This window comes from Pseudomonas sp. H2_D02 (genome assembly GCF_054677635.1).
In genome coordinates this window covers 4,315,670-4,373,340 of record NZ_CP162816.1, presented here as the reverse complement: position 1 = coordinate 4,373,340, position 57,671 = coordinate 4,315,670, and the positions used below count along the sequence as shown (strand labels likewise).

The 57,671-nt window shown below is 62.8% G+C and carries 44 protein-coding genes and 3 pseudogenes (2 of these 47 running past the window's edge); 11 read left to right on the top strand and 36 right to left on the bottom strand.

Annotated elements, in window-relative coordinates; genetic code table 11:
• The 14 genes from AB4N42_RS19915 to AB4N42_RS19850 all read right to left on the bottom strand — a co-directional run.
• Window positions 1-285, bottom strand: partial view of a glutathione S-transferase gene (locus AB4N42_RS19915; protein WP_217861768.1) — the 5' end (the start) only. Its footprint begins 318 nt before the window's first position; only the first 285 of its 603 coding nucleotides appear in the window; the start codon lies at window positions 283-285; its stop codon lies off the left edge, out of view.
• A complete protein-coding gene (locus AB4N42_RS19910; RefSeq protein WP_460115204.1) occupies window positions 282-3,923 on the bottom strand; it encodes an AAA family ATPase in 3,642 nt (1,213 codons plus the stop codon). The genes AB4N42_RS19915 and AB4N42_RS19910 overlap by 4 nt, the downstream gene beginning before the upstream one ends.
• Window positions 3,920-5,164, bottom strand: coding sequence for an exonuclease SbcCD subunit D C-terminal domain-containing protein (locus AB4N42_RS19905; protein ID WP_198798281.1), 1,245 nt, complete (start codon window positions 5,162-5,164; stop codon window positions 3,920-3,922). The genes AB4N42_RS19910 and AB4N42_RS19905 overlap by 4 nt, the downstream gene beginning before the upstream one ends.
• Window positions 5,165-5,448: 284 nt before the next feature.
• Window positions 5,449-7,086: a BatD family protein gene (locus AB4N42_RS19900; protein WP_217861770.1), complete on the bottom strand. Its 1,638-nt coding sequence runs from the start codon at window positions 7,084-7,086 to the stop codon at window positions 5,449-5,451.
• Complete coding sequence (locus tag AB4N42_RS19895) at window positions 7,083-8,816, bottom strand: vWA domain-containing protein (RefSeq protein WP_460115203.1); 1,734 nt, start codon at window positions 8,814-8,816, stop codon at window positions 7,083-7,085. The genes AB4N42_RS19900 and AB4N42_RS19895 overlap by 4 nt, the downstream gene beginning before the upstream one ends.
• Window positions 8,813-9,892 carry a vWA domain-containing protein gene (locus AB4N42_RS19890; protein ID WP_198798284.1) on the bottom strand — a complete coding sequence of 360 codons (1,080 nt, stop codon included), beginning with the start codon at window positions 9,890-9,892 and terminating at the stop codon, window positions 8,813-8,815. The genes AB4N42_RS19895 and AB4N42_RS19890 overlap by 4 nt, the downstream gene beginning before the upstream one ends.
• On the bottom strand, window positions 9,885-10,379 hold the full coding sequence (locus AB4N42_RS19885; RefSeq protein WP_030142596.1) for a DUF4381 domain-containing protein: 495 nt from the start codon (window positions 10,377-10,379) through the stop codon (window positions 9,885-9,887). The genes AB4N42_RS19890 and AB4N42_RS19885 overlap by 8 nt, the downstream gene beginning before the upstream one ends.
• The gene (locus tag AB4N42_RS19880; RefSeq protein ID WP_030142595.1) at window positions 10,376-11,320 is read right to left on the bottom strand and encodes a DUF58 domain-containing protein; all 945 of its coding nucleotides are present in this window, start codon (window positions 11,318-11,320) and stop codon (window positions 10,376-10,378) included. The genes AB4N42_RS19885 and AB4N42_RS19880 overlap by 4 nt, the downstream gene beginning before the upstream one ends.
• 9 nt (window positions 11,321-11,329) lie before the next feature.
• Window positions 11,330-12,289 (bottom strand): AAA family ATPase, encoded by a 960-nt coding sequence (locus tag AB4N42_RS19875; RefSeq protein WP_030142594.1) that lies wholly within the window; start codon window positions 12,287-12,289, stop codon window positions 11,330-11,332.
• Window positions 12,290-12,606: 317 nt separating this feature from the next.
• On the bottom strand, window positions 12,607-13,584 hold the full coding sequence (locus AB4N42_RS19870) for a 2-hydroxyacid dehydrogenase (protein WP_030142593.1): 978 nt from the start codon (window positions 13,582-13,584) through the stop codon (window positions 12,607-12,609).
• 13 nt (window positions 13,585-13,597) lie between these two features.
• On the bottom strand, window positions 13,598-14,896 hold the full coding sequence (locus AB4N42_RS19865; RefSeq protein ID WP_030142592.1) for an MFS transporter: 1,299 nt from the start codon (window positions 14,894-14,896) through the stop codon (window positions 13,598-13,600).
• Window positions 14,897-14,982: 86 nt separating this feature from the next.
• The gene (locus AB4N42_RS19860) at window positions 14,983-15,963 is read right to left on the bottom strand and encodes a sugar kinase (protein ID WP_460115202.1); all 981 of its coding nucleotides are present in this window, start codon (window positions 15,961-15,963) and stop codon (window positions 14,983-14,985) included.
• The gene (locus AB4N42_RS19855; protein ID WP_460115201.1) at window positions 15,956-16,738 is read right to left on the bottom strand and encodes a sugar phosphate isomerase/epimerase family protein; all 783 of its coding nucleotides are present in this window, start codon (window positions 16,736-16,738) and stop codon (window positions 15,956-15,958) included. The genes AB4N42_RS19860 and AB4N42_RS19855 overlap by 8 nt, the downstream gene beginning before the upstream one ends.
• Before the next feature lie 154 nt (window positions 16,739-16,892).
• Window positions 16,893-17,918 carry a LacI family DNA-binding transcriptional regulator gene (locus tag AB4N42_RS19850; RefSeq protein ID WP_309475717.1) on the bottom strand — a complete coding sequence of 342 codons (1,026 nt, stop codon included), beginning with the start codon at window positions 17,916-17,918 and terminating at the stop codon, window positions 16,893-16,895.
• Window positions 17,919-18,159: 241 nt separating this feature from the next.
• Between AB4N42_RS19850 and AB4N42_RS19845 the strand changes: the two genes are divergently transcribed.
• Complete coding sequence (locus AB4N42_RS19845; protein ID WP_460115200.1) at window positions 18,160-20,310, top strand: WG repeat-containing protein; 2,151 nt, start codon at window positions 18,160-18,162, stop codon at window positions 20,308-20,310.
• Between the two features lie 205 nt (window positions 20,311-20,515).
• Here the strand turns inward: AB4N42_RS19845 and AB4N42_RS19840 are convergent, their stop codons facing one another.
• The gene (locus tag AB4N42_RS19840) at window positions 20,516-20,869 is read right to left on the bottom strand and encodes a hypothetical protein (protein WP_258650681.1); all 354 of its coding nucleotides are present in this window, start codon (window positions 20,867-20,869) and stop codon (window positions 20,516-20,518) included.
• Window positions 20,870-21,299: 430 nt separating this feature from the next.
• On the opposite strand from AB4N42_RS19840, the gene AB4N42_RS19835 reads away from it, so the two are divergent.
• On the top strand, window positions 21,300-26,168 hold the full coding sequence (locus tag AB4N42_RS19835) for an NAD-glutamate dehydrogenase (protein ID WP_258650682.1): 4,869 nt from the start codon (window positions 21,300-21,302) through the stop codon (window positions 26,166-26,168).
• Window positions 26,169-26,397: 229 nt separating this feature from the next.
• Here the strand turns inward: AB4N42_RS19835 and AB4N42_RS19830 are convergent, their stop codons facing one another.
• Complete coding sequence (locus AB4N42_RS19830) at window positions 26,398-26,811, bottom strand: hypothetical protein (RefSeq protein ID WP_225936100.1); 414 nt, start codon at window positions 26,809-26,811, stop codon at window positions 26,398-26,400.
• A gap of 504 nt (window positions 26,812-27,315) precedes the next feature.
• On the opposite strand from AB4N42_RS19830, the gene AB4N42_RS19825 reads away from it, so the two are divergent.
• Genes AB4N42_RS19825 through AB4N42_RS19815 form a run of 3 tightly spaced genes read left to right on the top strand, consistent with a single transcriptional unit; the run spans window position 27,316 to window position 30,210 of the window.
• The gene (locus AB4N42_RS19825; protein WP_258650684.1) at window positions 27,316-27,861 is read left to right on the top strand and encodes a TRAP transporter small permease; all 546 of its coding nucleotides are present in this window, start codon (window positions 27,316-27,318) and stop codon (window positions 27,859-27,861) included.
• Window positions 27,858-29,138, top strand: coding sequence for a TRAP transporter large permease subunit (locus AB4N42_RS19820; protein ID WP_030142584.1), 1,281 nt, complete (start codon window positions 27,858-27,860; stop codon window positions 29,136-29,138). Before AB4N42_RS19825 ends, AB4N42_RS19820 begins: the two co-directional genes overlap by 4 nt.
• A gap of 52 nt (window positions 29,139-29,190) precedes the next feature.
• Window positions 29,191-30,210, top strand: coding sequence for a TRAP transporter substrate-binding protein (locus AB4N42_RS19815; protein WP_030142583.1), 1,020 nt, complete (start codon window positions 29,191-29,193; stop codon window positions 30,208-30,210).
• Between the two features lie 144 nt (window positions 30,211-30,354).
• Here the strand turns inward: AB4N42_RS19815 and AB4N42_RS19810 are convergent, their stop codons facing one another.
• Both AB4N42_RS19810 and AB4N42_RS19805 read right to left on the bottom strand, forming a co-directional pair.
• Window positions 30,355-31,146, bottom strand: a complete 792-nt coding sequence (locus tag AB4N42_RS19810) for a transporter substrate-binding domain-containing protein (protein WP_217861779.1) — start codon at window positions 31,144-31,146, stop codon at window positions 30,355-30,357.
• A 91-nt stretch (window positions 31,147-31,237) separates the two neighbouring features.
• Window positions 31,238-31,885: a TetR family transcriptional regulator gene (locus tag AB4N42_RS19805; protein ID WP_030142581.1), complete on the bottom strand. Its 648-nt coding sequence runs from the start codon at window positions 31,883-31,885 to the stop codon at window positions 31,238-31,240.
• Window positions 31,886-32,029: 144 nt separating this feature from the next.
• Here AB4N42_RS19805 and AB4N42_RS19800 point away from each other — a divergent pair, with 144 nt between their 5' ends.
• Together AB4N42_RS19800 and AB4N42_RS19795 are read left to right on the top strand one after the other, a co-directional pair.
• Complete coding sequence (locus tag AB4N42_RS19800; protein WP_460115199.1) at window positions 32,030-33,259, top strand: arabinose transporter; 1,230 nt, start codon at window positions 32,030-32,032, stop codon at window positions 33,257-33,259.
• 56 nt (window positions 33,260-33,315) lie between these two features.
• A complete protein-coding gene (locus tag AB4N42_RS19795; RefSeq protein WP_460115198.1) occupies window positions 33,316-34,182 on the top strand; it encodes an SDR family oxidoreductase in 867 nt (288 codons plus the stop codon).
• A gap of 105 nt (window positions 34,183-34,287) precedes the next feature.
• On the opposite strand, the gene AB4N42_RS19790 is transcribed toward AB4N42_RS19795, so the two are convergent.
• Window positions 34,288-34,920 carry a response regulator gene (locus AB4N42_RS19790; RefSeq protein ID WP_217861782.1) on the bottom strand — a complete coding sequence of 211 codons (633 nt, stop codon included), beginning with the start codon at window positions 34,918-34,920 and terminating at the stop codon, window positions 34,288-34,290.
• A 31-nt stretch (window positions 34,921-34,951) separates the two neighbouring features.
• On the bottom strand, window positions 34,952-36,313 hold the full coding sequence (locus tag AB4N42_RS19785) for a cache domain-containing protein (RefSeq protein WP_217861783.1): 1,362 nt from the start codon (window positions 36,311-36,313) through the stop codon (window positions 34,952-34,954).
• A gap of 458 nt (window positions 36,314-36,771) precedes the next feature.
• Here AB4N42_RS19785 and AB4N42_RS19780 point away from each other — a divergent pair, with 458 nt between their 5' ends.
• Window positions 36,772-38,832 (top strand): carbon starvation CstA family protein, encoded by a 2,061-nt coding sequence (locus AB4N42_RS19780; protein ID WP_460115197.1) that lies wholly within the window; start codon window positions 36,772-36,774, stop codon window positions 38,830-38,832.
• Between the two features lie 15 nt (window positions 38,833-38,847).
• Window positions 38,848-39,045, top strand: a complete 198-nt coding sequence (locus AB4N42_RS19775; RefSeq protein ID WP_003182142.1) for a YbdD/YjiX family protein — start codon at window positions 38,848-38,850, stop codon at window positions 39,043-39,045.
• A gap of 307 nt (window positions 39,046-39,352) precedes the next feature.
• On the opposite strand, the gene AB4N42_RS19770 is transcribed toward AB4N42_RS19775, so the two are convergent.
• The gene (locus AB4N42_RS19770; protein WP_030142575.1) at window positions 39,353-41,149 is read right to left on the bottom strand and encodes a methyl-accepting chemotaxis protein; all 1,797 of its coding nucleotides are present in this window, start codon (window positions 41,147-41,149) and stop codon (window positions 39,353-39,355) included.
• A gap of 366 nt (window positions 41,150-41,515) precedes the next feature.
• Between AB4N42_RS19770 and AB4N42_RS19765 the strand changes: the two genes are divergently transcribed.
• Window positions 41,516-43,549: a TonB-dependent siderophore receptor gene (locus AB4N42_RS19765; RefSeq protein ID WP_460115196.1), complete on the top strand. Its 2,034-nt coding sequence runs from the start codon at window positions 41,516-41,518 to the stop codon at window positions 43,547-43,549.
• Window positions 43,550-43,779: 230 nt separating this feature from the next.
• Here the strand turns inward: AB4N42_RS19765 and AB4N42_RS19760 are convergent.
• The 7 genes and pseudogenes from AB4N42_RS19760 to ribBA all read right to left on the bottom strand — a co-directional run bounded on the left by AB4N42_RS19760 (window position 43,780) and on the right by ribBA (window position 50,766).
• Window positions 43,780-44,824: pseudogene (locus AB4N42_RS19760) on the bottom strand (LLM class flavin-dependent oxidoreductase).
• A 34-nt stretch (window positions 44,825-44,858) separates the two neighbouring features.
• Window positions 44,859-45,344, bottom strand: coding sequence for a flavin reductase family protein (locus AB4N42_RS19755; protein ID WP_030142572.1), 486 nt, complete (start codon window positions 45,342-45,344; stop codon window positions 44,859-44,861).
• A gap of 42 nt (window positions 45,345-45,386) precedes the next feature.
• Complete coding sequence (locus AB4N42_RS19750) at window positions 45,387-46,538, bottom strand: ABC transporter ATP-binding protein (RefSeq protein ID WP_460115195.1); 1,152 nt, start codon at window positions 46,536-46,538, stop codon at window positions 45,387-45,389.
• Between the two features lie 17 nt (window positions 46,539-46,555).
• Window positions 46,556-47,366, bottom strand: a pseudogene (locus AB4N42_RS19745) (ABC transporter permease).
• 6 nt (window positions 47,367-47,372) lie between these two features.
• A complete protein-coding gene (locus AB4N42_RS19740; protein WP_033864684.1) occupies window positions 47,373-48,308 on the bottom strand; it encodes an ABC transporter permease in 936 nt (311 codons plus the stop codon).
• Window positions 48,305-49,330, bottom strand: a complete 1,026-nt coding sequence (locus tag AB4N42_RS19735; protein WP_030142568.1) for an ABC transporter substrate-binding protein — start codon at window positions 49,328-49,330, stop codon at window positions 48,305-48,307. Before AB4N42_RS19735 ends, AB4N42_RS19740 begins: the two co-directional genes overlap by 4 nt.
• A 326-nt stretch (window positions 49,331-49,656) precedes the next feature.
• A complete protein-coding gene (ribBA, locus tag AB4N42_RS19730; RefSeq protein WP_030142567.1) occupies window positions 49,657-50,766 on the bottom strand; it encodes a bifunctional 3,4-dihydroxy-2-butanone-4-phosphate synthase/GTP cyclohydrolase II in 1,110 nt (369 codons plus the stop codon).
• 79 nt (window positions 50,767-50,845) lie between these two features.
• Here ribBA and AB4N42_RS19725 point away from each other — a divergent pair.
• A pseudogene (locus tag AB4N42_RS19725) lies at window positions 50,846-51,141 on the top strand (DUF1330 domain-containing protein).
• A 6-nt stretch (window positions 51,142-51,147) separates the two neighbouring features.
• Here AB4N42_RS19725 and AB4N42_RS19720 read toward each other — a convergent pair.
• The 8 genes from AB4N42_RS19720 to AB4N42_RS19685 all read right to left on the bottom strand — a co-directional run.
• Window positions 51,148-51,711 (bottom strand): NUDIX hydrolase, encoded by a 564-nt coding sequence (locus tag AB4N42_RS19720; RefSeq protein ID WP_217861790.1) that lies wholly within the window; start codon window positions 51,709-51,711, stop codon window positions 51,148-51,150.
• A gap of 2 nt (window positions 51,712-51,713) precedes the next feature.
• On the bottom strand, window positions 51,714-52,466 hold the full coding sequence (locus AB4N42_RS19715) for a GntR family transcriptional regulator (protein WP_181290077.1): 753 nt from the start codon (window positions 52,464-52,466) through the stop codon (window positions 51,714-51,716).
• Window positions 52,467-52,527: 61 nt separating this feature from the next.
• Window positions 52,528-52,932 (bottom strand): 4-carboxymuconolactone decarboxylase, encoded by a 405-nt coding sequence (gene pcaC / locus AB4N42_RS19710; RefSeq protein ID WP_217861791.1) that lies wholly within the window; start codon window positions 52,930-52,932, stop codon window positions 52,528-52,530.
• A complete protein-coding gene (locus tag AB4N42_RS19705) occupies window positions 52,929-54,404 on the bottom strand; it encodes an NAD-dependent succinate-semialdehyde dehydrogenase (protein ID WP_334597466.1) in 1,476 nt (491 codons plus the stop codon). The genes pcaC and AB4N42_RS19705 overlap by 4 nt, the downstream gene beginning before the upstream one ends.
• Window positions 54,405-54,538: 134 nt before the next feature.
• On the bottom strand, window positions 54,539-55,024 hold the full coding sequence (locus AB4N42_RS19700) for a flavin reductase family protein (protein ID WP_030142561.1): 486 nt from the start codon (window positions 55,022-55,024) through the stop codon (window positions 54,539-54,541).
• 12 nt (window positions 55,025-55,036) lie between these two features.
• Window positions 55,037-56,518, bottom strand: coding sequence for an aldehyde dehydrogenase (locus AB4N42_RS19695; protein WP_258650703.1), 1,482 nt, complete (start codon window positions 56,516-56,518; stop codon window positions 55,037-55,039).
• A complete protein-coding gene (locus AB4N42_RS19690) occupies window positions 56,515-57,348 on the bottom strand; it encodes an alpha/beta fold hydrolase (RefSeq protein ID WP_030142559.1) in 834 nt (277 codons plus the stop codon). Before AB4N42_RS19690 ends, AB4N42_RS19695 begins: the two co-directional genes overlap by 4 nt.
• Before the next feature lie 45 nt (window positions 57,349-57,393).
• On the bottom strand, window positions 57,394-57,671 hold the 3' portion of the coding sequence (locus tag AB4N42_RS19685) for an amino acid synthesis family protein (protein WP_217861794.1). Its footprint extends 313 nt past the window's final position; only the last 278 of its 591 coding nucleotides appear in the window; its start codon lies off the right edge, out of view — the gene reads right to left on this strand; it ends in the stop codon at window positions 57,394-57,396.

Below are 57,671 nucleotides of genomic sequence, written 5' to 3'. Positions count from 1 at the left end.
CTCCGCCGTAAGCCGCTGGCCCTCGGGGTCGTCCGCCAGCCTCCAATCCTGCGGATCACGCTGGTCGAGTGCCCAGCGCATGATCTCAAGACTTTCATCGATGACTCGCCCGTCGACGTGCAACACCGGCACCGTACCCTTGCTCGACAGCGCTAGCATTTCGGCTGGCTTGGCCTTGAGGCTGACTTCGACGATGTCCAGCGCGATAGCGCTGTAGCGCAACGCCATCCGAGCGCGCATGGCGTAGGGGCAGCGGCGGAAGGAATACAGCGTGGCTTGGCTCATTTCACCTCCACCGTGCTCAACCCGTTGCCCTGGCGGCGCACCTGAATCTGCACCGGGATCCGCTCGTGCATTTCCTGCACGTGGGAGATAACCGCGACCTTGCGGCCCTGGGCCTGCAAGCCATCGAGGGCGTCCATCGCCAGTTGCAGCGACTCGGGGTCGAGGCTGCCGAAACCTTCGTCGATGAACAGCGACTCGATTCTCAGCGTGCTGGACGCCATCGACGCCAGGCCCAGCGCCAGGGCGAGGGAAACGAGGAAGGTTTCGCCGCCGGACAACGAATGCACCGAGCGCAGTTCGTCACCCATTTCGGTGTCCATCACCAGCAGCCCGAGCATGCTGCCGCCGCGCTTGAGGCGGTAGCGGCGAACCAATTGCCGCAACTGGGCGTTGGCGTGGTGCACCAGCAAATCGAGGTTGTACGCCTGGGCCAGTTTGCGGAAGCGGTCGCCGGTGGCTGAGCCGATCAGCGCATCCAGGCGTGCCCAGCGCTGGTACTCGGTGTAGGCCTGCTCGATCTGCTGGGCGAGGGCCTGGTTGGCGTTCTGTCGACGCTGGTCCTCGGCTTGCTCGGCGCGCAAGTCCGCACACTGTTGTTCACTGGCGGTAAATTGCTCATGCAGCGTGGCGAGGGCATCAGCCAACTGTTCGGCCGGCAGGTTGCCGTTGTCTTGCGCCTGGTGGTTGTGCAGGCGCAGCTCCCGTTCGGTGAGCAGTACGCGGGCCTGCTCGATGGCTTTTTCGCTGTTGAGCAGGCGTTGTCGCAACTGCGCCACTTGTTGCTCGTCAAGGCTGAGCAGGGCGTCGAGCGCCGCGTCGTCCAGTTCCGAGTGAGAGGCGCGCCATTGGGCGATGCCCGCGGCCAACGTTTGCTGTTCGGCCTCCAGCGCCTGGGCCTGTTCCTGCCGGGCCTTGAGTTCGGCCGCCAGTTGCACGAGGTTGTTACGCAGGTCCTGCAACTGTTGATTGGCGCTGGCCTCGGCCTGACGAGCCTGTTCCAGCGCCACGTCGAGCTGCTGCTGCCATTGTTCGGCGCTGGAGTGTTCGCCCAGCAGTTGTGTGAGTTTTTCCTGGCAGGCCTGTTGCTGTTCGGCCAGGGCATTGAACTGCTGCTGTGCCGATTCCAATTGCTGCACGCGGAGCTGCTGGCGATCCTGCTCTTTCTCCAAGGCTTGCTGGCGCTGAAGTTGCTCGGCGAGTTCTTCGCGTTGCTGTTCCAATTGCGCGAGGCGCTGGCTGATCCGTTGGTCAAGTGCCATGAACGTGGCGGCCGGTTCGCTGCGCAGGGCCTGCAAGGTGTCGGCCGGCAACAGTGCGCTGAAGTGCTCGAGCTCCTCGTCCAGGCGCTGGCGATCCCGGGCCATTTCCTGTTGCTGGTTGCTCAGGTGCTGCGACGCTTGTTGGTTGGCTGTCTCTGCATCGCGCAGTTGCTGGGTCAGCCGCGCGGCGTCCTGTTGCAGGGTGAGCAGGGCGGCCTGGCGTTGTTCGTCCTGGCTGATGCGCAGCTGCAGTTGGCTGGTTTGCTGGGCCAGCCAGGCGTCGCGCTTGGGCGAATCCTGGGCCAACATCTGCGCCGACAGCGGGTGGGCTTCAAGGCTTGGCGCCAGGCCCTGATGCTGGGTGGCGAGTTGTTCCTGCTGTTGCTTGAATTCCTTGAGCTGGGCGATGACGCCGCTGTACTGCGCCCTGAGATCGATGACTTTTTCGTTGAGCAGGTCCACCGCTTTGCGGGCGTTGGCCTGTTCGCTTTCATCGAAGCGACCGAGGCTCTGCAGCAGTGCTTCGGGTTGATGGTAAGGATGTTCGACGCTGCCGCACACCGGGCAGGGCTGGTTGTCTTGCAGTTGTTCGCGCAGTTGCTCGACGCTTTCGCTGCGAGCCAGGCGCTGGCGCTCCAGCAGTTCGCGGGTCACGGTCAGGGTCTGCTCGGCGATCGTCAGCTCGGCCTTGGCTTCGCCGCCTTCGCGCACCAGTCGGTCGCGTTCCTGCAAGGCGCGCTGCTGGCGTTGCTCAAGTTCCGCGCGGCGTTTGTCCAGTTCCTGTTGGCTGGCCCACAACCGAGCCAGTTCCTCGACAGCGCGCAGTTGCTTGCGGTTGTCCTGCAAGAGGTTGCCGAGCAACTGGATCTGTTCGGCCACCGCCTGCGGTTCGGCGTCGGCCTCCTTGTAGAGCACTTCTAGGTCTTGGCGACGGGTTGCCAGGTCCTCGGCGGCACGCGCCGCATTGTGTTCCAGCAGCGTCAGTTCGTCCTGGCCCTTGTTCAGCCGATTGCCGATCAGCATCAATTGTTGAAGGCGATCGCGATAGGCACCCCAGGCATCGCTCAGTGGTGCGAGCCCGGTGCTTTGTTCCAGTTCTGCGGCGATCCGTTGCAGGCGTTCGCCCACCTGTCGCTGCTGTTCCAGTAGGGAGTCGAGGGTACGCTGGCCGTCGGTGCAAGCCAGTTGGGCCTGTTGCAGCTGCTCGGCGCGCTGGCCGGCTTCCTGGTTCAGGCGAGCGAGGCTGCTTTGTTCATCGAACGCCTGGCGCAGCAGGGGCGCGTTGTCGGTGCTCTGCTGGCGGGCCGCGACCAGTGCCAGTTGCGCCACGCCCAGGCCTTTTTCCAATTCGCCCTGTTGTTCATGCAACTCGACTTGCTGCTGGGTCAGCTGCTGGATCTTGATCGCCAGTGGCTCGAACTGCCGGGCCAGTTCCGCCTGCCGGATGAACTGATGCCGCTGCGGCGCCAGTTGTTCCAGGCGGACCAGCTTCAGGCGTTCATCGGCCTGCGCTTCCCAATCGGCTTGGGCTTGTTGCAGTTGCTCGGCGGCGCTGGCCTGTTCGTCCTGTAACTGGCGCAGGTCCTTCAACCAGGTTTGTTGCTGCTCCAGTTGCTTGAGCTGCGCCTGTTGGGTCTTGAGTGCTTGCTGGGCCTGGTTCACGCGCTCGTCCAGGTCGGCGCGGGCCTCGGGAGCCAGGGGCGTGACGCCGCTGGCCTGGTCCTGCAGTTGCTTGTGGGTTTCCTTGGCCTGCTTGGCCTTGTCGAAGGCGCGGCGGCCGAGGCGGGTATACAGGGCGGTGTCGGTGAGTTTTTCCAGCAGTTCGCTGCGGTCGTTGTCATCGGCCTTGAGAAACGCACTGAACTCGCTCTGTGCCAGCAGCACGGCGCGGGTGAACTGTTCGAAATTCAGGCCGAGGGCGGCTTCAAGTTGAGCCTTGTATTCGCCTTTCTGGCTGGCCAATAGCTGGTCGTTGTCCAGATCCCGCAGGCTCTGGCGGCTGGCCTGCAGCTTGCCGGCGGCTTTTTCCCGGGCGCGATTGGCCTCCCAGCGGGCCCGGTAGCGGCGACCGTCGATGCCGCGAAAATCCACTTCGGCATAACCGTCGCCGGTGCCACGGCGTAACAGCGTGCGCGGATCGCCCGTGGCGATTTCACCGTCGGCGTCCGGCACCTTGGCGTCCCGCCCGGTGTTGTTCAGGCGCGGCACCGCGCCGAACAACGCCAGGCACAAGGCATCCAGCAGCGTGCTCTTGCCCGCGCCCGTGGGGCCGGTGATGGCGAACAGGCCGGCGCTGGCCAGCGGCTCGGCGGTGAAATCGATTTCAAATGGCCCAGCCAGGGACGCAAGGTTCTTGAGGCGGATGGCGAGGATCTTCATGGCTGTTCGATCTCCATCTGAACATCCTGCAAGAGCACGGCGAAATCCTTCAGTGTCTGTTCGTCCACTTCACTGCCGTAGGTGTCCTGCCAGGCGCGGCTGAACAAATCCTGCGGGCTGAGCTGATCCAGTTCGATCAATGCGGCGCCTTCCTCGGCGCCTGCGGTGGCGCCGCTGCCGGCGTACTCGGCGGCGATTCGCACCAGCCGCACGGCTTTGCCTTGCAGGGCCGTTTCCACTTGCTGACGCAGGTCGGGTTGCGGCTCGTCGAGGCGCACCCGCACCTCCAGCCAGGGTTGGCGCTGGACATCGGCCAGCAGGTCAATATCGGGCAGGTCCTTGAGTTGCACCAGGACATCGGCCAGGGGCGCCGGGCCCAGGCGTTGCAGGTTGACGGCGCGGGGGATCAGCCGTGGCTCGACGTTCAGCAGTTTCTCGCCGTCCAGGGTGATGTCGAGGATCTGGTGCTGATAGCCGATTTCCGAGAACGACAGCGGGATGGGCGAGCCGCTGTAGCGAATGCGCGTTTCCCTATTGACCTTCTGTGGCTTGTGCAAGTGACCGAGGGCGACATACGTGATGCTCGGGCCGAACAGGCTGGCGGGCAGGGCTTCGGCATTGCCGATGATCAGGCTGCGCTCGGAGTCCTCCGACACCGAGCCACCCGCCATGTGCGCATGGCTGATGGCGATCAGTGCCTGGCCTTTCTTGCGCTTGGCATTGGCGGCGGCAATCAGCCATTCATGGACCTGGCCGATGCCCCGCAAGTAATCGTCCCCCAGTTGTGCGCCCGTGACCTCGGCCGGTCGCAGGAACGGCAGGGCCAGGCACCAGGCCCGGACCTTGCCCTTGGCGTCGGGCAACGGCAGCAACAGGCGCTCGACGTCCAGTTGTCCATCGTCCAGCCACAGGACGCGGCCCAGGGCATGGGTGCGCAAGCGGCGCATCAATGGCGCGGGCAGTTCGATCCGAGAGCCGGAATCATGATTGCCGGCGATCATGACGATGGTCAGGTTGGCGTTTTGTTCGTGGGCACTGACGATGAAGTCGTACAGTCGCTCCTGGGCTTTGACGGGCGGGTTGACCGTGTCGAAGATATCGCCGGCAATCAGCAGCACGTCGGGTTTTTCGCTGGCCAGCTGACGCAGCAGCCAGTCAAGGAAACAGGCGTGCTCGAAGTCGCGATCCTGGCCGTGGAGGTTTTGCCCCAGATGCCAGTCGGAGGTGTGAAACAGACGCAAGGCAGACTCCAGAAACAGACGGTGGCCGCGGGAAGAGAGGCGGCGCAAAAATGCAGAGTTTACTGGGAAACGCAGGGGAGGGGCTGCTCAACTTTGTCGAATGGACCGGCGCGGCTCTTGTGGCGAGGGGATTTAGCGAAACGTCGCACCGCCCCGCTGGGTTGCGAAGCAGCCCCAATAGCAGCGACTCAATCTATCTGGCACTCCGAGTTGCCTGGCTTGGGAGTGCTGCGCACTCCAGCGGGGATAAATCCCCTCGCCACATGAAGCCGCTGCTACACCGGCTATTTGGGATAAAGCGGCGGCAAGCTCGAATCACTGGCGCCGTCCAGCGTTCCTTCAAGCGGCGGAATGGTGCGGATGGCCCGCCACAAATCCTCGCCTTGCCAGTGCTGGCCGGTCTCGCTGTAGAGGGCGCCGTTCAAGCCGTCGAGGGCGTCGGACAACGGCACGAAACGCGCGGCCATGTCCGCGAGGGTCTCCGGCTGCTGCCGGGCCCAGGCGTCCAGTGCCTGGCGAGTGGCGTGCGGGTCGTTGGCCAGGCAGGCCCGCTTGAGGTCGTCCAGCAACGTGCGCGGGCTAGGCCCGGCCTGGGTCGAGCGCAGCACCGCCGGTTGCCAGCGGGCCCGCCACCACAGGCCGAAACCGAGCAGTGTGGTACAGGCGAGGATGAGCGTGCTCAATTGCCAGTACCACAGCGCCTCGCTGTCAACGGTCGTGACGATCTGGGTCGTGCCCGCCGGGGTGTCGACCATCAGGCTCGGGTTGTTCGCCACTTGCAGGGTCCGCGCGGGCAGGCTGGTGCGGTCCAGGTGATCTTCCAGGGTGTTCCACCAGACCACTTCCACCGGCGGCAGCTCGATGGTGCCGCTGCGGTTGGGCACCAGGGCTTCGCGGTCTTCACGGCTGCCCACCAGGCCACGTTCGCTGCTGCGGCTGCTGAGCACCGGTTGGTCGGGGTAACGCCGCAGGCCGTTGATTTCAGTCGCTGGCAGCGGCGGCAACTGGGCGCTGGTCAAGCCTTCGGCTTCCAGGGTCAGGCTGCGGGTCAACGAGTCGCCGACCTGGCTATGGGTCGGTTCCGGGCTCCAGCTTTCGCTCAAGGAAAGGCTGCGGGCCGGAAGCCAGGGGAGGTCGGCCGGGTAGCTGGCGGGCTTTGGCTTGACGGTCAGCATCAGTTGCGTGGAACTCACACGCATCAGCTGGCCGGGCTTGGCCCCCTGCGATGCGGTACCCTGGGCCACCGGCTCGACCAGGGTGGCGCTGAAGGTCTGGGCCGGGATCGCCAGTTCGCCGCTGCGTTGCGGGTAGATGCCATAACGCAGTTCGATCACGCCGTGGCGCACGTCGTTGATGACTTTTTCATAGGTGCGGGATTCGCCCAGTTGCTCGGTGCGAGCATCCGGGATATGGAGCGGTGTCAGGCTGCTGTCGTCGTACAGCGACACCGAATGGTAGATGCGCAAGGTCAGGATCGCCTGGGCCTGTACGTACACTTCGGCCTGGTCGAGGCTGGCCTCGATGAACACCGGTTCGAGGGTGCCGGAGGCGTTGCGGGTTTCGCTCTCGATCACCTGCAATGTGATCGGCTGGCTGGTCACTTCGCCCAATTGCAGGGCGGGAATGACCACGGTGCCGCTCTGGCGCGGCAGCAGCGTCACGATCCAGCGCGTGGTGGCGCGATTCTCGCCGTCGAGGGTGGTCAATTGGTTGACCTGGCGGGTGCCCCGGACATCGAACAGCGCCTGCAGCGGGCTCAGGTCGGGTTTGCCGAACAGCGTGGCATCGTTGGATTCCAGCGTCAGCTCGACGGTCTCCCCGGAGTTCAACCGGCTGCGATCCACGCTGGCAGTCAACTGCGCGGCTTGGGCCCCGGCGGTCCAGAGCAGCAAGGCGAGGAGGTAGGCGGTGAAGCGGGTCATGGGTGTTTTCCCTGGGCCTGATGGCTTTGCTGTTCATACCAGAATTTTCGTCGAAGCAGTTCGCCCGGGTTGTCCGGGATCTGGCGCAGCCATTGTTCCAGCGCCTGGCGTTGTTCTTCTTCGTTGCGTTGACCCGTGGCCGGGCGAAGCGGCGGGGTGGTGGTCTGCTCGTCGGGCAATTCGCTGCCCGGCACATCCTGGGCAACGGGCGGAGGATCCTCGGTCGGCTGGGCGTCGTCCGGGGTGGCGGTCGCTTCGGAGGAGGGATGGCCCTGCTCGGACGATTGGCTCGGCCTGTCGGTCTCCTGTGGTTCCTCGCTGGGGGGCGGTTCCGGGGTTTCGGCAGGTTTGGGTGGGGCCGCTGGCGGAGCTTGTTCTTGCAGCAAGCTTTCCACCAGGGCCTTGTTGGTCTGCGCCGGACGCAGGTCCGGTTGCAGTTCCAGGGCCTGCTCATAGGCGTCGATCGCGGCGTCCAGCTCGCCGCTGCGGGCCAGGGCGTTACCGCGATTGTAATGGGCGCGGGCGTCGTTGCCTTCGGCAAAGCGCTGGGCGGCTTCGCTGTACCGGCCGGCTTCGTACAGGGCGACCCCCTGCCATTGGCTGTCCTCGAAATGCGCGGCGGCCTCGGCCGGGCGCTTTTGCTTGAGCAGGTGTTGGCCCTGTTGGTCCGGGCGCAACCATAAATCCTCGAACTCGAAGGCATGGCCGGTCTGGGGCAATGCCAACAGCAATGGCAGGCAGAAAAGCCAACCGCGCCGCCCGGCGCACGCTGCCAGCAGCAACAACGGCAACAGCAGCCAATAACCCTGGTCGGCCCAGGTGTCCAGGCGTAGTTTCTGGCCATCGCTGCGCAGGTGTCGCGGTCCCTCCAGCAGGCCCAGGCCGCGCAGGTCCCGGTCGTCCAGGCGTGCCGGACGGTAGCGGCCGTCCAGCTCACTGACGAAGGACTTGAGGCCCGGGCTGTCCAGGCGCGGAACCAGGATCGCGCCCTTTTCATCCTTCAGGTAACTGCCGTCATCCTGGGCCACTGGTGCGCCTTCCCGGGTACCGATGCCGAGCATCAGCAGGCGTGTGGCGGAGCCGTCCAGAACCTGGCGAATGCCTTGCCGTTCCTCCTCGTTCAGGGAGGAACCGATCAGCAGGATTCGTCCGTGGCCAAGCCCGGCCTGGTCCAGCAGCGTCATGGCCTTGTTGACGGCCAGGTCGGCGCGGTGGCCGGCTTGGGGCATGATCGACGGTTTCAGGGCTTCGAGCAGGTTGGCGCTGGTGGCGAGGTCGTCCGACAGCGGGACCAGGGTGTGCGCACTGCCTGAGTAGACGACGATCGCGGTCTGCGCGTCGCTGCGGCTATGCAGCACGTCCAGCAGTTTGCGCCGCGCCTGTTCCAGGCGCGTGGGCGGGACGTCGGTGGCGAGCATCTCCGGGGTCAGCTCGAGGATGACCACCAGCGGATCGGCAGGTTTCTGGCTGGTCTGTTCGACGCGCGTCCAACTGGGGCCCAGCAACGCCAGCACCATCAGCAGCCAGCCCAGCCCGAGGGCAATCCAGGGCAGCTTGCTTTCACGGCCGCTGCCGCCGCTGAGCAGCACTGCGTGAAACGCCGGAGGCAGGATCATCTGCCAGCGGCCCACGCGTTTCTGACGGTGCCACAATTGCCAAAGCAGCCAGCCCAGCAAGGGCAGCAGCAGGATGAAACCGGGGCGCAGCCAATGCGGCCAGAGCGCGATCATCGGCGCCTCCGCAACCGCAGGCGCTTGAGCCGCTGCCGCCATTCGGACGGTTGCGACGGCTGGAACAAGGGCTGGGTGAACAGGCGCTGCAACGGGTTATCCGGCCAGCGTTCCCGGGCCACCAGCAACAGGCTCAGCAGCAGCGCGATCGCCAGCGGCCAATGATAGAGCGCCTGGGCCGGACGGGCCTGGGTCGGTTGTTGGGTCACCGGCTCGAGTCGGTCGAGGGTGGTCTTGATCGTCAGCAACTGCTCACCGTCCTGGGCACGGAAATACTGGCCGCCGGTGACCTGGGCGATTTCCCTGAGGGTCGCTTCGTCGAGATCCAGGCTCGGGTTGACTCCCAAAAAGCCCGCCGTGCCGCTTTGCTCCGGATCGGCGCCTACGCCGATCGTGTAGATTTTCACGCTTTCATCGGCGGCCAGCCGGGCGGCAGTCAGGGGATCGATTTCACCGCCGTTGTTGGCGCCATCCGTGACCAGGATCAGCACGCGGCTCTGGGCCGGACGCTGGCGCAGGCGTTTGAGCGCCAGGCCGATGGCATCGCCGATGGCGGTGTTCTTGCCGGCGATGCCGACGCGCGCCTCATCGAGCCAGCGCCGCACGGTATGACGGTCGAAGGTCAACGGTGCCTGCAGATACGCCTGGCTGCCAAACAGGATCAGGCCGACCCGGTCGCCTTCGCGGCTTTCCAGAAAGTCCCCGAGCATGCGCTGGACCAGCCCCAGGCGGCTGATGTCTTCTTCCTTCCACTGCATGTCAGGAAAATCCATGGACCCGGAAACGTCCACGGCGACCAGCAAGTCGCGGCCGCTTGCGGCAATCGGCAACGGCTCGCCCAGCCACTGCGGACGGGCGGCAGCGATCAACAGCAGCAGCCAGAGCAGGATGAAGGGTGCCTGTTGGCGCCAGGTGGGCAGGTTGGCCCGGGCGCGACGCCCCACGAGTCCTTCGAGGTCTTCCAGGAAACTGACCTTGAGTGCCGGCTCGCCGCTGTCCGCCGCCGGCAATACCAGGCGCATCAGCCAGGGCAACGGCAACAGGACAAAGATCCACGGCCAGGCGAATTCAAACATGTTTGCGAATCCATATCTCGACGGCTTGGGTCAGGCCGGCGATGGCTTTGTCATCGAGCTTGCATTCGGGCTTGTAGGCGCCTTCAACCAGGATCATCCAGCGAGTCAGGCCGGCGGCCGGGCAGCGGTTGTCCAGGAACGCCAGCCACTTGCGCCCGTTGAGGGTGTGGCTCTGGCTGTAAGGATAATGGTTACGGCACAAACGCTTGAGCAGCCCGTTGAGTTGCTGCAGCCAGGCGCCGGCCGGCGCGCCGTCGTAGGGCTTGGGCAGCAGGGCGAGCTCGGCCAACGCCGCCAGGCGGACCGGGTCCAGCGGCTGTTCGGCGCGGGCGGTGTTGCGCTTGACCGGAATGAACCGGCGCAACTGCCAGGCACCCACGCCCAGCAGAGGCAGCAATACCAGCAATAGCCACCAGCCCGGCGCGGGCGGCCAGAATCCGATGGGCGGCGGGGCCATGAGCGGTTGCAACTGGTCGAGGCTGCTCATCGGGTTTTCCCCGGCCGCTTGGGGTTCAGGTATTCGCGCAGCTGTTCGACCATGTCGCCCTGGGTGCTCAAGGGCAGCATCAGGATCCGCAGCTTCTGGGCCAGCATCTCCCAGCGCTCCAGCCGTGCCTCGGCCTGGGCGCGGTAGGTCTGGCGCAACTCGACGTTCAAGGTGTCGAGCTCCAGCTGTTCGCCGCGCTGGGCAAAACGCAGCAATCCGGCGGCGGGCAGGGCGTGGTCCAATGGGTCGGACAATGGCAACAGCAACAGGTCGCAATGGCGCGACAGCAAACTCAGTTGTTGTTCCGCGCTGTCGGACAAGGCGCGCTCGTCGCAAATCACGATCGCCAGGCTGCCAGGGCGCAGCACCTCCCGGGCGCGGCGCAAGGCCACGCCAAACGAGTCGCGGTCCGACTCGCCGTCGGTGTGCAGCGATTGATTGACGCGCACCAGGCGGTTGAGCAACTGCAGCAGGCTTTGTTTGCTGCGCCGTGGCTTGACTTCGTAGTGGGTGTTATTGCCGAACACCAAACCGCCAACCCGGTCGTTGTGCCCCAGCGCGGCCCAGCCGATAAGGCTCGCGGCCTGGGCGGCGAGCACCGACTTGAAGATCAGCCCGGAACCGAAGAACAGGCGATGGCTCTGCTCGATCATGATGAAGATCGGCCGCTCGCGCTCTTCGTGGAACAGTTTCGTGTGAGGTTCCTGGGTCCGTGCGGTGACGCGCCAGTCGATGGTGCGCACATCGTCGCCGGCCTGGTAGATCCGCACCTGGTCGAAATCCACCCCGCGCCCGCGCAGCTTGGAATGGTGCAGGCCGATCAGCGGGCTGCGCTGGCCGGGCGTGGAAAACAACTGCACTTCGCGCACGCGATGGCGCATCTCGATCAGCTCCGAAAGGCTGACGCGGATGCCCGGGACGGGCGCGAGTGGGTTATTCATGATGGATACTCAAGCGACGGCGACGACGTCGAGAATCCGCTGCACGACCCGGTCCTGGTCAATGCCGGCGGCTTCGGCTTCGAACGACAGGATGATGCGATGGCGCAGTACGTCGAACAGCACGGCCTGGATGTCTTCCGGGCTGACGAAGTCGCGCCCGGCCAGCCAGGCGTGGGCGCGGGCGCAGCGATCCAGGGCAATCGAGCCCCGCGGGCTGGCGCCATAGGCAATCCACTCGGCCATCTCCGGATCGAACTTGGCCGGGTTGCGAGTGGCCATGATCAGTTGCACCAGGTACTCCTCCACGGCGTCGGCCATGTACAACCCGAGGATTTCCTTGCGCGCGGCAAAAATCGCCTGCTGGCTGACACGACGCTCGGGCTTGGTTTCACCATTCAGCGCTTCACCCCGGGCCTGCTGCAGGATACGGCGCTCCACCGCGGCGTCCGGGAAGCCAATCTTCACGTGCATCAGGAACCGGTCGAGTTGGGCTTCGGGCAATGGATACGTGCCTTCCTGCTCGATCGGGTTCTGCGTGGCCATCACCAGGAACAGCGGCGACAGTTCATAAGTGCTGCGCCCGACGCTGACCTGCCGCTCGGCCATGGCTTCGAGCAAGGCCGACTGGACCTTGGCCGGTGCCCGGTTGATTTCGTCCGCCAGCACCAGGTTGTGGAAAATCGGCCCCTGCTGGAACACGAAACTGCCGGTTTCCGGACGATAGATCTCGGTGCCGGTGATGTCGGCAGGCAATAGGTCGGGTGTGAACTGAATGCGATGGAACTGCGCTTCGATCCCTTCGGCCAGCTCCTTGATCGCCTTGGTCTTGGCCAGGCCCGGCGCACCTTCCACCAACATATGCCCGTCGGCGAGCAGGGCGATGAGCAGGCGCTCGATGAGTTTTTCCTGGCCGAGAATCTGCGTAGAAAGAAAGGTTCGCAGCGCCAGCAGCGCTTCACGATGTTCCATCGATGACTGTTCCTGGAAAGGGTGGCCCCGGCGTTCGGATAACGCCGGGGCTGGGGGCGTTACTTTAATGCATGGCAGGGGGTGGCGACTAACGGGATTTTGATGGGGGTGCGGATTTGTGATCGGCTTGGATCTGTGGAAGCGGGCTTGCTCGCGAAGGCGGTGTGTCCATCGACGAAAATGTTGCCTGACACTACGCCTTCGCGAGCAAGCCCGTTCCCACAGGAGATGAGTGGCGGAACCAGGATCCAGGCACGCCGCAGTCCCACTGTGGGAGCGAGCCTGCTCGCGATGGCAATCGGGCGGGGCCGAGTGACTCAGCCTTTCCAAACCCCCGGATTGACCAGGTTCGCTGGCCTTTCACCCGCCAACGCCGCCAGCAGGTTCTCCACCGCACAACGCGCCATTGCCTCCCGGGTCTCGTGGGTAGCCGAGCCCATGTGCGGCGTCGCCACTACGTTATCCATCTGCAACAGTGGCGAATCCGGGTCCAGAGGCTCGTGCTCGAAAACGTCCAGCCCGGCGCCACGGATCTGCCCGTGGCGCAAGGCGTCGATCATTGCCGTTTCGTCCACGACCTTGCCCCGGGAGATATTGATGAAGATGCTTTCAGGGCGCATCTGGGCGAACGCGCGTGCATCGATCAGGCCTTCGGTCTCGGCGGTCAAGGGCAAGGTCAGGCATATGAAATCCGCTTGTTGCAACAGCGTGTCGAGGTCGCAATAGCGCGCCCCGAAACGCTGCTCCACTGGAGGCTTGGGCGAATGACTGTGATAGAGCACCGGCATGCCGAAGCCGAAGTGTCCGCGTTGGGCCAAGGCTTCGCCGATGCGGCCCATGCCGACGATGCCCAGGGTCTTGCCATGGACGTCGCTACCGAAATGCCGCGGGCCGATGCTTTGTTGCCACCCGCCTGCACGAACCAGGTTGGCCAGTTCCACCACGCGTCGCGCCGTTGCCAGGATCAAGGCGAACCCGGTGTCGGCGGTGGTTTCGGTCAGCACATCCGGCGTATTGGTGAGCAGGATCCGGCGTTCGGTCAGGTAATCGATATCGTAATTGTCGACGCCGACCGAAACGCTGGCGATGGCCTCGAGATTCGGCGCCAGATCAAGCAACGACGCATCCAGCTTCAGGCTTGCGCCCAATAAGGCGTGGGCGCTGGGCAGGGCGTCGCGCAGTTGCGCCAGGCCCGGGGCGTCGAGGCGTTCGATGAGGGTGACTTGGGCCTGGGCCTGCAGGCGATCCATCAGTTGCGCTGAGAGTTTCTTGTACAACACCACGTGCTTTTTCATGGGATTTCTCGATTCAGGAACGGGCAGGCGCCGGGTGCGGCGTCACGGTTTTGGACACGACCCGGTCGCTGGCGCCGGGCTTGAGGGCGAGGGTCAGTACCACCGACAGCAGCAAGGCGCCGCTCATCAACAAGAAGGACATGCCGGTGGAGCCAGTGGAGCCGTTGAGGTAGCCCACCAGGTACGAGCCGCCGAACGAACCCAGTGCGCCCATGCTGTTGATCAGGGCCATGGCGCCACCGGCGACGTTGGCCGGGAGGATCTCCGGAACGATGGCGAAAAACGGACCGTAGGGTGCATACATGCAGGCTCCGGCGATCACTAGCAAGGCATAGGACCACCAGAAATGCTCAGCCCCGAGCAGGTAGGAGGCGTAGAACGCGATGGATGCGACCAGCAGCGGTGGCCAGACAAAGCGCTTGCGTTTCTGCACCTTGTCCGACGCCCAGGACACGATCAGCATGGCCACCACCGCCGCCAGATAAGGCAGCGATGACAGCCACCCGGCTTCGACCATGCTCATCTTCAAGCCGGCCTTGAGGATCGACGGCAACCAGAGCACAAACCCATAGACGCCGATGCTCCAGCAGAAGAATTGCAGGGCAAGGATGATCACTTTGGGTGAGCGAAAGGCCTCGGCGTAGTTCTTCACCGCCTTGATGCCCACCTGCTCGGCGGCCAGGGCGCTTTCCAAGTCTTGTTTTTCCTGTTCGCTGAGCCACTTGGCCTGGGCCGGGCGATCATCGGCCAGGCGCCACCAGACGAAGGCCCAGAGCACCGCCGGCAGGCCTTCAATGATGAACATCCAACGCCAGTCGAATTGCTGCACCAGATAGCCCGAGACCACCGACATCCACAGCATGGTCACCGGGTTGCCGAGGATCAGGAAGGTGTTGGCGCGCGAGCGTTCGGCCCGGGTGAACCAATGGCACAAATAGACCAGCATCGCCGGCATGACGGCGGCTTCCACCACGCCGAGCATGAAGCGGATCACGATCAGCCAATACGCGTTGGAGACCACGCCGGTGAGGGTCGCCAGCGAGCCCCAGAGGATCAGGCTGACGAAGATCAGCTTCTTCACGCTGTGCTTCTGCGCGTAGATCGCCCCGGGTACCTGGAAGAAAAAGTAGCCGAGGAAAAACAGCGCGCCGAGCAGCGATGACAGCCCTGGGGTAATCATCAGGTCCTCGGCCATGCCCGACGCGGCGGCAAAGCCATAGTTGGCCCGGTCGAGGTAGGCCAGGCTGTAGGTGATGAACACGATGGGCATGATGTACCACCAGCGGCGGGTGGCGAGGTTGAGCGTTTGCATGTCGTTGACTCCTGAGCTTGTTGTTTTTGTTCAGCAGGTGCGTTTTGCGGTGGCTTCATTCGCGAGCAGGCTCGCTCCCACAGGGTTTAGCGTTGGCCCGTGTGGGAGCGAGCCTGCTCGCGAATAGCGGTTTCAAATTCAGTCGACAGTTCATCGCGCGTCGGCAGTCCTTCCATGTCCCCACGGCTCTGCACCGCGCGGCTGCCGATCCAGTTCGCGCGGCGGACCGCCTCGGTGATGTCGCGGCCTTCGAGCAGTGCGCTGATCAGGCCGACGGCGAAGCCATCTCCGGCGCCCACGGTGTCCACTACCCGGGCCACCGGCACGCCGGCAATGAATCCCTGGTCGAGCGCGGTGCGGTAATAAGCACCGTCCGGGCCGAGCTTGATCACCACGGCTTCGGCGCCCAGGTCCAGGTAGAACGCGGCGATGTCGGCAGGGTCGTCAAAACCGGTCAGCAACCGACCTTCGCCGAGGCCCGGCAAGACCCAGTGGGCGAGGGCGGCGTGGCGATTGATCTCGCGGATCATCGTCGCTTCGTTCGACCACAGGCTCGGGCGCAGGTTGGGGTCGAACGACAGGCTGCGGCCGGCCTCGCGCATGCGGGTCATCAATTCGAAGGACATCGCCCGTGCAGTCACCGACAGCGCTGGCACGATGCCGGTGGCATGCAAGTGACGGGCGGCGAGCAAGGACGGTGCGATAGAATCAACGGACAAGTGACTGGCGGCTGAACCACGCCGGAAATATTCGACCTGCGGATCGCTGCCATCGTCGGTGCGGGACTTGAGCTGGAAGCCGGTGGGGTGCGCCGGATCGACGGCCACGTGGCGACAATCCAGGCCTTCCTTTTCCAGCGTCTGCACCACGAAGCGTCCCAGGGAGTCGGCGCCGACCCGGCTGAGCCAGGCCACTTGGAAACCCAGTCGCGACAAGCCGATGGCCACGTTACTGTCGGCCCCGGCGATGCGTTTGTGAAACTGGTTGACGGCGGCCAGGTCGCCGGTTTCGTCGGCCACCAGCATCGCCATGGTTTCACCGAACGACAATACATCGAAGTCAGACATGGGCGGTCTCCCGGCGCGATTGCCCGAGGCGGGACAGGATGGCGACATGTTCGGCAGTCAGTTGCAGCAGGTCGTCGCCCTGCAACGGGTATTCGGCGGCACGCATCACGCCGACCGGCATGTGCTTGAGCAATTGTTCCCACAGGTGCAGGTCGGCCTGGCCGGGCGGAACGGCAACGAGCTTGCCATCGGGACGCCGGGCCACCGCCTTGCAATGCACGTAGGCGACATGCCGCCCGAGTTGCCGGGCCGCCACCGTGGCTGATTGGTCCTGCCATTGCCAGTTGCCGATGTCGAAGGTCATGGCGATGGGCAGCGCGTGTGCTTCGACCGCGGCGAAGAAGCGTTGCAGCGGTTCGATTCGTCCGCCCTGCAGGGTCTGGTCGTTTTCCACGAGCAGTTGCACCGGGCTTGTCGCAAGGATGTCCGCCAAGGCCGACAAGTCGTGGGAGTCGCTGAAGTGACCGAGGGAAACCTTCAGCCATGCCGAACCGAACGCCTCGCCACGTTGCAGGGCGGTCGCGAGGGCGGGATTGGGCCTGGGCTGGCCGGGGAGCCAGAGTTCCAGAGGCGAGGAGTAGATGCTTTGCAATCCATGGGCGCGAGCGCCAGCGGCCAATTCGGCGGGTTGTTCGAAGGTCAGCAACTCTTCGCGCCATTCGATGCGCGAGGCGCCAGCGGCGGCCAGCAGGTCGATGAAGCTGCCTTGGCCGCGTTGGCGCACCAGGTCGGCGCCGTAGCTGGAGAGGCTGATGGAAACGGCTGGTTTGTTCATTGTTGTTGTACCTCTGAAACCGGTTTCAGTTTTGGTCAAAAAAATTAGGCGGTGTGCTGGAGGGCCTCATCGCGAGCAAGCTCGCTCCCACAAGGGACTTTCAGTGTTGCGCGGACCTGTGGGAGCGAGCTTGCTCGCGATAGGGCCCTCACCATCACCGAACATTCCCAAGCGTCGACCCACGCTCAATCAACCGCGCGGCGAAATCGAGGGTCTGAACCGGCCCGTTGTCACCCCGCAAACGCTTGAGCAAGCATTCGAAAGCGCTGGCGCCGATTTCCGCGGTGGGCTGGGCCAGGGCGGTGATGCCGCTGCCCACCAGTGGGTACCAGTCCAGGTCGTCGAGGGCGATCAGGCCGATGTCGTCGAACAAGTGGCAACCGAGTTCGCGCAATACCTGGGTGGCCGTCAGGGCGGCGATGCCGTTGGCGCAGAACAGCGCCTTGGGGCCACGGTCCGGCTTGGCGAGAAACGTCTTGATGCGCGGTAGCAGCTGATCGCAGGTTTCCACCACAGCGCCCGCCAGGGCAGGGCGCCGTTCGATGCTGGCCTTGAAACTCTCGACCCGCTCGATCCGCGAACTGGTGCCATCGAACGGTTCGGTCACCAGCAGCAAATCGCGATAGCCACGCTGTTCGAGGTGATCGAGGGCCATCTCGACGGCGGCCGGGTTGTCCAGCCCGACCAGATCGGTTTCGAGCCGATCGACCTTGCGATCCACCAGCACCATCGGCATCTCGCTGCGCAATTCGAACAGTTCGTCGCGGTGATGGCCCAGGGTGTTCACGATCAGCCCTTCGATGTTGTAGGCGCGCAGGAGGGCCAGGTGCTGGCGTTCCTGTTCGTCGTCGCGGTCGGTGTTGCACACCACCAGGCTGTAGCCGTGACGACGGCAGGCGGTTTCCACGCCATGCATCACGGCAATCGAATAGGGGTTGCGGATATCGGCCACCAGCATGCCGATCAGGCGCGTGCGCCCGCGCTTGAGGCCACGGGCCATCTGGTTTGGCCGATAGCCCAGCTCGCTGATCGCCTGCTCGATGCGCCGGGCGATGGCTTCGGAGAGCAGGGCGCGGTCCTCGCCGATGAAACGCGAGACGCTGGCCTTGGAGACCCCGGCGCGTTCGGCGACATCGAGCATGGTCACGCGGCTGCGCTGGGCGGCGGAGAAAGAATTCACGGATTGAGACCTGTTTTTTGGATTTATTGAGGTTCTGAAACCGGTTTCAGGAAACACCAGAATTCGTTCGGTCGTCAAGGGCGATGTATCAGGTACGACCGACGGTGCTTCGCTTCACTTGGGCAGCGGCGACGATCCAGTCAGGCCTTCAGCAGAACCGCGCCAGCCAGGCGATTTGCAGCGCGCCAGGCCGTGTGGTTAGCTGCCTGCCTTTCCCAGCCCTTAGACTACCGAAGCCACCATGAACATTACCCAGCCTCGTTTGAGATTGCTGTCGATACTGAGTGTGGCCCTGCTGGTGGTGGGCTGTGCCGCCTACTACGTGTTTAGCCACAGCGGTGTGCCGGCCGATGAAGGTTTCGGTGCCGGAGAGCTGAACGAAGGTGGCATCGAGGACATTGGCGCCCTGGCACCGCCAGAGGTGGAGAAGCGTCTTAATTACTTGATCCAGGACACCGGCGAAACCCTCCGGTCTTTGGCGCGTGTCAGTGAAGCGCAACTGAGCCTGGCTGTCGAAACGACCGAGACGGGTGATGGGCAGCCGTTGCAATACGAGTCGCTGTTTGTCCCGTTCACCAGCGCGCAACTGAAGGCTGCGTTGGCCTCGGTCCAGGGCCTGCGTTTTACCCAGAGGTTGTATGCCGATGGCTCGGAAGTGAGGCTCGATACCGAGAGTCTCGATTCGCTCTGGAAACGCGCCGCCACGCCGGATGAGCCAACTGCCGAGCAGTACCTGCCGCAGCGCCTGCGTTTTCGCGATGGCAGCGAGCAAACCTTCGCCGATCTCAAGGCGCCGCCCAAGGTCGAGTCCGACGACACGTTTGCCTCCGATGATGCTTTCGAACTTTCGGTGAACAAACCGCTGGCGAGTGTAGGGCTGACGGTCGTTTACCGCAGCTATCCGGCATTCAGGAAAGTGGTGCTGGACAAGGATCATCCGAACGTGACCCTGGACGACGGCCAGTCCTTCCGGCTTACAGCCCTGGGTAATGGCAGCGCGTCGGTGCGCCTGAGTACGCCGAAAATGTCGACCCTTGTGGTGCAAGGGCTGGACGACGCGGGCAGGGCGCTCTACAGCAACGGTCACAATTCCTGGGCGTTTCCGTCCGATGGCGATATCGCGGCGTTGCACGACTATTACAACGCGCTGCTGCAGACCAAAGGCGACCTCAAGCAACTCAAGACCAGCCAGGCGGTGCAACAGCAATTGGAACGCCTGGGCGAGGCGCTGGCCGCGCAGGCGGGGCCGTTGAAAAACACCGAGCTTGACTATCAATTCGAGGCCACCCCGCAGCGCATCGTCATCCATGTACTTGATCCGATGGAGGACAACACCATTGCGTTCACCCAGGTCGACAACGTCCTGGCAGGACAAACGCGTTACATCGCCCTGGACCGGAGCGCCGAGCGCTATGGCTTCATTGATCAGGCCGGGCAGTGGCTGATCAAGCCCCGTTGGGTGCAAGTGCAAGACAGCCTGATGGCTGATGCCTACACCTTGTTCTCCGAGGAGAAATCCAGCGACCCAGAGTCCGGTGGACGGGCGTTGCGCAGCCAGTTCGCCTATTTCCCCGCCGGTAGCAACAAGCTCGTGGACCTGCCGTTTGAATACATCACCGAAGCCTTGAGCAACGGCCTGTTGTTGGTCGAGCGTGAAACCAATGGCCCTTATGGGCTCTACGATGCCAGGAATCATCGCTTCGTATTGCCGATGAAATTCGTCAACCCTACCGTGACCGACAACGTGTTCATCGCCCGTCTCGGCACACGAACCGATCTCATGGAAGGCCTGTACGGTGCCTACAGCCTGGACGGCAAAATCATCCTGCCGACGCAGTTCTCCGGCATCGAGCACAGCGAGGGGCTGCTATATGCCAGCTCCGCCGACCGGAGTCGCCAGGACGTTTTCGATCTGGCGGGTAAACGGATCAATCCGCAAGGCTACAACGTGATCGGTCGGTTTGTGGGCCAGCAACCGTTGCTGGTGCAGGACACCAAAAGCAGCAAATTCGCCTTTATCGATCGCCAGGGCGAGCGACTAGCCATCAAGTTGCCGTATGACGAGGTGGAGCCGTTTTCCAACGGCATGGCGGTGGTGGGACGTGATGGCAGCTACGGTGCCATCGACTTGGCGGGCCGGTTGCAAGTGCCACTGGATTACCAGCAGATCAACGCGTTCCAGACCCGTTACGCAGCGGCCATCCGTGCGGGTGGGGGGACCTCGTTGGTCTTGATCAGTCAGGACAGCAAGGTGATCAAGGAACTGGGGTCGTACACCAGTATGAAAGTACCGGAGAACAGCAATGACGCCCGTTATTACGTGAGGGATCCGAATAACAGTGACGAATACCTGGTCTATGACGCCGATGGCAATTTCGTGCAGAACGACTGATAACGGGTGATGCGTGGCCTCACCAAAGTTGTGTTAGCTACATGCAATCTTGGGCAATGCCCTAACCCTGTGGCGAGGGGATTTATCCCCGCTGGCTGCGGAGCAGCCCAAGACCAGCCACCTCGGTGTGCCAGGCTGATGGTGTTCAGCCTTTTTGGGGCTGCTGCGCAGCCCAGCGGGGATAAATCCCCTCGCCACAAAGGATTCAGAGCTGGCTGATGTAGGTGCCCGTGCCCTTGAGGATGTTCTGCAAGGTCAGTTCCACTTCCGCCACGTCCGTCACGTCGGGGTTGTAGGTGATTTCCAGCACATCGTCACCGTTGAGCGCATCGGCATCCGCCGCGGCGATCTCTATTTTCAGCAGGGTCGGGCCTAGGGTCACCTTGACGCCGTCCAGCGTCGAGGGCTCGCCATCCAGCGTGATCTCCAGCTCGTCTTCGTCCGGGTAGCGGCTCATCAGGAACATGTCGCCCTGAGCGCTATGGCAGCAGAGCATGGCCATGTTGTCTTCTTCGTCGTCGCACGGGTTGGCGATCAGCAGGTCGGTGGTCATTTTCATGGATGGCTCCTGGCTCCGATGAGCCTTGCACGGGCAAAAACGCGATTCTGCCAGCCCCGACGATTTTCTGCTGGATTACCACCGCAGGGTGCCGTTTGGCCCTGGGACTGCTAGGGTTGTTCGATGCATGGCGAGCAGGGAGCTAGCCGATGACCGAATATGTCGCAGCGCTGCAAGCAGGCAGGTTGTCGCACTCGTTAAGCTGCGCAACGGATGTGCACCTGCAAAGGGCATCGCGGAGTGTTTTTTGCAGGTGGTCATTACTTTGAAATTACCTGCAAAAAGGATGTGACCTGCGGGTCCCGTCCAGCTTCACCCACCTGTCATCCTGTTTCCTCTGCCCGAGAATCAGGAACGGGATGGCCGACGGCCCCGAAAGGGGTTGCACGCGACGCTACCATCAATAACAAGCCCAAGCGGAGTACCACAGATGGCGTTCTTCACCGCAGCCAGCAAAGCCGACTTCCAGCATCAACTGCAAGCGGCACTGGCGCAGCACATCAGTGAACAGGCACTGCCACAAGTGGCGCTGTTCGCTGAACAATTCTTCGGCATCATTTCCCTCGATGAACTCACCCAGCGCCGGTTGTCCGACCTCGCCGGCTGCACCCTGTCTGCCTGGCGCCTGCTTGAGCGCTTTGACCACGCGCAACCGCAGGTGCGTGTCTACAACCCCGATTACGAGCGCCACGGCTGGCAGTCGACCCACACCGCCGTCGAAGTGCTGCACCACGACCTGCCGTTCCTGGTGGATTCGGTCCGCACCGAGCTGAACCGTCGCGGCTACAGCATCCATACCCTGCAAACCACCGTCCTGAGCGTGCGTCGCGGCAGCAAGGGCGAGTTGCTGGAAATCCTGCCGAAGGGCACCCAGGGCGACGACGTGCTGCAAGAGTCGTTGATGTACCTGGAAATCGACCGCTGCGCCAACGCCGCCGAACTCAACGTCCTGAGCAAGGAACTTGAGCAAGTGCTGGGCGAAGTGCGCGTCGCCGTCGCCGACTTCGAGCCGATGAAAGCCAAGGTCCAGGAAATCCTCGCGAGCCTGGACAACAGCGCCTACGCCACCGACGCTGACGAAAAAGCCGAAATCAAGAGCTTCCTGGAATGGCTGGTGGGCAACCACTTCACCTTCCTCGGCTATGAAGAGTTCGTGGTTCGCGATGAAGCCGATGGCGGCCACATCGAATACGACCCCGAATCGTTCCTCGGCCTGACCAAACTACTGCGCGCCGGCCTGACCGCCGAAGACCTGCGCATCGAAGACTACGCCGTCAATTACCTGCGCGAACCGACCGTGTTGTCGTTCGCCAAGGCCGCGCACCCGAGCCGCGTGCACCGTCCGGCCTACCCGGACTACGTGTCGATCCGCGAGATCGACGCCGACGGCAAGGTCATCAAGGAATGCCGCTTCATGGGCCTGTACACCTCCTCGGTGTATGGCGAGAGCGTGCGGGTCATCCCGTACATCCGTCGCAAGGTCGCGGAAATCGAGCGTCGTTCGGGCTTCCAGGCCAAGGCGCACCTGGGCAAGGAGCTGGCCCAGGTGGTCGAAGTCCTGCCTCGCGACGACTTGTTCCAGACCCCGGTGGACGAGCTGTTCAGCACCGTCATGTCGATCGTGCAGATCCAGGAACGCAACAAGATCCGCGTGTTCCTGCGCAAGGACCCGTACGGCCGTTTCTGCTACTGCCTGGCCTACGTGCCGCGCGATATCTATTCCACCGAAGTGCGCCAGAAGATCCAGCAGGTGCTGATGGAGCGCCTGAAGGCGTCGGATTGCGAGTTCTGGACGTTCTTCTCCGAGTCCGTGCTGGCCCGCGTACAACTGATCCTGCGGGTGGATCCGAAGAACCGCATCGACATCGACCCGCTGCTGCTGGAAAAAGAAGTGGTGCAGGCCTGCCGCAGCTGGAAGGACGACTACGCCAGCCTGGTCGTCGAGAGCTTCGGCGAAGCCCAGGGCACCAACGTGCTGTCGGACTTCCCGAAAGGCTTCCCGGCCGGCTACCGCGAGCGCTTCGCCGCGCACTCGGCCGTGGTGGACATGCAACACCTGCTGAGCCTGAGTGAAACCAACCCGCTGGTGATGAGCTTCTACCAACCGTTGGGCCAGGTCTCCGGCCAGCGTGAGCTGCACTGCAAGCTGTATCACGCCGACACGCCGCTGGCGCTGTCCGACGTGCTGCCGATCCTGGAAAACCTCGGCCTGCGCGTGCTGGGCGAGTTCCCGTACCGCCTGCGCCACACCAATGGCCGCGAGTTCTGGATTCATGATTTCGCGTTCACCGCCGCCGAAGGCCTGGACCTCGACATCCAGCAACTCAACGACACCTTGCAGGACGCGTTCGTCCACATCGTGCGTGGCGATGCCGAGAACGATGCGTTCAACCGCCTGGTGCTGACCGCCGGCCTGCCGTGGCGCGACGTGGCTCTGTTGCGTGCCTACGCCCGTTACCTGAAGCAGATCCGCCTGGGCTTCGACCTCGGCTACATCGCCAGCACCCTGAACAACCACACCGACATCGCTCGCGAACTGACCCGGTTGTTCAAGACCCGCTTCTACCTGGCGCGCAAGTTGACCGGCGATGACCTGGAAGACAAGCAACTGCGCCTGGAGCAAGCGATCCTCTCGGCCCTCGACGAAGTGCAGGTACTCAACGAAGACCGCATCCTGCGTCGCTACCTTGACCTGATCAAGGCGACCCTGCGGACCAACTTCTACCAGACCGACGCCAACGGCCAGAACAAGGCGTACTTCAGCTTCAAGTTCAACCCGCACCTGATCCCGGAACTGCCGAAGCCGGTGCCCAAGTTCGAGATCTTCGTCTACTCGCCACGCGTCGAAGGCGTGCACCTGCGCTTCGGCAACGTTGCCCGTGGCGGCCTGCGCTGGTCCGACCGTGAAGAAGACTACCGCACCGAAGTGCTCGGCCTGGTAAAAGCCCAGCAAGTGAAGAACTCGGTGATCGTGCCGGTGGGTGCCAAGGGCGGTTTCCTGCCGCGTCGCCTGCCATTGGGCGGCAGCCGGGACGAGATCGCGGCCGAGGGCATCGCCTGCTATCGCATCTTCATCTCGGGCCTGTTGGACATCACCGACAACCTGAAGGACGGCGCGCTGGTGCCGCCGGCCAACGTCGTTCGTCATGATGACGATGACCCGTACCTGGTGGTGGCGGCGGACAAGGGCACCGCGACTTTCTCCGACATCGCCAACGGCATCGCCATCGACTACGGCTTCTGGCTGGGCGATGCGTTTGCCTCCGGCGGTTCGGCCGGTTACGACCACAAGAAAATGGGCATCACCGCCAAGGGCGCGTGGGTTGGCGTGCAGCGTCACTTCCGTGAGCGCGGCATCAATGTCCAGGAAGACAGCATCACCGTGGTGGGCGTCGGCGACATGGCCGGCGACGTGTTCGGCAACGGCTTGTTGATGTCCGACAAGCTGCAACTGGTCGCGGCCTTCAACCACCTGCACATCTTCATCGACCCGAACCCGGAACCGGCCAGCAGCTTCGCCGAGCGCAAGCGTCTGTTCGACCTGCCGCGTTCGGCCTGGACCGACTACGACACCAGCATCATGTCCGAAGGCGGCGGTATCTTCTCGCGCAGCGCGAAAAGCATCGCCATCTCGCCACAGATGAAAGAACGCTTCGACATCAAGGCCGACAAACTGACCCCGACCGAACTGCTCAACGCCTTGCTCAAGGCGCCAGTGGACCTGTTGTGGAACGGCGGTATCGGTACCTACGTCAAGGCCAGCACCGAAAGCCATGCCGATGTCGGCGACAAGGCCAACGATGCGCTGCGCGTGAACGGCAACGAACTGCGCTGCAAGGTCGTGGGCGAGGGCGGTAACCTGGGCATGACCCAACTGGGTCGCGTCGAGTTCGGCCTCAACGGCGGCGGCTCCAACACCGACTTCATCGACAACGCCGGTGGCGTGGACTGCTCCGACCACGAAGTGAACATCAAGATCCTGCTCAACGAAGTGGTGCAGGCCGGCGACATGACCGACAAGCAGCGCAACCAGTTGCTGGCGAGCATGACCGACGAAGTCGGTGGCCTGGTGTTGGGCAACAACTACAAGCAGACCCAGGCCCTGTCCCTGGCGGCCCGTCGCGCGTTTGTGCGGATCGCCGAATACAAGCGCCTGATGAACGATCTGGAAGCCCGTGGCAAGCTGGACCGTGCCATCGAGTTCCTGCCGACCGAAGAGCAACTGGCCGAACGTGTCGCGGCGGGCCATGGCCTGACCCGTGCCGAACTGTCGGTGTTGATCTCCTACAGCAAGATCGACCTCAAGGAAGCGCTGCTCAATTCCCTGGTGCCGGACGACGATTACCTGACCCGCGACATGGAGACGGCTTTCCCGCCAACCCTGGTAAGCAAGTTCTCCGAGGCCATGCGTCGCCATCGCCTGAAGCGCGAGATTGTCAGCACCCAGATCGCCAACGACCTGGTCAACCACATGGGCATCACCTTCGTCCAGCGGTTGAAAGAGTCGACCGGCATGAGCCCGGCGAACGTGGCCGGTGCTTATGTGATCGTTCGGGACATCTTCCATCTCCCGCACTGGTTCCGTCAGATTGAAGCCCTGGACCACCAGGTTTCCGCCGACGTGCAACTGGAGCTGATGGACGAGCTGATGCGCCTGGGCCGTCGCGCCACGCGCTGGTTCCTGCGCAGCCGCCGCAACGAGCAGAACGCTGCCCGTGACGTCGCTCATTTCGGTCCGCACCTGGCAGCGTTGGGCCTCAAGCTCGACGAACTGCTGGAAGGCCCGACCCGCGAAGGCTGGCAGACCCGCTACCAGGCCTATGTGGCGGCCGGTGTGCCGGAATTGCTCGCGCGCATGGTTGCCGGCACTACGCACCTGTACACCTTGTTGCCGATCATCGAGGCGTCCGACGTTACCGGCCAGAACGCCGCCGATGTGGCCAAGGCCTACTTCGCAGTGGGTAGCGCCCTGGACATCACCTGGTACTTGCAACAGATCAGTGCCTTGCCGGTTGAAAACAACTGGCAGGCCCTGGCCCGTGAAGCGTTCCGCGATGACATTGACTGGCAGCAACGGGCGATCACCATCTCGGTCCTGCAGGAAGGCGACGGTAGCCAGGACGTGGAAACCCGTCTGGCGCTGTGGCTTGAGCAGCATCACGAAATGGTCGAGCGCTGGCGCGCCATGTTGGTGGACATCCGTGCCGCCAGCGGCACCGACTACGCCATGTACGCGGTTGCCAACCGCGAACTGCTGGACCTGGCGTTGAGTGGTCAGGCGGTCGTGACGGCCAACTGATCCACCGTTGAATGAAAAAACCCCGCATTGAGAGATGCGGGGTTTTTTTATGGGTGATGTTTCAGCCCATGAAGGCCAGAAAGCTCTTGTGGTGAGGGGATTTATCCCCGCTGGGCTGCGCAGCAGACCCAAATCAGGCAACTCGGTGGGCCTGTAAGACAGAGGCCAAGGCTTTAGGGCTGCTGCGCAGCCCAGCGGGGATAAATCCCCTCGCCACAGAAAACCGCTATCACACAGGGCTGCGTTCACGCAGCTCCTGCAACCGGTCAGCCCCACCTTCAGCTATGCGATTCTGGATCAGCCGATCAGAGCCACCCTCGGCTACGCGATTCTGGATCAGTCGATCGGATCCACCCTCGGCTACGCGATTCTGGATCAGTCGATCGGAGCCACCTTCGGCTACGCGATTCTGGATCAGTCGATCGGAGCCACCTTCGGCTACGCGATTCTGGATCAGTCGATCGGAGCCGCCTTCGGCCACGCGATTCTCGATCAATCGATCAGAGCCGCCTTCGGCCAGTTGATGTGCAGCCTGTTCGTAAGACGACGGTGCGCTTTCGGCCGCGGCGATGTTCGACAGGGCGGCGCCGCCGACCAAGGTCAGGGCGATAGCCAGGGACGAGAGTTTCGGGAAATTGATCATGGTGGTTCTCCTTGCGCTTGATTGAGTGGACCGTGGCAGCGCAGGTGCTGCTGTCCGGTGAGTGCAGTTAAACGCGCAGGTGTATCGAGGATGTGTGCCTGCAAGGCGTGAAATCAGCGAATTCGTATCAATCGGCTGCTTCTACACAGAGCGATACAAAACGCCTTGAAAAATTTCCCGGCCGACCGGAAGGCTGCAGGGCTCCCTGTAGCGATGACCGATAATCGCACGCTAGTTCCGCCTGGATCGGCCATCCGGTCTTGCAAGGTTATTGACCGAATTAACTGGGTAGTACATTTTAGCGGTCACCCAGCCTTGCCATGCCCAGGCGAGGCCATAATAAAAACAGAGGATCCCCTCATGCGTGCCCGTCAACCGAACTTGCCCTCATTGCATACCTCCCGTTCCGGAGCCTCCCGGGATATTCCAGCGTCGATCCGATAGCGCTCGCCCTGTCGCGCCGGCTGCAGGCCGGTGTCTGGTTCAACCTGTGAGGTGTTCAAGATGACAAAAGTCGTCGATCTGTATTTCAAGCTGCTCAAGTTGCTGATCGTGCTGTGCATGGTCGTGATGATCGTGCTGGTGTTCGGCAACGTCGTGTTGCGCTATGCCTTCAACTCCGGCATCAGCGTGTCGGAGGAGCTGTCGCGCTGGTTCTTCGTCTGGATGATCTTTCTCGGTGCCCTGGTGGCGCTCAAGGACCGCGCGCACCTGGGCATGAACAGCCTGGTCAAGCGCTTGCCGCCGGCAGGCAAGCGAGTTTGCCTGGTCATCGGGCACTTGCTGATGCTCTACATCTGCGGGTTGATCGTCATCGGCAGTTGGCAGCAGGCGGTCATCAACCTCAACGTGGTCGCGCCGGCTTCAGGCCTTTCGATGGCGCTGTTCTACGCCGCCGGGCTGGTGTTCGGTGTCAGCGCGACGGCCATCCTGATGTACGAACTGTACTTGGCGTTGTTCGGCAAACTGCGGGATGAAGAGTCGTTGTCGGTCGAGGAAAGCGAAGCCGCGAGCATCACCCCTGACAATCTGAAGAGTACCCGCCCATGACACTGGCTATTTTCCTCGGGTCGCTGCTGGGCAGCATGGCGCTGGGCATCCCGATTGCCTTTGCCTTGCTGGTGGTCAGCGTCGCGTTGATGTTTTACCTGGACCTGTTCGACGCCCAGATCATCGCGCAAAACCTGCTCAATGGCGCTGACAGCTTTCCCCTGATGGCGGTGCCGTTCTTCATGCTGGCCGGCGAAGTGATGAATGTCGGCGGACTGTCCAAGCGCATCGTCAACATTGCCATGGCGTTGGTGGGGCATAAGCGCGGCGGGCTGGGTTACGTCGCGATCATCGCCTCCTGCCTGCTGGCGTCGCTTTCCGGTTCGGCCGTGGCCGATGCGGCAGCGCTGGCGGCGCTGCTGGTGCCGATGATGGTCCTGGCGGGGCACAACCGTGGGCGCTCGGCCGGGTTGATCGCCGCCGGCAGCACCATTGCACCTGTGATTCCGCCAAGCATCGGTTTCATCGTGTTCGGCGTGGCGTCCGGCGTGTCGATTTCCAAGCTGTTCCTGGCCGGTATCGTGCCTGGGTTGATGCTCGGCGTCGGGCTTGCCGCCGCCTGGTGGTTCATCTCCCGCCGTGAAAACGTCGAGACGCCACCCAAGCGTTCCCGTGCCGAAGTGCTGCGTACGCTGCTCGACGGCAGTTGGGCGATGGGCTTGCCACTGATCATCATCCTGGGCCTCAAGTTCGGCATTTTCACGCCCACGGAGGCGGCAGTGGTCGCGGCGGTCTATTCGCTGTTCGTGTCGCTGGTGATCTACCGGGAAATGAAGGTCAGCCAGCTCTACGAAGTGATCCTGTCTTCGGCCAAGACCACGTCGGTGGTGATGCTATTGGTGGCGGCGGCCATGGTTTCATCGTGGCTGGTCACGATCGCCGACCTGCCGGGCCAGCTGGCGGACCTGCTTGCGCCGTTCATGGACAACCAGACGCTCCTGCTGCTGGTGATGATGGCGCTGATCATCCTGGTCGGCACGGTGATGGACATGACCCCGACCATCCTCATCCTGACGCCGGTGTTGATGCCCGCGGTGATCCAGGCGGGGATCGACCCGGTGTACTTCGGCGTGCTGTTCCTGATCAACACTGCGATCGGCTTGATCACGCCGCCCGTGGGCACGGTGCTCAACGTGGTCTGCAGCGTGGCAAAGCTGGACTTCGAGGAAATCGTCCGCGGGGTCTGGCCGTTCATGATTGCGCAGTTTGTGGTGCTGTTGCTGTTGGTCCTGTTTCCGCAACTGGTCATGGGGCCGTTGAAATTCTTCACCGGATGACACCGGTGCTCGCTGGCTCGACCTTTAAAAACAATAATGATCGGAGAGTGACATGGGAAAACTGATGAAAACCTTGCTGGCCGGGGCTTGTGCGACGGGCTTGCTGTTGACCGGTGTAGCCAGCCACGCGGACGAGATCCGTGAGCGGACCTTGCGATTCGCCTTCCAGAACGTCAAGGAACACCCCCAGGGCCAGGGCGCGCAGAAGTTCGCCGACCTGCTCGGCGAAAAGAGCGGCGGCAAGATCAAGGTCCGCCTGTTCCCCGGTGGAACCCTGGGCGGCGACGTGCAAACGGTGTCGGCATTGCAGGGCGGGACCTTGGACATCACCGTGCTCAACTCCGGCATCCTGGCCGCCCAGGCACCGGATTACGCCATGCTCGATTTCCCTTTCCTGTTCAACAACGTCGAGGAGGCCCATGCGGTCATCGATGGGCCGGTCGGGCAGAAACTGGCGGCGCAACTGGACAGCAAGGGGTTGGTTGGGCTGGGTTACTGGGACCTGGGGTTTCGTAACCTGACCAACAGCAAGCACCCGGTGACCAAGCTCGAAGACCTGCAGGGCTTGAAGTTGCGTGTCATCCAGTCGCCGATCTACCTGGAGACGTTCACGGCCCTGGGTGCGAACCCGGTGCCGATGGCGTTTCCCGAGGTCTACACGGGTCTTGAGCAGCACACCATCGACGGCCAGGAAAACCCTTACACGGTGATTGAAGGCAACAAGTTCTACGAGGTGCAGAAGTATCTTTCCGTCACCGGCCACATCTTCAACCCGCAGTCGCTGATCATCAGCCAGAAAACCTGGAACCGCCTCAACGATGACGAAAAGGCGATGATTCGTGCCGCCGCAGCCGAAGCGCAGACCTACCAGCGTGAAGTCACCGCAGCGAGCATGGACAAGGCCAAGGCCACGTTGGCCGGTGCGATGACTGTCAATGAAATCACCCCGGCCGAGAAAGACCGTTTCCGCGAGCGCGTGCAGCCGGTGATCGACAAGTTCGCCAAATCGTTGGATGGCGACCTGGTGAAGATGATGTATGACGAGATCGCCAAGGTGCGGGCGGGGCAGTGAGACGAATGGGTCATCCCTGAACAGACCCAATCCTGTGGGAGCGAGCTTGCTCGCGATGGCGTCAGGTCAGTCACATCAGTTTTGACTGATATACCGCTATCGCGAGCAAGCTCGCTCCCACAGGTTTTGTGTTTGTGAATGCGGTTATTGGGCAGCCGGCACCGCCAGCCACTGCCCAATCACCTTCTGGTAGCTGCCATTGGCCTTGCTCAGGTGCAGCCACTGGTCGACGTACATTTTCCAGGTGTTGTCGTCACGGGGCAGCAGGTAGGCTTTCTCGCCATATTGCAGGTAGTGCGTCGGGTTGACGGCGCACAGGCCGGGCTTGAGTTTCTGCTGGTAGAGCGCTTCCGAGGCGTCGGTGATCATGACGTCGGCGCGTTTCTCCAACAGCTCCTGGAAGATCGTCACGTTGTCATGGAAGGCCAACTGGCCCTTGGGCAGGAACGCCCGCACGAAGGCTTCGTTGGTGCCGCCGGCCGGCTCGACGAGGCGTACCGAAGGCTGGTTCAGCTGCTCGATGGTCTGGTAGCGCGACTGATCTTCGCAACGCACCAGCGGGATCTTGCCGTCGACGTCCAGGGTGTTGCTGAAATAGGCCTTCTTCTGGCGTTCCAGGGTGACCGAAATCCCGCCCATGCCGACGTCGCATTTGCCGGCCAGCATGTCTGGCATCAGGGTTTTCCAGGTGGTCTGGATCCACTGCACCTTGACGCCCAGGCTGGTGGCGAGTGAGCGGGCCATGTCGATGTCGATGCCTTCGTATTCCCCCGATTCGGCCTTGTAGGTGTAGGGCTTGTAGTCGCCCGTCGTGCACACCCGCAATTCACCCTGCTCAAGGATTCGATCCAGATGTGACGGGGCAGGCTCGGCCAATGCACTGCCGCAGAGCGCCAGCAGGCCACAGAACGTCATCGTGCTTGTTATGGTTTTCATAAGGATGGGACGTCTCGCAAGGGAAGGGGACAAGACGACGGAGTGTAGTAAAACTGCCGGCGGGCTGTCACCGGAACGCCGAGGCGAATGATCAGCCTGAGGGGGTATCGAGCGCCCGCAGGTTTTCCAGGTAGGCGCAGAACATATCGGCCATGGCAGCGGCATACGCCTGGACTTCTTGCCGCGTGCGGGGCGTTGCCGAAAACCGTTTCCCCACGGAGCTGAGGGTCGCGATGATCAGCTCCCCGGCCAGGGCGCGGGTCTGCACGCCGGCATCCGGCAGCACCTGCTGCATGAACGCGTCCACCGATGCCTGCACCGAACTGCGCGCCGCCTGGTGCTCAGGCGCATCCCGATAAAGCGGCGCGGCGTCGTTGAGTGCGACGCGGATCTGGGCTTCGTCGCACTCGGATTGGATGAAGGCTTGCACAAGGGTTCGCAGCCGCTCCAGGGGCGGCTTGGCAGGATCTTCCAGGATGTCTCGCAACATATCGCTGGTCTGTCGCCATTCATCGCTTTGCAGCCGGAACAGGATCGCGGCCTTGTTCGGAAAGTACTGATACACCGACCCGACGCTCACGCCCGCCCGCTCGGCAACACGGGCCACGGTGAAACGTGGGGCGCCCTGCGTCGCCAAAACCTGAACAGCTGCCTCCAGGACCGCCGCCACGAGCTCGGTGGACCGAGCCTGTTTCGGTTGTTTGCGGGAGGAAATCTGCGGGCTTGGGCGTTCGGACATGACGGCAATCACCGGGAAAAAGGAATGCGAATAGGAAATGCGACGGATTATTCGTATCTTGAATGCGACTAATTGATCGCATTCTAGTCGGCTGCAGGAGCAGCGTTCAACTTCGCATCGCGTCCCTTTCCGTAGGTAAGGTTTATGACTCAAGAGACCGTTCATCACGGCGCCGCTCCGGCGCCTCAGACAACTGTCGAGGCCAATCCGGTCCTCAAGTTGTTATCGCTCACGTTGACCGTGTTCATCGGTTTTCTCACCATTGGCCTGCAACTGCCGGTCTTGCCGCTTCACCTGCACGACACGCTGGGGATGGGCACATTGGTGATTGGCCTGGTGGTCGGTGCGCAGTTCGCCGCGGCGCTGTTGTCGCGGGCCTGGGCCGGCAATTTTGCCGACATGCGCGGCGGCAAGCGCGCGGTCATGGCCGGGCTGGTGACGGCGGCGGTTTCCGCGCTGGTGTACCTGCTGTCCCTGGCATTCGTGGCCACGCCGGTGTTGTCGGTCTGGCTGTTGTTGGTGGGCCGCGTGTTGCTGGCGGTTGGCGAAAGCCTTGTGGTCACCGGCGCGTTGGGGTGGGGCATCGGCCTGGTGGGACCGCAGCACGCTGGCAAGGTCATGGCCTGGAATGGCATCGCCATGTATGGCGCCTATGCATTGGGCGCTCCGCTTGGCGTGGCGCTCAATTCGGGCTGGGGATTCATGGGCATCGTTGTGGCGTCGATGTTCATCCCGCTGCTGGCCTTGGCGGTTGTCGCCAGTGTCCGCGCCGTTGCCCCCACGGCGACCCGGCGGACACCGTTCTACACGATGCTCGGCGCCGTGTGGGTGCCCGGCATGGGCCTGGCGTTTTGCAGCGTCGGCTTCGGTGTTGTCACAGCGTTCATTGCCCTGTTGTTCGCGGCCAGGGATTGGGGCAATGCGTCGCTGGCCTTCACGGCGTTCGGCCTGGCCTTCATCGGTGCGCGGCTGCTGTTCGGGCATCTCCCGGACAGGATCGGCGGTGCCCGTGTCGCGCTGGTCTGCGTGGTGATCGAGGCCGTGGGGCTGTTGCTGATCTGGGACGCCGATACGGCATTCGTCGCCTATGTCGGCGCGGCGTTTACCGGCTTCGGTTATTCCCTGGCATTCCCCGGTTTCGGTGTCGAAGCGGTGCGGCGTGCTCCGCCGCAGTCACGCGGCCTGGCCATGGGCGCCTATGTTGCATTCCTGGATATTTCCCTGGGTATCACCAGCCCGCTGGCCGGTGTGTTGGCCAGTGGTTGGGGCATCGAAGCGGTTTACCTGGGCGCTGCCGTTGCCGTCGCCTTATCGTTCGGGGTGGCCTTGATGCTGCTCGGAAGCCGGGAAATGCAAGTTCAATACAAATCCTGAGCCTTGTTCAGGTTATAGAAGACTTTCGATCGCTTTTTCAGACAGGAGCGTTGCTCATGCATGTATTCGTTACCGGTGCCACGGGCTGGGTTGGATCGGCCGTGGTGCGAGATCTGCTCGGCGCCGGGCATCAGGTCAGCGGCCTGGCCCGTTGCCAGGAAAAGGCTGCCGCGCTGGCCGCCACCGGCGCAAAGGTGGTTCGAGGAACGTTGGATGACTTGGATGTTCTGCACAACGCAGCCTCGGCGGCGGATGCGGTGATTCACACCGCGTTCAATCATGATTTTTCACGGTTTGCCGAAAATGCCGAGCAAGACCGCCGCGCGATCCTGGCATTGGGCGGCGCGTTGCAAGGCTCCGAGCGGCCTTTATTGGTGACCTCGGGCTTGTTCGGATTGACCCGGGGCGCCAGCGAGCTGGAAGTGGTCAGCCCGGCCTCGCCCCGCAAGTCGGAAGCCACGGCGAGGGACCTGGCCGAGCGCGGCGTGCGGGTGGCAACAGTCCGGCTGGCGCCCTCGGTTCATGGGGCCGGCGACCACGGGTTCGTACCGATCCTGATTCGCCTGGCCCGGGAGAAGGGCGTATCGGCTTACCCCGGCGACGGCAACCATTGCTGGTCGGGCGTGCATCGGCTGGATGCGGCACGGGTCTATCGGCTGGCGCTGGAGCAGGGCGTCACTCAGTCGGTCTACCACGCCGTGGCCGACGAAGCGGTGCCGTTCAAGGACATCGCCCAGGCAATAGGACGTGGCTTGGGTGTGCCGGTCGAATCCCGCGAGCGCGAGCATTTCGGCTGGTTCGCGCACATGGCGAGCGCGAACATGGCGGTGTCCAGCGAGTACACCCGTGGCTTGTTGGATTGGATGCCGGGCGGGCCGGGGTTGTTGACGGATCTTGAAAACCCTGGCTATTACGCTGCATGAATAACCGTGGCGAGGGAGCTTGCTCCCGCTGGGTTGCGCAGCGACTCCAATATTTTACGGTCGCTACGCGACCGAGCGGGAGCAAGCTCCCTCGCCACAAGGGGATCAGCGGGGAATGATCCCGTGATCGATCGCGTATTTCGCCAGGGCCGCAGGCTTGTCGATGTTGAGCTTGCGGCGGATGCTCAGGCGGTGGGTCTCGACGGTGCGTACGCTGATGTCCAGCTCCCGGGCCATTTCCTTGTTGTTGAGCCCCTGGACCATCTTCGCCAGCACCTGGCTCTCGCGTGGCGTCAGCTCGCTGTCGGTGCTCGGGTCGGTGGCCAGGCGCTGGGCAATCTCGGCGCTGTAGAAAGTGCCGCCGCCGATGATGGCCTCGATGGCGGCGATGATTTCCTTCGACGGCGAGTTCTTCAGGACGTAGCCGCTGGCACCGGCGCGCACGGATTCGCTGACGTATTCATGATTGTCGTACATGCTCAGGATCAGGATCTTCAGGCCAGGGTATTGCTTGCCCAACTGCCGGGTCAGCTCGAGGCCGTTCATGTCCTTGAGGCCGATGTCCATCAGCAGCAAGTCCGGTTGGCAACGCCCGACCATTTCGATCGCCTGCACGCCGTTCTCCGCTTCGCCGACCACGTCCAGCCGGGGCATGACGGACAGCAGGGCGCGGATGCCATCGCGGACCAGGGCGTGATCATCGACCAACGCGACGCGTATGGCGGGGGGCAGGTTCATCGGCAGGTGCTCTTGGTGGTGTAGGCGCGCATCAGCTTTCCGTGGCCGGCATGGTCATGGGCAGCAGGATATCCAGTTCGCTTCGTCCCGGCACCGATGTCATCTCCAGCCGCCCGCCAAAATGCTCGACCCGTTCGCGGATATTACGCAGGCCGATGCCGGCATGGCCACGTTCGACCTGCGGGACGTTGAAGCCCATGCCGTCATCCACCACGGTCAGGCGCAAGGACTGGCCCGAGCCGAACAGGGTGATGGCGACACGTTTCGCCCCGGCATGCCGCTCGATGTTGGTCAGCGCTTCCTGGGCGATGCGGAACAGCGAGACCGGTGCGCCGTTTTCCAGGCGACAGTCGAATTCGTTGCTTCGGTAAGACACTTCCAGGCCGCTGCGCTGCTCGAATTCAGCCGCGAGCTGGCCGATGGCGGCGGGCAGGCCCAGGGTGTCGAGCAGTGAGGACCGCAGATCATGGGAGATGCTACGGATTTCGCCGATGGCTTCGCCCAGCCGGTCCGTGGCGTTCTTCAGGATGCCCAGGCCATTTTCCTGGCCGTTCTCGATGACATGGCTGGCGAGTTCGAACTGGAACTTGATCGACACCAGCAATTGGCTGATGCCGTCGTGCAGTTCGCGGGACACCCGTGAGCGTTCTTCCTCTTGAAGGCTGACGATGCGCTGGTTCAGGCGCTGCAGTTTCTTGTCAGCCAGGCGATGTTCGCTGACGTTGAGAGTGATGCCGCCGGCAAACACCAGCAGCACCGCTATCAGGGCGACGGCGGCGATGGCTTGCATGGTGGTGTGGATGCCTTGGGCCACTTCGTCGCGGGCCTGTTGGGTGGCGCGTTCGACGTCTTCCAGGTAGATCCCGGTGCCCAGCATCCAGCCCCAGCGATCCAGCATCACGACGTAGGCCAACTTTTCGGTCACCTGGCCGGAGGAGGGTTTGTTCCAGGCATAACGCTGGAAGCCTTCGCCGGATTCGGCGCTCTTGATCAACGCCTGGATGACTGGCAGGCCGTGGGGATCCTTCATGTCCCAAAGGTATTGCCCCACCAGTTCCGACTGCCGGGCATGCATCAGGCTGCGGCCTTGACGGTCGTAGACGAAGAAATAACCGTTGATGCCAAAACTGAGCTTGCGCAGCTCTTCCAGCACTTGCTGCTGCGCCCGCGCGTCGCCCTTGCCGTCGTCATACAGCGGGGCGATCAGGCTTTGCGCCATTTCCACGTAGTTCTTCAGCTCGGCGCGCTTGCTCGCCAGGATACTGTCTTCGATCAGTTGCGCCTGCTGGTCACCCAGCTGGCGGTTGAGCGAGATGACCAAGGCGCCGATGACAGCAATCGCCAGGACCAACGGCAGGATCCCCAAGGCGACGATCTTGTGTTTGAGCAGCATCTGTACTCCTGTCCGGACTCGGCGGGGAGGTGGATGGCGGGCATCATATGCCAAACCTGTGTGCGCTCAACAATCCTACCGGATATGGGGCTCAAAACTGTGGGAGCGAGCTTGCTCGCGATAGCGGCGTTTCAGTCAATGAAGTGTTGGCTGAAGATCCGCCATCGCGAGCAGGCTCGCTCCCACAGGGGGATTTAGCGAGTCCGCAAATCCCGAGCCCACCCCAAAACAACTGTGGGAGCGAGCTTGCTCGCGAAGGCGGTGGGTCAGACAGATCATCATTAACTGACACTCCGCTTTCGCGAGCAGGCTCGCTCCCACAAGGGAATCGGGGTTCTACGTAGTACTACGGATTTATTTATTGACGGCATGCAGGGATATTGGGCCGGCTCCGAATAGCCGGGGCACACTATAAAAACAATCGCCGCAATCCACTGGATATCGGCAGGAGACACGCAATGACAACCCGTCTGGTTAAACACCTCGCCTGGTTTGCCGTGGCTGTTCTGGGAGCCTGTGCGCTGAGCGTCGTGGCCCTGCGCCGCGGAGAGCCGATCAACGCCCTCTGGATCGTCGTCGCGGCAGTCGCCATCTACTTGGTCGCCTACCGCTACTACAGCCTCTTCATCGCCAACAACGTGATGCAACTCGATGCGCGCCGGGCCACGCCTGCCGTGCTCAACAACGATGGCCTGGACTACGTCCCGACCAACAAACACATTCTTTTCGGCCACCACTTCGCGGCCATTGCCGGCGCGGGGCCGCTGGTCGGGCCGGTGCTGGCGGCGCAGATGGGCTACCTGCCCGGCACGCTCTGGCTGATCGCCGGCGTGGTGCTGGCCGGTGCGGTGCAGGACTTCATGGTCCTGTTCCTCTCCACCCGGCGCAACGGGCGCTCCCTGGGCGACATGGTGCGCGAGGAAATGGGCCGCATTCCCGGCACCATCGCGCTGTTCGGCTGCTTCCTGATCATGATCATCATCCTCGCAGTGCTGGCGCTGATCGTGGTCAAGGCCCTGGCCGAGAGCCCGTGGGGGATCTTCACGGTGATGGCGACCATCCCAATCGCGATGTTCATGGGCATCTACATGCGCTACATCCGCCCGGGCCGCATCGGTGAAATCTCGGTCATCGGCGTGCTGTTGCTGCTGGGTTCGATCTGGCTGGGCGGGCAAATCGCCGCCGACCCGGTCTGGGCCAAGGCCTTCACCTTCACCGGGATCCAGATCACCTGGATGCTGATCGGCTACGGTTTTGTCGCGGCGGTGCTGCCGGTGTGGCTGATCCTCGCGCCACGGGACTACCTGTCGACCTTCCTGAAGATCGGCACCATCGTCGCCCTGGCGATCGGCATCCTGGTGACCATGCCCGAGCTGAAAATGCCGGCGCTGACCCAGTTCACCGACGGCACCGGGCCGGTGTGGAAGGGCGGCCTGTTCCCGTTCCTGTTCATCACCATCGCCTGTGGCGCGGTCTCGGGCTTCCACGCGCTGATCTCCTCGGGCACCACGCCCAAGCTGCTGGATAACGAAACCAACGCTCGCTACATCGGTTACGGCGGCATGCTGATGGAATCCTTCGTGGCCATCATGGCGATGGTTGCTGCCTCGGTGATCGAACCGGGCGTGTACTTCGCCATGAACAGCCCGGCGGCGATCGTCGGCGGTGACGTGGTGGCCGTGGCCCAGACCGTCAGCAGCTGGGGTTTCGCAATCACCCCCGACGCGCTGCAAGCGGTGGCCAAGGACATCGGCGAGACCACCGTGCTGGCCCGTGCCGGCGGTGCGCCGACCCTGGCGGTCGGGATCGCGCAGATCCTGCACTCGGTGCTGCCGGGTGAAAACACCATGGCGTTCTGGTACCACTTCGCGATCCTGTTCGAAGCGCTGTTCATCCTCACCGCGGTGGACGCCGGCACCCGTGCCGGGCGCTTCATGCTCCAGGACCTGCTCGGCTCGTTCGTGCCTTCGCTCAAGCGCACCGAATCCTGGCCCGCCAACCTGATCGCCACCGCCGGCTGCGTCGCGCTGTGGGGCTACTTGCTGTACCAGGGCGTGATCGACCCGCTGGGCGGCATCAACACCTTGTGGCCGCTGTTCGGCATCTCCAACCAGATGCTGGCCGGTATCGCGCTGATGCTCGCCACCGTGGTGCTGATCAAGATGAAGCGCCAGCGCTACGTCTGGGTCACGCTGCTGCCGGCGAGCTGGCTGCTGATCTGCACCACCACCGCGGGCCTGATCAAGCTGTTCGACGCCAACCCGGCGATCGGCTTCCTGGCCCTGGCGCGCAAATACAACGATGCCCTGGCCGCCGGCCAGATCCTGGCCCCGGCCAAGAGCATCGAGCAGATGCAGCACGTGGTGTTCAACGCCTACACCAACGCAACGCTGACGGTGTTGTTCCTGTTCGTGGTCTTCAGCATCCTGTTCTACGCGCTCAAGGTCGGCATCGCCGCCTGGGGCACGAAAGAACGCACGGACAAAGAAGCGCCATTCCAGGCCCTGCCGGACGCTTGATCGAGGATTGCAACGATGTTCAATGACTTGAGTCGCCTCGGTAAATACCTCGGTCAGGCCGCCCGCCTGATGGTCGGCATGCCCGACTACGACAACTACGTCGAGCACATGCAAACCAAGCACCCGGACAAGCCGATGATGGACTACGAGGCGTTCTTCCGCGAACGCCAGGAGGCCCGTTACGGCGGCAAGGGTGGGCCGAAGTGCTGTTGAACTGAGTCTATCCCACAGTTGTTTTGGGCTGGTCTCAAGATTTGTGTACACCACCGTTCCCCTGTGGGAGCGAGCTTGCTCGCGAAAGCGGAGTGTCAGTCAACGATGATTCGGCTGACCTGACGCCATCGCGAGCAAGCCCGCTCTCACAGTTGTTTTTGGGTGGTTTCGAGATTTGCGTGCACACCGATTCCCCCCACAGTTGGTTTGGGTTGGCCTCAGGATTTGCGTACACCACAAATTCCTTGTGGTGAGGGAGCAAGCTCCGTCGCCACAGGGCCGTTGTCTGGCTTGATTCCGGTGTTGATCAATCGGCCAACAACACCGCCGCATCGAAGCCTACCCGCAGGTTGCCCCAGTGACGACCGCCGAAGAAGAACGGCACGTCGATCTCGGTCATGATTTCGCCGGTGTCGCGCAGGTAGGTCTGCAGCAGGAAGCGCTGGACGTTGCCCGCCGCGCGCAGGCCGATCGGGTCGTTGAAGATCCGCTTGTTGCGGCACACCGGGAGGTCGACGGCGCGGTCGCCGGTCGGTGGCTTGGAGACCCAGCTGTTGTTGACCGGGCAATAACCCTTCGTATCGACAATGAACGAGACCTTGCCGCCCGGCGTGCTGCGGGTGAGCTTGTCGCATTCTTCCTGACAGACCCGGGCAAAGCGCTCGGTGTAGCTGGTCATGTACTGCTTGGGATCGGTGCCCTGAATCAGTTGGTAATTCTGGTCGAACAGGTTGACGCCCTCGTCCTGCAACGCCTGCAGATGAAGCTGCAGCGTGTCGCGGCATTCGCTGGCGCGGGTGATGGCGGCGTCCAGCTTGCCGTGGCCGAGCACGAAGCGGCCCAGCAGCGTCTGGACCTTCTCGGCCACGCCGGACAGGTCGCGGGTGGCGGTGGCCGATTGCTGCATGCGCTGGTCGATCGACTGGCTGTCGGCGTGGATCTGCGTGACGCGTTCGTTGATGCCGGTGTTGGTGTCGGCGAATTGCTGGATGTGATCGGCAATGTCGGCCAGCTTGCCGTTGGTGGATTCGAAGTCGACGATCATGCTTTCGAAATGACCGGACGCGCGCTCCACGACTTTCTGGGTTTCCCGGGCGCTGTGGCTGATCTGAGTGGTCTGCTCGTGGGTCGAGCTGACTTCCTGGAGCATGGCGTCGATGTTGCGCGAGATGTCGTCGGTGGCCCGGCTGACGTTCTGCGCCAGGGTGCGCACTTCATCGGCCACCACCGCAAAGCCCCGGCCACTTTCCCCGGCACGCGCGGCTTCGATGGCTGCGTTGAGCGCCAAGAGGTTGGTCTGGGCGGAAATCTGCTGGATCAGGCCGACGATCGACTTGATGCTCGAGGAGCGCTGGTTGAGGGCGTCCACCAGCCCGGCGAACTCGCCGAGGCTGCTGGAAATCTCGCTGATGTTGCCGGTCACTTCCAGCAGCTCGGCGTAGGAATCGCGGGCCATGCTCAGGTTCTGCGCGGTGGTGCCGGAGATGCCTTGGGTCTGGCGCGACACCTCTTCGATACGGCCCACGGCGGTATTGCTCTGCTCCATCACTTCCTTGGCGAAACGCGCCTGGTGGGTCGCGCTGTCGCTGGAGTCGCTGATGTTCTTCAACGAGCGGGCCGACTCGACGGCAATGTGCACCGTCAACGCCTGGACGTTGCTGATGATCTCGCGCTGCTTGGCCAGGAAGCGGTTGCAGGTCGCGGCCAGCGTGCGGATTTCATCGTGGGTGACCAGCGGCAGGTCCTTGGACAAGTCGCCCTCGCCATTGGCGATCTCTTCCAGGGCCTTGGTCATGGCGGTGACGGGGCGCACGATGAGGTGGCGGAAATACCAGACCATGAAACTGATCATGCCCAGCGTCAGGACCGTACCGAAGAGCAGGGCATGGGTGAGGCTGTCGAGCCGGCCTTCGATTTGCGCCAGCAGCGCCGCGTCCAGCTGGGCCGCGCGCAGCTGCAGGAGGATATCGGCGCGGGCGCTGAGGGCCACCCAATACAACAGCCCACTGACGGCGACCAACAGGAAAAGGCTTGAAAGCTTTTTGGTGAGGGTATCGAAAAACTGCATCTCGATAGACTCGTACAAGGCCTTTAACGTCTGCATGCCGCTGCTCCTGCGAAAAAATCACTTAATGGAATACATTCGACCGCTCACGGCAAAGCTTTAGGGCAGTGGGGCGATTTGATATCACTTTGGCAATAAATCCTGTGGGAGCGAGCTTGCTCGCGATAGCGGCGGCACGTTCCACATCAATGAAACCGATCTACCGCCATCGCGAGCAAGCTCGCTCCCACAAAGGATCACGCCGATAATCATTTGATGCAAAAGATTTACTGGGAATGATTCTCAAAGTATATTCGCTCTCATTCACAACCCCTCCTTGAGTGCAGCGTCTTGAATCGTTCCACCCCTCTCGCTTACCGCAACGCCCTCGTCAAATGTGTTTTACCCGCGCTGTCCTGCTGTTTCATGGCAAGCCCCTTGAGGGCACAGGACACTCTCGAGCTGCCCACTACGGATGTGCAAGGCGGCCGGATCATTCAGGACGAAGGCTACACGGCATCGCAAGCCAGCACGGCGAGCAAGAGCGATGTACCGATCAAGGAAGAGGCGCAATCGATCAACGTGGTGACCCAGCAGACCCTGGCGGACTATCAGGTGCGCTCGCTGGAAGACGCGATGAAGTTCGTCAGCGGTGTCAGCCAGGGCAACACCCTGGGCGGCTCGCGGGACTCGCTGGTCAAGCGCGGCTTCGGCACCAACGATGACGGCTCGATCCTGCGCGACGGCGTGCGTTCCAACCTGGGCCACAACTTCAGCGCCACCACCGAGCGGGTCGAAGTGCTCAAGGGCCCTGCCTCGATGTTGTACGGCGCCCTGGAGCCCGGCGGACTGGTCAACGTCATCAGCAAGAAGCCCGAGTACACCCAGAGCACCACGCTGAGCGGTTCCGCCTACAGCGAAGGCGGCGGCACCATGGCCGTGGACACCACTGGCCCCTTGGGCGACACCGGCCTGGCCTATCGCCTGATCGCCGAGCGCGGTCATGAAGATTACTGGCGCAACTACGGCGTCAACGAGAGCACGCTGGTGGCGCCATCGCTGGCGTGGAACGGTGAGCGGGCTTCGTTGAACCTGAGTTATGAGTACAACGAATATTCCAATCCGTTTGACCGGGGGACGATGTTCACCAATGGGCATCCGGCCGATATCGATTACGACAAGCGCCTGGACGAGCCTTGGGCCAAGAGCGTCGGTATTCGTGAGACGGCGACTGCGCGGTTCGAGTACGAGCTGACGGACGCGTGGAAGACGCGGGTGACTTATGGTTGGAACAATGACCGGTACAGTCTTTCGATTGCCCAGCCGCGCCTGTCGAATGGTGTCCTGCAGCGCGCCGCCAACGGTGCGCATTATGACGATGAAACCCGCTACGCCAGTTGGGACTTCATTGGCAATCAAGAACTGTTAGGCCAGCGTCATGATCTGTTGGTGGGCGTCGACAACCAGGTTTCAGACCAGTTTCGGGGCAAGACTTACCGTGGCGCTAACCAAGCAGGCTTCGATCCTGCGGCTCCGGTGTACGGTGGCCTGGATAAGCCCAGCGTCATCAGCCCAACCCAGAGCAACCTGAGCAACAAGCTGACCTCCAGTTCGGTGTATCTGAAGGACAACTGGCACCTGGACGATCGCTGGATCCTGGTGTTTGGCGGTCGTTATCAGCATTACGATCAATACACGACGCAGGGACTTGTCCCGGCCAAGCCAGTTCGCGACGATAATGGTGACGCCTTCGTCCCATTCCTCGGCCTGGTCTACAAAGCCACGGAAGAACTGTCGCTGTATGGCAACTACAGCCGGTCATTCAAACCTAACGATGTGGTCGATAAGAACAGTCGTACCTTCCAGCCAGAGGAGGGCCGCAGCTACGAGATCGGTGCCAAGTACGATCCGCTGCCGGGCTTGAACATCAACCTCGCGTTGTTCGATATCGTGAAAAAGAACGTGGTCACGACCGTTGATAATGTCTCCGAGGCTGCGGGCAAAGTCGGCTCCCAAGGCCTGGAGTTGGACATCACCGGTCGCCTCGCCGAGCGTTGGGACCTTATCGGCACCTACGCCTACACCCACACCGAAATTCTCGATGACCCGAAGAACGAAGGTCACCGCCTGCCCGACGCCCCCAAGCACACCGCCAGCCTGTACCTGAGCCACCACCTGAACGTCCCGGCCGAATTCGGCGCCTGGCACGCCGGTGCCGGTGCCCGTTATGTCGGCGAGCGTGCGGCTAACGCGGCGAACGATTTCTGGATGAGCAGCTACACCGTTGCCGACGCTTTCCTGCGCTGGGAATCGCCAGTGTTCGGACACAAGACGTCGTTGCAGTTGAACGTCGACAACCTGTTCGACAAGCAGTATTACCCGTCGTCCACGGGCAGCGAGTTGATGGTCAACGTCGGCGAGCCGCGTACCGCCAAGCTGAGTGCCAGCGTGACGTTCTGATCACGGCGCTCCAATAAAAATGCCCGGACAGCAATGTCCGGGCATTTTTGTTTCTGGCTTCAGGCCGCCTTCGCGAGCAAGCTCGCTCCCACAGTTATTTTGGGGGGGTATCAAGATTTGGGTACGCCACCGATCCCCTGTGGGAGTGAGCTTGCTCGCGAAAGCGGAGTGTCAGTTAACGATGATTTGACTGACTCGACACCATCGCGGGCAAGCCCGTTCCCACAGGGTCAGCGAAACGCCGGCGACGACCTGCTGGATAAACAGCTCCAGGGACTTCTTCTTCTCGGCATGGGACAGGCTGTTGTCGCACCAGAAGCTGAACTCGTCCACGCCCAGTTCCTGGTAATACTTGATCCGCTCGATGATCTGCTGAGGGGTGCCGATCATGGTGTTCTTGCGGATGTTTTCCAGTTGGAATTCCGGACGCTCGGCGAACTTCTCTTCCGGGCTCGGCGCCAGGAAGCCGTTGACCGGTACCTGCTTGTTGCCGAACCAGGCATCGAAGGTGCGGTAGAACTTGGAAATCGCCTGGGCACCGACTTTCCAACCTTCGGGATCGTCCACGGCGTGTACGTGGGTGTGGCGCAGTACCATCAGTTGCGGGCGCGGCACGTCAGGGTTGTTGTCCAGGGCGGCCTGGAATTTGTTCTTCAGGTCGAGGACTTCCTCGTCGCCCTTCATCAACGGCGTGACCATCACGTTGCAGCCGTTGGCGACGGCGAAGTTATGGGAGTCGGGATCGCGGGCGGCGATCCACATCGGTGGATGGGGCTTGCGGATTGGCTTCGGCACGCTGGTGGAGGTGGGGAATTTCCAGATCTCGCCGTCGTGGGCGTAATCACCCTGCCACAGCGCACGCACCACCGGGACCATTTCCCGCAAGGCCTGGCCGCCGGAGGAGGCGGGCATGCCGCCGGCCATGCGGTCGAACTCCACCTGGTAGGCGCCCCGGGCCAGGCCGACTTCCATGCGGCCGTTGCTGATCACGTCCAGCAACGCGCATTCGCCCGCCACCCGCAGCGGGTGCCAGAACGGCGCGATGATGGTGCCGGCGCCGAGGTGGATGGTGGTGGTCTTGCCGGCCAGGTACGCCAGCAGTGGCATCGGGCTTGGCGAAATGGTGTATTCCATGGCGTGGTGTTCGCCGATCCACACGGTGCTGAAACCACCGGCCTCGGCCATCAGGGTCAGCTCGCTCAGGTCTTCGAACAACTGGCGATGGCTGACGCTTTCGTCCCAGCGCTCCATGTGTACGAACAAAGAAAATTTCATGGCGCTTTCTCTTCTTGTCTTGTTGACGATCGGTTCAGGCGAGGACGGGCAGGGCGCCCATCTTGCCGTGGCAATAAACCAGGGGGCCCGGTGTGTGTTGCGGCACGATCAGGTTCTTCACCGCGCCGACCATGATGGCGTGGTCGCCGCCTTCGTATTCGCGCCACAGTTCGCATTCGATGATGGCGGTGGCGTTGCCCAGCAGCGGGTTGCCCCGTTCGCTCAGGGTCCAGTCGATGCCTTGGGCCTTGTCCTTGCCTTTGCGGGCGAAGGCATAGGCTTCGTTCTGCTGGCCGCCGGACAGCAGGTGGATGGCGAAGCGCTTGTTCTTGATCAGCACCGGGTAGGAATCGGAGCTGTAGTTGGGGCAGAACAGCACCAGGGCCGGTTCCATCGACAACGAGCTGAAGGCGCTGGCGGTCAGGCCGACGATTTGTCCGTCATCGTCGAGGGTGGTGATCACCGTCACACCGGACGGGAACGAGCCCATGACTTGTTTGTAAACGTTGGCATCGATCATTTTCGCAATCCTCGCCCGCAGGCGGTTATGACCCAGTGTTCTTCAGTGAGCGCCGACGGCCTTGTTCAGGTCGCTCTCGGCCCATTGGGTGTAGACGCAAGCATCGGCGGTGGCCCAGCGCACGCGCACCGGGTCGCCGGCCTTGAGCGGCATGCCGGCGGCGGACAGCGCCTTGACGGTCATCGCGGTGCCGCCGGAGGTCACTACGCTGCAGGTCTGGCTTTCGCCGAGGAACAGCACTTCCACGACCTTGGCCGCGACTTCGTTCCAGCCGGCCGGCAGGGTGTCCTGGCTGGCTTGTTCGACGCTCAAGGCCAAGGCTTTTTCCGGGCGCACCATCAGCAACACGTCCTGGTCGGCTTGCAGGCCGGCGGTCAGGCGGATCGACAGCGACTGGCCTTCGAAGGTCGCCGCGGCATTGCCCTGGGCCTTGAGCTTGAGGAAGTTGGAGTTGCCCAGGAACGAGGCGACAAAGGCATTTGGCGGGTTCTGGTAGAGGTCATAGCCGCTGCCCAGGCCGACAATCTTGCCGTGGCTGAAAATCGCGATGCGCTGGGACAGGCGCATGGCTTCTTCCTGGTCATGGGTGACGTAGACGATGGTGATGCCCAGGCGCCGATGCAGTTGGCGCAACTCGTCTTGCAAGTCTTCGCGGAGCTTTTTATCCAGGGCGCCGAGGGGTTCGTCCATCAACAGGATGCGTGGCTCGTAGACCAGCGCCCGGGCAATCGCCACGCGTTGCTGCTGGCCGCCAGACAGCTGCGACGGACGGCGATGGGCGAACTGTTCCAACTGAACCAGCTTGAGCATTGCATCGACGCGGCGATCACGTTCAGCCGCCGCCAGTTTGCGGATCGCCAGGGGAAAGGCGATGTTGTCGCGCACAGACAGGTGTGGGAACAGCGAATAGCGCTGGAACACCATGCCGATGTCGCGCTTGTGCGGCGGCACGTTGACCAGGGATTTGCCGTCCACCAGGATCTCGCCGCTGCTGGGGGTTTCGAACCCGGCCAGCATCGACAGGGTGGTGCTCTTGCCCGAGCCGCTGGAGCCGAGGAAGGTCAGGAACTCGCCGTCCTGGATTTCCAGGGAAATATCGTCCACGGCAGCAAAGTCGCCGTAGTGCTTGTTCAGGTTGCGCAGGCTGACCAGGGTCTTGTTGTTCTGTTGTGCGGGGTCTTTGACGGCACTCATCGTGTTCTCCTAGGCGCTCAGGCGCTGATTTCATTGCGCCGGCCGCAGGGCGGCGGCGATCACCATCACCAACACCGAGAGGCCGATCAGCAGCGTCGAAGCGACGGCGATCACAGGCGTCAGGTCCTGGCGCAGGGTGGTCCACATTTTTACGGGCAGGGTTTGCAGGGTCGGGCTGGCCATCATCACGCTCAGCACCACCTCGTCCCACGACACCAGGAACGCGAACAGCGCCCCGGCGACCATGCCCGGGCGAATCGCCGGGAACGTCACCTTGAACACCGCTTGCAGGCGCGAAGCACCGCAGATCACCGCCGCGTCCTCAATGGATTGGTCGAACAGCTTGAGCGAGTTGATGATCGAGATAATGGTGAACGGCAGCGCGACGATCACATGGCTGACCACGAAGGCAAACATCGTCCCGGTGTAGCCGAGCTTGAGGAACAGCGCGTACACCGCCACCGCGATGATCACCAGCGGTACGATCATCGGCAGGGTGAACAGGCCGTAGAGCATTTCCCGGCCGGGGAAACGCCCGCGCACCAGGGCAAACGCAGTAGGCAGGCCGAGGGCGACAGCGCAGACGGTGGTCAGCACCGCGACCTTGAGGCTGGTCAGCGCGGCGCTCATCCAGTCCGGGTTGGAAAAGAACTGGCCGTACCATTTGAACGTCCAGCCCGGTGGCGGGAACACCAGCCACTGGGAGGAGCCGAACGACAGCAGCACGATGAACACGATCGGCAACAGCAGGAACAATGCGATCACGCCCGTGGTGAAATAGAGGCCGAACCGCATGCGCCGGCTCATGGCATTGGGAGTCAGGAGCATGGCGGCTTACCTCGCGTTGCTGGCGCCGACCGGGGATTCCGGCTGGAGCTTCAGGTAGAAGTAGAACAACACCAGGGTGATCGCCACCAACAAGGCTGCGCCGGCACTGGCCAGGCCCCAATTGAGGAACGATTGCACCTGCTGGATGATGAATTCCGGCAGCATCATGTTCTGCGCGCCGCCCAGCAGCGCCGGAGTCACGTAGTAACCGAGGGACATCACGAAGACCATCAGCCCGCCCGAGAACAGCCCTGGCCGGCACAGCGGCAGGAACACCCGGAAGAAGTTGGTCCAGGGGCTGGCGCCGCAGATGGAGCCGGCCTGCAGGATCATCGGGTCGATGGCTTGCATGGTCGCCTGCAACGGCAGGACGATGAACGGGATCATGATGTAACTCATGCCGATCACCACGCCGGTGAGGTTGTGCACCATTTCCAGCGGCTGATCGATGACACCCAGCGCCATCAACGCCTTGTTCACCACGCCCGAGGCTTGCAGCAGCACCAGCCAGGAGTAGGTGCGGGCCAGCAGGCTGGTCCACATCGACAGCAGCACGATGTTCAGCATCCAGCGGCCCCAGCCACGGGGCACCAGGGTGATCGCCCAGGCCAGCGGGAAGCCCAGCAAGAGGCTGAACAGCGTCACCAGCCCGGCCACCGAAAAGGTGTTGAACAACACCCGGGCGTAGGCCGAGTTGGCGAACAATTGCTCGTAGTTGCCCAGGCCCGGCACCGGCTCCAGCACCCCGCGCAGCAGCAGGCCGATCAGCGGCGCCAGGAAAAACAGACCGAGGAACAGCAGGGCGGGGAGCAGGTTGCCCGCACCCCGCCAGCGTTGTGCCAGGGAGGGCGTCTGTTTCGACGTCACGGTCGCGGCGCTTGCCGAACCGGCAGCGCCGGTGGCGCTCCCGGTGCGAGGGGTTGCCGCTGCCGTCATTTTCATTTGACCAGCCATTCGTTCCACCGTGTCGCAATGTCCTGACCGTTCTTGGCCCAGTACGCAAAATCAAGCGTGATCTGATCCTTGGCGTAGGCGGTCGGCAAGTTGGGGGCGAGCACCGAATCCAGGCGTGCGATGCTGTCGACGTTGACCGGCGCGTAGGCGGTCAGGTTGGAGAAATCGGCCTGGCCCTTGGCGCTGCTGGCGTTGGCCAGGAACTTCATGGCGGCAGCCTTGTTTTTCGAGCCTTTTGGAATGACCAGGATGTCGGCCATGACCAGGTTCTGTTTCCAGCTTACGCCAACCGGCGCGCCGTCTTGTTGCAGGGCGTAGATACGACCGTTCCAGAACTGGCCGATGCTGGCTTCGCCGGACGCGAGCAACTGCTGGGACTGGGCGCCGCCGCCCCACCAGACGATGTCTTTCTTGATGGTGTCGAGCTTCTTGAAGGCGCGGTCCAGGTCCAGCGGATAGAGCTTGTCCTGGGTCACGCCGTCGGCCAACAGGGCCAGTTCCAGCACGCCAGGGCTTGGCCATTTGTAGAGGGCGCGCTTGCCGGGGTAGGTCTTGGTGTCGAACAGCGCGGACCAGTCCTGGGGCTTGCCCGAACCGAGCTTGCCTTCGTTGTAGCCGAGCACGAACGAGAAGTAGAAGGAGCCGACGCCGTGGTCGGAGACGAAGCGCGGGTCGATCTTGTCGCGCTGCACGACCGAGAAGTCGAGGGGTTCGAGCAGGCCTTCGGCGGCGGCGCGCAGGGCGAAGTCGGCTTCGACGTCGACCACGTCCCACTGCACGTTGCCACTTTCGACCATGGCCTTGAGCTTGCCGTAGTCGGTCGGGCCGTCCTGGACCACGGTGATGCCGCTGGCCTTGCTGAACGGATCGGCCCAGGCCTGTTTCTGCGCGTCCTGGGTGCTGCCACCCCAACTGACGAAGTTGACGCTTTCAGCGGCCATCGTCGCCTGGCTGGTGACACTCAGCAGGCCGGCAAAAAGAATTGCGGCTGCACTTTTCTTCAACACCATTTTCACGCCCTCATTGTTGTGTTTATTGAGTGGGCTTCTGTTCGCCCACCTATCGGGAGCTTGGGGTCAATCGGTCTTGCCAATGACCGTGCCATGGGATGGCTGGAGCGTTCGGTCTATGGAATATCATATTATGGTATTCCAAACTTTCTGCAAGCATTTTGCCGTACCGGCTATCTGTCTGGAGCGGATTTTTTCTATGTTCATGAACCCCTGTGGGAGCGAGCTTGCTCGCGATTGCGGTGTGTCAGTCGCCATTGATGTCGACAGATCCATTGCCATCGCGAGCAAGCTCGCTCCCACAGGGATTTTTGTTCGGCCTTGGGTTATCCCGCGAACGGAATACTCTCCACCACCTCCAGGTCATACCCGGTCAACCCCGCGTACTTGAGCGGCGGGCCCAGGTGCCGCAGTTTCCCGACGCCCAGGTCCTGCAGGATCTGCGCGCCCGTGCCTACTTCAGAATAGATGCGCGATTGGGAACGGCTGAACTGACGGGGCGGTTGGGTGAGCTGCGGCACACGCTCAAGCAGGGCCTGGGACGACTCGTGATTCGCCAGCACCACCACCACGCCACGGCCTTCTTCGGCGACCCGTTGCAGCGCCGCCCAGAGCGTCCAGTTGGAAGGGCCGTTGTACTCGGCGCCTACCAGGTCGCGCAGCGGGTCGATCACGTGCACGCGCACCAGGGTCGGTTCCTCCCGGCGAATGTCGCCCATGACCATCGCCATGTGCACGCCGCCTTCGATGCGATCTTCAAAGGTGAACAGGCGGAAGGTGCCGTGCACCGTCGGCAGTTCCCGTTCGCCGATGCGCACCACGGTGTGCTCTGTGCTCAGGCGGTAGTGAATCAGGTCGGCGATCGTGCCGATCTTGATGCCGTGCTTGCGAGCGAAGATCTCCAGGTCCGGCCGACGGGCCATGGTGCCGTCGTCGTTCATCACTTCGACGATTACCGAGGCCGGTGTGAAACCCGCCAGGCGCGCCAGGTCGCAGCCTGCTTCGGTGTGCCCGGCGCGGGTGAGCACGCCGCCTTCCTTGGCCCGCAGCGGGAAGATGTGCCCCGGCTGCACAATGTCGTTGGGCCCGGCATCGGTGGCCACGGCGGCGGCAACGGTGCGTGCCCGGTCGGCGGCGGAAATGCCGGTGGTCACGCCGATGGCGGCCTCGATGGACACGGTGAACGCTGTGCTGAACACGCTGCCGTTGCTCGGCACCATCTGCTCGAGACCCAGGCGCTGGCAATGCTCGTCGGTCAGGGTCAGGCAAATCAAACCGCGCGCTTCCCGGGCCATGAAGCTGATCGCCTGGGCATTGCAGCAGTCGGCAGCCAGCAGCAGGTCGCCTTCGTTTTCCCGATCTTCGTCATCCACCAGCAACACCATCTTGCCCAGGCGGTAGTCTTCGATGATTTCCTGAATGCTGTTAAAGGCCATGTCGGGCTCTCTTTGTTTGATGGGCTTGCTGGAACGTTAATGTGGTATACCATAATACAAAACAAACCGAGAGGTCACTATGAAGGCGTACTGGATTGCTCATGTGGATGTCACCGACCCCGATCAATACAGCCAATACACCCAGCGGGCGCCGCAGCGGCGTTTGCCTTGTATGGCGGGCGAATGCTGGCCCGGGGCGGGCGCAGTGAGGCGATGGAGGGCAGGGCCACGCCGCAGCGCAGCGTGGTGATCGAATTCGATTCCTATGAACAGGCGCTGGCCTGCTATCACTCGCAGCAGTATCAGGACGCGAAGAAACACCGTGAAGGTGTGGCGCGGGCCGAAGTGATTATCGTCGAGGGCGTGGCGCCCTGAGGTGTGTCAGCGGATGAAGTGGATCTTGCCGCTGTCGTCGTTGCCCATGTAGATGCCATAGACCCCGGCCTGGCGCTCCTCGATATAACGTTCGAGGATCTGCCGGATGGCCGGGTAATAGATGCTGTCCCACGGAATGTCTTCCGGGGCGAAGAACTGGCAGGCGAGGGTTTCCGGGCCGAACTCGCCGGTGATCTCCAGCGCGATGGCGCGGAAGATGATGTACACCTCGCTGATTTTCGGCACGCTGAAAATCGAGTAGGGCGAGACGATTTCGGCGCGTACGCCGGTTTCTTCCCAGACTTCGCGCAGCGCCGCCTGCTCGGTGGTCTCGTTGCCTTCCATGAAGCCGGCCGGCAATGTCCAGGTGCCAGGACGCGGCGGGATGGCGCGTTGGCACAACAGGTATTTACCGTCCTGCTCGATGATGCAGCCGGCAATGATCTTCGGGTTGACGTAATGGATGTAGCCGCAGCCGCCGCACATCAGCCGCTCATGGGTATCGCCCGCTGGCAGGCGCTGACTCAAATCAGCGCCGCCGCACTTTGGACAAAAGCTCGGGCTGAACATGATCAGCGTCCTATGCGAGGTTCTTTGAGCGCGATGGGCGCGGTGATTTCCGGGATGTCGCCGGTTTCTTCCTGCTTGCGCTTGAGGTATTCCAGCGCGACCTTGGCAGCGGCGCGCACGTGGTCGACGCAGGCCTGGTGGGCCGCCAGTGGGTCGCCGCTCTTGATCGCCTCGACCATGCGCTCCATTTCCTGGTTGCTGCTGCCGCGACGGTTTTCCTGGGACACCGACGTGGCCCGCAGGTAGCTGATGCGCGCCTGCAACTGGCGCAGCTGGGTGGCGGCGACATGGTTGCCGGAGCCTTCGAGCAGCACGTCGTAGAAGCCCTGGACCGAATCCAGTACCTGTTGCAGTTCGCCGTCCTTGAGGGCCTTGCGGTTTTCTTCCAGGGCCTTTTCCAGCGCCTTGATGTCCTTGGCCTTGGCCCGCAGGGTGAACAGCTGGACGATCAGGCCTTCGAGCACGCAACGCAGCTCATAGATGTCGCCGGCATCGGCCAGGGTGATGATCGCCACGCGTGGGCCCTTGGCATCGGCGAATTCGACGAGCCCTTCGGACTCAAGGTGACGCAGGGCTTCGCGCACCGACGTGCGGCTCACGCCCAGGCGATCGCACAGGTCGCGCTCGACCAGGCGATCACCCGGCAGCAGCTGGAAGTTCATGATGGCGCTTCGCAATTTATCCAGCACAATCTCGCGCAGGGTGACGGGGTTGCGATTGACCTTGAAGCTGTCGTCGAGTGGCAGGCGTTTCATGGGGTCCGCTCTGTAATGTGGCTGTCCATGCAAAACGGGCAAACATCCATGCTCGTTCAGTTCAGACAGCCGAGGGTTGACTGGAGGCCTCGGCGTCGGCTTCGGCGAAGGCTTCGCGGGCAAGCCGGAAACTGTCTACGGCAGCGGGAACGCCACAATAAATGCCGACCTGAAGCAGAATTTCGCGTATTTGCTCACGACTCAGGCCGTTACGCAAGGCGCCGCGCACATGCAGCTTGAGTTCGTGCGGGCGATTGAGCGCCGAGATCATCGCCAGGTTGATCATGCTGCGCTCCTTGAGGGACAAACCCTCGCGACCCCAGACATGGCCCCAGCAATACTCGGTGACCATTTCCTGCAGCGGCCGGGTGAAGTCATCGGCGTTTTCGAGGGAACGGTTGACGTAGGCCTCGCCCAATACCTGGGTGCGAATCTTCAGCCCTTGTTGGTATTTTTCGTTGCTCATCGCGGCGTGCTCCCAAAATCGTCAAGGCCACCCATCAAGGTGTATTTGAGCTCGAGGTAATCGTCGATGCCGTATTTGGAGCCTTCACGGCCCAGGCCGGAAGACTTGATGCCACCGAACGGCGCGACCTCGGTGGAAATCAACCCTTCGTTGATGCCGACCATTCCGTATTCCAAGGCTTCGCTCATGCGCCAGGCGCGGCCCAGGTCGCGGGTGTAGCAGTAGGCGGCGAGGCCGAACTCGGTATCGTTGGCCATCTGCACCGCCTCGGCCTCGGTGTCGAAGCGAAAGACCGCCGCCAAGGGGCCGAAGGTTTCTTCCCGGGCAACTTTCATTTGCGCGGTGACGCCGGCCAGGACGGTGGGCTGGAAGAAGCCATGGCCCAAGGCGTGTCGTTCACCGCCGCAGAGCAATCGGGCGCCATGGGCGAGGGCGTCCTGCACATGGTCCTCGACTTTGGCCACGGCGCGTTCGTTGATCAGCGGGCCCTGGTTGACGCCTTGCTGGAAGCCGCTGCCCACGTTCAACTGAGCCACGCGCTGGGCCAGGCGCGCAACAAACGCATCGTGAATACCGGCCTGGACCAGGAAGCGATTGACGCAGACGCAGGTCTGCCCGGCATTGCGGAACTTGGCGATCAGCGCGCCTTCCACGGCTCGCTCCAGGTCGGCGTCGTCGAACACAATGAACGGCGCGTTTCCGCCCAGTTCCAACGAGACTTTTTTCAGCGTTGGCGCGCACTGCGCCATCAGCAATTTGCCGATGGCGGTAGAGCCGGTGAAGGATAGCTTGCGCACCAGCGGGTTGGCGGTCAGCTCGCCACCAATGGCAATCGCATCGCCGGTGATGACGTTGAAGATGCCGGCCGGAATGCCGGCCTGTTCTGCCAGGGCGGCCATCGCCAATGCCGAGAACGGCGTTTCCGGCGCGGGCTTGACGATGCACGGGCAACCGGCGGCCAACGCCGGGCCAGCCTTGCGGGTGATCATCGCCGCCGGGAAATTCCACGGGGTGATGGCCGCCACCACGCCGATCGGCTCCTTGGTCACTACGATGCGTGCATCGCTTTTGTGGCTGGGGATGGTGTCGCCGTAGAGGCGCTTGGCTTCTTCGGCGAACCACTCGATGAAACTCGCCGCGTAGAGGATTTCGCCCTTGGCTTCCGCCAGCGGCTTGCCTTGCTCGAGGGTGAGGATTTCGGCCAGTGCATCGGCGTTTTCGATCATCAAGCCGTGCCAGCGCTTGAGGATCTGGCTGCGCTCTTTGGCGGTCAGTGCGCGCCAGGCTGGCCAGGCTTTGTTGGCGGCTTCGATGGATTGGCGGGCGTGTGCGGCGCCGAGGTTCGGCACCTGGCCGATTTTTTCGCCGCTGGCCGGGTTGTAGATGTCTTGATGGGCGCCGTCGGGCGCCTCCAGCCATTGGCCGTCGATGTAGGCTTGTTGGCGGAACAGTTGCGAGGCTGCTGGGCTCATGCCGGCTCCTAGAAAATGTGATGGACCCATGTGGGAGCGGGCTTGCTCGCGAATGCGGTGGATCAGTCGATACCTTTGTATCTGAAACACCGCATTCGCGAGCAAGCCCGCTCCCACAGGGTTTTGTGTTGATGTCAAGCCAGTGTGGGCAGCGGCCCGAGCTTGCCTTTGTGATAGATCATCGGCGTGACCGGTTGCTCGGGCAGGATCAGGTTCTTCACCGCGCCGACAATGATCGCGTGATCACCGCCGTCGTATTCACGCCACAGTTCGCACTCGATGATCGCCGTGGCTTTGCCCAGCAACGGGTTGCCCAGGTCGCTCAGGTGCCAGTCGATGCCCTTGGCCTTGTCCTTGCCTTTCCCGGCGAAGGCATAGGCTTCGGCGGTCTGGTCGGCGGACAGCAAATGGATCGCGAATTGCTTGCTGTCGCGCAACACCGGGTAGGTGTCGGAGGCGTAGTTGGGGCAGAACAGTACCAGCGCCGGGTCGATGGACAACGCGCTGAAGGCGCTGGCAGTGATGCCAACGATATTGCCGTCCGGGTCCAGCGTCGTCACCACCGTGACGCCGGACGGGAAGGAGCTCATGACTTCTTTGTAGATGCCGGGTTCGATCATTTCTCAGGACTCCTAGCGCATCACGAACGGGTCAGGCATGGGGGCCTGGGAAAGGTTGATCCACACCGTTTTCAGCTCGGTATAGGCCAGCACCGAATCGATGCCGCTTTCGCGTCCGTAGCCGCTGTTCTTGAACCCGCCGATGGGCGCCATGGCCGACACCGCGCGGTAAGTGTTGACCCAGATGATCCCGGATCGCACGTCTCGGGCGAGGCGATGGGCGCGGCCCAGGTCGCGGGTCCAGATGCCGGCGGCGAGGCCGAACTGCGAGTCGTTGGCGATCGCCAGGGCTTCGGCTTCGTCCTTGAAACGAATCACCGAGGCCACCGGGCCGAAGACTTCTTCCTGCATGATCTTCATGGAGTTGCGGTCGCATTCGAACAGGGTCGGTTCGTAGAACCAGCCTTCGCCCAGATGCGCCGGACGCTTGCCACCCAGGCGCAGGCGCGCGCCTTCGGCGATGGCGTCGGCCACCAGGCCTTCGACCACGGCCAACTGCTGCGCGGTGGCCATGGGGCCCATTTCGCTGGTGTCTTCCTGGGGGCTGCCGATGCGGATGCGCTGGGCGCGTTCCACCAATCGCGAGACGAATTCGTCGTAGATCTCGTCCTGCACCAGCAGTCGCGAGCCGGAGACGCAGCTCTGGCCAGAGGCAGCGTAGATCCCGGCAATCGCACCGTTGATGGCGCTGTCGAGGTCGGCGTCGGCGAAGATGATGTTGGGGGATTTGCCGCCCAGCTCCAGCGACAACTTGGCGAAGTTCTCGGCGCTGCTGCGCACCACGTGGCGGGCCGTGGCGGCGCCGCCGGTGAAGGCAATCTTGCGCACCAGCGGATGACGGGTGAGGGCGGCACCGGTGCTCGGGCCGTAGCCGGTGATCACGTTGACCACGCCCGGCGGAATCCCGGCTTCCAGGGCCAGGCGGGCCAGTTCCAGGATCGTCGCCGAGGCGTGCTCGGACGGCTTGATCACGATGGTGTTGCCGGCCGCGAGCGCCGGGGCCAGCTTGATGGCGGTGAGGTACAGCGGGCTGTTCCACGGAATGATCGCCGCAACCACACCCATGGCTTCGTGCACGGTATAGGCGAACAGGTCCGGCTTGTCGAGGGGCAGGGTGCCGCCTTCGAGCTTGTCGGCCAGGCCTGCGGTGTAATGGAAAAACTCCGGCAGGTAACCGACCTGGCCGCGTGTCTCACGGATCAGCTTGCCGTTGTCGCGGCTTTCGAGCTGGGCCAGTTGTTCCTTGTTTTCGGCGATCAGGTCACCGAGGCGGCGCAGCAGTTTGCCGCGGGCGGTGGCGGTCAGCCCGCGCCAGGCTGGGCTGTCGAAAGCGGTTTGGGCGGCGTTTACGGCGCGATCGACATCGGCTTCGCCAGCATCGGGCAACTCGGCCCAGGGTTGGGCGAGCGCCGGGTTCAGGCTCTGGAAGGTCTTGCCGGACAGCGCATCGACCCATTCACCGCCGATACACATCGAAAAGCGTGTGAGTGTCATGCAACGATCCCCTTTATTGAATTTTGTCGGGTGCTGGCCGTGTCGAGGAATTCCAGCAACAACTGGTTGACCAGGCGCGGCGACTCTACCGGCATCATATGCCGCTGTTCGGCGAGCACGGCAACTGTCGCGCCGGGAATTCGCTCGGCCAGTTGCCGGGCCATTTGCGGGGTGGAACCAGGGTCCAATTCACCGGTGGCGATCAGGGTCGGCACCTGGATACTGCCCAGGTCGTCGGCGCGGTACATGTCCTGGGTGGCGAACAGTTCATAGGTGGTCAGGTAGCCCTGGGGGTCGTTCTGGGCCAGGGTCTGGCGCAGCGCGGCAATCTGCGCCGGGTTCGCGGCCTGGTACTCACGGCTGAACCACCGCGACAGGGCGGCCTCGGCGTTGGCGTCCGGGCCGTGTTCGGCGGCTTGCGCGGTACGGGCAATGACCCCGGCACGCTGTTCGGCGCTGCGGTTGAACACACTGTTGAGCACCACCAGGCCGTGCAGGCGCTGCGGGTAATGCAAGGCGAACGCACGCGCTACCAGGCCGCCCATCGAAAAACCGATGACCGTGGCCTGGGGCAATTGCAGATGATCCAGCAGTTCCAGCAACTGGTCGGCGTAGCCGAGCAGGTCGGTGCCGGTGGCGGGACGCGGGCTGGCGCCATGGCCGAGCATGTCATAGGCGATGACGCGGTAATTCGTGGCCAGGCCAACGATTTGGCCGCCCCACATTTCTTTGTTCAGGCCCACGCCGTGGATCAAGACCACGGGCTGGCCTTGGCCGGTTGCCAGGTAACTGGTGCCGGCCGGGGTGAGTTCAGCGGTGAGCCGAATCATGGAGCGCTCCTGCATGCCTTTTTTATTGTGGTTGCTTCGGCTGGATCACTGCGCCTTTTCGGCCGCCAGTTCTTCCAGGTCGATGTAGCGGTTGCCGATGCGTGGATGCAGGCGACCACCGTCGGCGCAGCCCAGCACCACGACGATTTCGTCGGCGCGCGGGGCGTCTTCGATCTGCATTTCCAGGGTGATGTAATGCGAGCGCAGGCCTTCGTCGTCCTTGTGCATCATCGGGATCTGGATCGAAGTGCCGGGGCCGCCGCGCTTGTTGGTGAAGCTCAGGTAGCTCTTGGCCTTGACCGCTTCGCGGTAGTGATTGCCGA

Bases quoted from the DNA above. Each gene is read 5' to 3' on its own strand.
- AB4N42_RS19910 (WP_460115204.1), bottom strand. From the start codon at position 3,923: ATGAAGATCCTCGCCATCCGCCTCAAGAACCTTGCGTCCCTGGCTGGG.
- AB4N42_RS19900 (WP_217861770.1), bottom strand. From the start codon at position 7,086: ATGACCCGCTTCACCGCCTACCTCCTCGCCTTGCTGCTCTGGACCGCC.
- AB4N42_RS19895 (WP_460115203.1), bottom strand. From the start codon at position 8,816: ATGATCGCGCTCTGGCCGCATTGGCTGCGCCCCGGTTTCATCCTGCTG.
- AB4N42_RS19890 (WP_198798284.1), bottom strand. From the start codon at position 9,892: ATGTTTGAATTCGCCTGGCCGTGGATCTTTGTCCTGTTGCCGTTGCCC.
- AB4N42_RS19885 (WP_030142596.1), bottom strand. From the start codon at position 10,379: ATGAGCAGCCTCGACCAGTTGCAACCGCTCATGGCCCCGCCGCCCATC.
- AB4N42_RS19880 (WP_030142595.1), bottom strand. From the start codon at position 11,320: ATGAATAACCCACTCGCGCCCGTCCCGGGCATCCGCGTCAGCCTTTCG.
- AB4N42_RS19875 (WP_030142594.1), bottom strand. From the start codon at position 12,289: ATGGAACATCGTGAAGCGCTGCTGGCGCTGCGAACCTTTCTTTCTACG.
- AB4N42_RS19870 (WP_030142593.1), bottom strand. From the start codon at position 13,584: ATGAAAAAGCACGTGGTGTTGTACAAGAAACTCTCAGCGCAACTGATG.
- AB4N42_RS19865 (WP_030142592.1), bottom strand. From the start codon at position 14,896: ATGCAAACGCTCAACCTCGCCACCCGCCGCTGGTGGTACATCATGCCC.
- AB4N42_RS19860 (WP_460115202.1), bottom strand. From the start codon at position 15,963: ATGTCTGACTTCGATGTATTGTCGTTCGGTGAAACCATGGCGATGCTG.
- AB4N42_RS19855 (WP_460115201.1), bottom strand. From the start codon at position 16,738: ATGAACAAACCAGCCGTTTCCATCAGCCTCTCCAGCTACGGCGCCGAC.
- AB4N42_RS19845 (WP_460115200.1), top strand. From the start codon at position 18,160: ATGAACATTACCCAGCCTCGTTTGAGATTGCTGTCGATACTGAGTGTG.
- AB4N42_RS19840 (WP_258650681.1), bottom strand. From the start codon at position 20,869: ATGAAAATGACCACCGACCTGCTGATCGCCAACCCGTGCGACGACGAA.
- AB4N42_RS19835 (WP_258650682.1), top strand. From the start codon at position 21,300: ATGGCGTTCTTCACCGCAGCCAGCAAAGCCGACTTCCAGCATCAACTG.
- AB4N42_RS19830 (WP_225936100.1), bottom strand. From the start codon at position 26,811: ATGATCAATTTCCCGAAACTCTCGTCCCTGGCTATCGCCCTGACCTTG.
- AB4N42_RS19825 (WP_258650684.1), top strand. From the start codon at position 27,316: ATGACAAAAGTCGTCGATCTGTATTTCAAGCTGCTCAAGTTGCTGATC.
- AB4N42_RS19820 (WP_030142584.1), top strand. From the start codon at position 27,858: ATGACACTGGCTATTTTCCTCGGGTCGCTGCTGGGCAGCATGGCGCTG.
- AB4N42_RS19815 (WP_030142583.1), top strand. From the start codon at position 29,191: ATGGGAAAACTGATGAAAACCTTGCTGGCCGGGGCTTGTGCGACGGGC.
- AB4N42_RS19810 (WP_217861779.1), bottom strand. From the start codon at position 31,146: ATGAAAACCATAACAAGCACGATGACGTTCTGTGGCCTGCTGGCGCTC.
- AB4N42_RS19805 (WP_030142581.1), bottom strand. From the start codon at position 31,885: ATGTCCGAACGCCCAAGCCCGCAGATTTCCTCCCGCAAACAACCGAAA.
- AB4N42_RS19800 (WP_460115199.1), top strand. From the start codon at position 32,030: ATGACTCAAGAGACCGTTCATCACGGCGCCGCTCCGGCGCCTCAGACA.
- AB4N42_RS19795 (WP_460115198.1), top strand. From the start codon at position 33,316: ATGCATGTATTCGTTACCGGTGCCACGGGCTGGGTTGGATCGGCCGTG.
- AB4N42_RS19790 (WP_217861782.1), bottom strand. From the start codon at position 34,920: ATGAACCTGCCCCCCGCCATACGCGTCGCGTTGGTCGATGATCACGCC.
- AB4N42_RS19785 (WP_217861783.1), bottom strand. From the start codon at position 36,313: ATGCTGCTCAAACACAAGATCGTCGCCTTGGGGATCCTGCCGTTGGTC.
- AB4N42_RS19780 (WP_460115197.1), top strand. From the start codon at position 36,772: ATGACAACCCGTCTGGTTAAACACCTCGCCTGGTTTGCCGTGGCTGTT.
- AB4N42_RS19775 (WP_003182142.1), top strand. From the start codon at position 38,848: ATGTTCAATGACTTGAGTCGCCTCGGTAAATACCTCGGTCAGGCCGCC.
- AB4N42_RS19770 (WP_030142575.1), bottom strand. From the start codon at position 41,149: ATGCAGACGTTAAAGGCCTTGTACGAGTCTATCGAGATGCAGTTTTTC.
- AB4N42_RS19765 (WP_460115196.1), top strand. From the start codon at position 41,516: ATGGCAAGCCCCTTGAGGGCACAGGACACTCTCGAGCTGCCCACTACG.
- AB4N42_RS19755 (WP_030142572.1), bottom strand. From the start codon at position 45,344: ATGATCGATGCCAACGTTTACAAACAAGTCATGGGCTCGTTCCCGTCC.
- AB4N42_RS19750 (WP_460115195.1), bottom strand. From the start codon at position 46,538: ATGAGTGCCGTCAAAGACCCCGCACAACAGAACAACAAGACCCTGGTC.
- AB4N42_RS19740 (WP_033864684.1), bottom strand. From the start codon at position 48,308: ATGAAAATGACGGCAGCGGCAACCCCTCGCACCGGGAGCGCCACCGGC.
- AB4N42_RS19735 (WP_030142568.1), bottom strand. From the start codon at position 49,330: ATGGTGTTGAAGAAAAGTGCAGCCGCAATTCTTTTTGCCGGCCTGCTG.
- ribBA (WP_030142567.1), bottom strand. From the start codon at position 50,766: ATGGCCTTTAACAGCATTCAGGAAATCATCGAAGACTACCGCCTGGGC.
- AB4N42_RS19720 (WP_217861790.1), bottom strand. From the start codon at position 51,711: ATGTTCAGCCCGAGCTTTTGTCCAAAGTGCGGCGGCGCTGATTTGAGT.
- AB4N42_RS19715 (WP_181290077.1), bottom strand. From the start codon at position 52,466: ATGAAACGCCTGCCACTCGACGACAGCTTCAAGGTCAATCGCAACCCC.
- pcaC (WP_217861791.1), bottom strand. From the start codon at position 52,932: ATGAGCAACGAAAAATACCAACAAGGGCTGAAGATTCGCACCCAGGTA.
- AB4N42_RS19705 (WP_334597466.1), bottom strand. From the start codon at position 54,404: ATGAGCCCAGCAGCCTCGCAACTGTTCCGCCAACAAGCCTACATCGAC.
- AB4N42_RS19700 (WP_030142561.1), bottom strand. From the start codon at position 55,024: ATGATCGAACCCGGCATCTACAAAGAAGTCATGAGCTCCTTCCCGTCC.
- AB4N42_RS19695 (WP_258650703.1), bottom strand. From the start codon at position 56,518: ATGACACTCACACGCTTTTCGATGTGTATCGGCGGTGAATGGGTCGAT.
- AB4N42_RS19690 (WP_030142559.1), bottom strand. From the start codon at position 57,348: ATGATTCGGCTCACCGCTGAACTCACCCCGGCCGGCACCAGTTACCTG.